Consider the following 56,381-nt stretch of genomic DNA (forward strand, 5'->3'; position numbering starts at 1 on the left):
TCAATCTTTGTTGTAAATGTAAGTTTAGTAAAACCTATAGAAAGATTTAAAACCTCTCTTTTAAATATAGGCGATAATAAAAACTTAACTATAAAAGTTGATGAAAATGCACCTTTGGAACTATCACAAATGGCACACAGTTTTAATGCACTTATTTCAACTCTAAAAGACCTCATAGAAACCTCAAAACAATCCTCAAGCGAAAACGCTTCTATCTCTCACGAGCTATCAACTACGGCTATGGGTGTTGGAGAGAGTGTTGAGAAATCTGTAACTATCATAGACGAGGCAACTAAAAAAGCTCAAAACATTAAAGATGAGATTTCACAAGCAATTAGTGATGCTATTGAGAGTAAAAAAGAGATATTAAAAGCAAATGAAAACCTTGACATGGCAAGAGATGAGATAGTCTCTCTTAGTCAAAAAGTTTCACAAAGCGCTCAGCTTGAAGTAGAACTCTCCGATAGAATGCAAACTCTCTCACATGAAGCAAATCAAGTTAAAAATGTTCTTGAAATCATCTCAGATATAGCAGACCAAACAAACCTTCTAGCTCTAAATGCTGCGATTGAAGCAGCTCGTGCTGGTGAGCATGGACGTGGTTTTGCTGTTGTTGCTGATGAAGTACGCAAACTTGCAGAGAGAACTCAAAGAAGCTTAACGGAGATAAATGCAACCATAAATGTAATCGTGCAATCTATCGTTGATGTAAGTGGACAGATGAGCTCAAACTCAGAGGAAGTTCAAGCCTTGGCACAGAGTGCTTCTGATGTCGAGGAGAAGATAAATAACAGCGTTGCCATAGTTGAGGATGCCGTAAGAGCAAGTGATAAAACTGTAAGTGATTTTGAAAAAACTGGTAAAAATGTAGAACATATCGTCTCTCAGGTTACTCAGATAAATGAGATATCTTCAAGAAATGCAAGAAACGTGGAAGAGATTGCAGCAGCAGCTGAACATCTAAACTCTATGACTGATGAACTGCATACTAAACTTGAGACTTTTAGGACGTAAAAGCGCAATCCCTAAATGAAGTAACAGCGGGATTGCACTTCATTTTATGCTCTACATCTACCGCACTAAAAAACTCCAGATCCCCCAGAGATGCAACTGTTGCATCTCTAAAGCCCTCTCCGCTGTTTAAAAAAACATTAAAACCACTCTCCCAAAGAGCCACTCTTATAGGCAGTGCTATTGAGTAAGTTGTAAGAACTCCATCATCTTTTATGATGTTTTTTATATCCATAAAATACTCTTTTGTCCATAACATTGGATTTGCTTTAGGAGAGAAGGCATCTTGAAAAACAACGTCAAATGTTTGCACACTAAACTTTTTTATATACTCTCTTGCATCGCCTAAAAAAAGCTCTATATAAAGATTTTCATCCTCATAAACTCCATTTTGTGACAACTCTTTTATTATCTCTTTGAGTGAATCAAACTCTTTTGGATAAGTAAAATTTACAAGAGATTTAACCAAAGCGCTATCAAGTTCAGGAGAGAATATACGCAGTTTTGAGGTTAGCTTATTTTGTCTATGGTACCAAATAGCGCTAAGCGTGTTAAACCCCAAACCAAAGCAGATATCTAAGATAGTTATCTCTAAAGAGTTCTCTTTTACTTTAAAAGCTGGAATAACATGCTTAAGAAGTGATTCAACAAGCGCACCATCCTTTGTAGAGTGATAATGTTCGCCATACTCTTTTGAGTACGCCGTATAGCTCCCATCTTCACTTAAAACTATTGAGTGGAGTTTATCGTTAAAATTTTTTATACACTTCATCTTGGTTTTTATTCAATTCTATCTTGTAAGTTTATGGGATTTCTACTTGTATGGAAGATAGCTAAAATCATAATAATATCTTCCTATTTTTCATATATCACGATATATGGAAATGTATCCATTAAAGCTTTTTGTGCTTTGGCATGTAGTTTAATTTGCATAAACTATCTTATTAAATCGCTCTTTACTTCTTCCCAAGAACGACCCATTGTTCTATTATTATGAAACGATGAAATTCTTAAATCTAATTCCATTTTTTGTTCCATTGAAAGTTCTAAATTTTTATTGTCTATTGAAAAATCTTTTATATTATTATCTACTATAAACTTTAACGCCTTCATAACCTCATCTTTTGAATGATGAAAAAACTGTTCTATCTTCGGCTCTTCAATTGCTAATTGCATCATAATGAACTCCTTTATTGGTACTATTATATCATTTTAGCAGTGGCTCAACTTGTGTGAAAAACATTTTGTTCTGGTATGAGCTTACTTTAACGGGTATTTTTACATTTAGCCCCTCTTTTAAGAGTGTCACATCTTGAGAGTCCGTGATTTTTACTTGCTGTATCTCTACACCGCCATCGTCTTTTTTATTTTTTTTAAAATGGTAGAATATCGGAGCTTTATATAATATGTATAACATTATGTAAGTGAAGAAAGAGTGGGGATTAGAATAAAATTCAATAACCCTTGGCTACACCTCAAGGATGTAGGCTTACAAGGGAATTACCCCAAAATTATAGGGAAATGGGAATGAAAGATAGCTTAATAAATCAATTTATATCAAAGGAGAGGTTTGGAAGCTACAAGAGTGTAGATGAGTATATGGAGAATTTAACCTTCTCTAAAAACTCTTATATTCCTTTGTCTGTGCTTGAGATTACTCTTCGCAATGCTATAAATAACTTTTTGAGTGTTAAAGTTGGAACTTACTGGTATGAAGATGCAAACTTCCTTACAAAAGACAGTATCAGAAAGATAGAAGAAGCCAAAAATGTACTTCAAAACAGAAGAGAGAGTGTCTCAAAAAACAAAATTATTGCAGAGCTCTCCCTCGGCTTCTGGGTAAACCTCTTCAAAAAGCCTTATGATAAAAAATTGCGTATCAATGAACTAAAGAGAATTTTCCCAAATCTGCCGAGCGCCAAAGAAAAACTTATCAACAGAGAAGTGCTCTATAGAGAACTTAACCATATACGCAATTTTCGTAACAGAGTGTTTCACTATGAAAAAGTTATAAATAAAAATAATTACAACAGTGTTCATGATGAGATATTTGAGATACTTTCTTATTTTGATAGTGAATTAAAAAGGTTTGCAGATGCTACAAATCGCATATAGTTTAAGCCATAGATTATGCTAGTACATAAAAACACTACAACCCATTACCCCACATATGCATCTTTTTAGCGATTAGCAAATCGTATCCTTCGACTGCTTCTATCGTGTTTGGGGCTCTAAATTCAAAATCTTCGAGTTGCTTTACTACCTTATCTATATCTAAGATGCCTTTTTTTTCCATAATGATTATGTTTGCGGTGTTTGCAAGGGTAAGATAAGATAGCTTTAGGAGCATCTCTTGGTTTTGATGAAGATGAAATATATCTTTAAGAAGTACTGCATCATGGTCTCTTGGGAGTGCTCTAAAAGGTGTTTTAAAATCATTTATATATTGAACTCTAGCGCTTATCTCATCAAGACTTTGTTCATTTGTGCCATAGAGAGCTAGGTTAAACTCTCCGCCAACACCTTGCATCATATCGCTAAAGAGTTTGCTTATCTCATCCGTTGTTGTCGTAACCTCAAGGTAGTGATTCCCAGGGAGAGGCTTGAAAATAGCTCTGAAATGCTCTAAAGACATATTTAGTACGCTAACTCATTTAGCTCTTTAAAGAGATACGCTTCTACTATATCTTCTACGCTTCGTTGTGTATGCGCTACTAAAACCATCATATTTTGCTCCATAAATGGCCAAACATACTCATTGTCATTTTTTACTACCGCAACTTGACTTAGATTTTCAAAAGCATCTTTATCGCTGTTGTGAGAGACCTCTTTCATTCTGCCCTCCTCTACAAAGAGCTGAGTCCACACAACAACATCATTTATAGCAACGATTTTTGCCTCTTCTATATCATCGCTATCCATTGGAATTAAAATGTACATCGCTTATCCTATCTTTGATTCATCAAGAGTAAGGGCATCATTATCCATAACACCGATGCCTCGCTCTATCACTTTAGAAGCTATATCTTTTGCATCGCTAAGTGAGTGCATCTTATAAGTTCCGCACTGATAGATATTTAACTCTGGAATATCTTTTTGCTCTTTAACGCCCAAAATATCCTGCATTGAAGCGCTCCACGCATCTGCTACCCTCTTCTCATCTGGAGTACCGATAAGGCTCATATAAAAACCTGTACGACAACCCATTGGAGAGATGTCGATTATCTCAACATCATTAGAGTTCAAGTGGTCTCTCATAAAACCTGCAAAAAGGTGCTCCAGTGTGTGAATTCCCTCTTGAGATAGAACTTCTTTATTTGGTTGAACAAATCTCAAATCAAATACTGTAATATCATCACCCTTTGGTGTCTTCATCCCTTTAGCACGGCGAACGGCTGGGGCTGGCATAATCGTATGATCAACTTTAAAACTATCTAATAGTGGCATATAAATTCCTTGTATTTTTGGCTTATTGTAGCGTTTTTATAAAAATAACATCTCAAAGAAGTGTTAAATTACTACACTACATATGATAAAATAGCCCAAATAAAGATTTATAAAATATTGCTCTTAGGAATTTATGTGCCACAGAACTCACAACTTGATAGAGTTATTTTGATAGGAGCTTCCACTGGCGGACCTAGCCAGATAGAGGGCATCATAAAAGCTCTGCCTAAACTCCGACATACAGCCATCATAATCGCACAACACATGGCACTTGATTTTATTCCAAGTTTTGTAAAAAGACTCTCTCAAAATAGCCAAAACAAGATACAAATCACAACAAACTCTCTTAGATTAGAAGCTGGAAATATCTACATTTGTCAAGGTTTATCTTCTATACACAGCGGTAACTTTGGCTTAGAGTTTCACTTAACCTCCTCCAAAGAGTACAAATACAATCCAGATATTAACAGCATCTTTAGCTCTTTTGCTTCTTTTGTAAAAAGTTATAGAACGCTTGGGATTATACTAACGGGAATTGGCGATGATGGTGTTAGCGGATGCAAAGAGTTATCTTTAATGGGTGCTAGAACAATTACCCAAAGCCATGAGAGCGCCATTGTAGATGGGATGCCTCTTAGAGCAAGAGAGTCCATAGAAGCCATTGAGGTTTATGACATAAACGGTATAAAAAATAAAATTATGGAGTTTTGCAACTAATGTTTTTTAATTTTTTTAAAAAGAGTGCCCCTGTTGAAGTGGAGCAGAGAGCTAAATCTATCCAAAATTATGATGATGTTTCACAAATTGCAGAGTACTTCAAAAACGAGACTGGCGTTACTTTTGATAAACAGACATCCATCTTAAAAAATAAAGTAATGACTTTTTGCAAACATAGGGAGATAGACTCATTTCGTGAACTACTAAACTCTTTAAATTATGACAATGCCCTAAAACAAGCCCTAATCGACACTTTAACAACAAATGAGACCTTTTTTTACAGAGAGTTTAAGCAGATTGAGGAGCTTGTTGCTCTTGTTAAAAAAAACAACCAAAAAGTAGAAATCTTATGCGCACCCTCTGCAACTGGGGAAGAGCCTTACAGCATAGCAATAGCCCTTTTAGAATCAGGAGTAAGTGCTGAGAATTTTAAGATAATTGGTGTCGACATCAACCAAGAGGCGATAAATAGGGCAAAAGATGCTCTTTACAAAGAGAGAAACATACGAAATCTAAACGCAGAGCAACTTCGCAAATACTTTAAAGAGGATAATGGTTTATACCGCCTAAATGATAGCGTTAAATCAAGAGTCACATTTAGAGTGGCAAATATTTTTGACTCCTCTTTTAGCGGTATGGGAAAATTTGATTATATTTTTTGCAGAAACATGCTGATTTACTTCGATAAAGAGACAAAACTAAGAGCAAAAAAAATTCTTCAAGAGCTCAGAAAAAATCAAAATCAAGAGATATTTTTTGGTCACGCAGATTTGTTTTAAGTCGCTATAATACAACTTCAAACGGCTTGACTTAGGTTAAAGTTTAGCAAAACATGAAAGAACAAAAGAGAAGAAATGAAGTTAAAACTAAAGTCTAAATTACTTTTTTTATCAATGCTTCCTATTCTATTTATAGCAATTCTCTCATTTATGCTTTTATCAGATATCGTTAAAAGCAGACAAAATTTAGAACTTACAAAACAGTTTATCCTAGAAGCAGAAGTTATTTCAAAAGTCATTCACCACATGCAGATAGAGCGCGGTGCTACGACTGGAATGATTGCTAACAATAATAGAGATGATAAAGATATACAAAATATAAAAACACTCTGCGACAAAGCTGTTTTAGATGCACAAAACACTCTTTATGTTTATGATTCTTGTCACAACTCTCAAATGATAAACACTCTAGAAGATATTAAAAACAGGAACAATCTTGAATTGCTTAGCTTCTCAATCAATGACGCAAAAGCTTACTATTCAGAAAAAATAAGCTATCTTCTTCTGTTTATAAAAAGAATTCCATCTATGATGAATGATAAAGAGAACAGAAACATTATTCAAGCTCACAGCTATCTCTCCTCTGCAAAAGAGGCTCTTGGGCAGATAAGAGCTATTTTGATGGAGGTCTATTCAAGCAAAAAGCTCTCAGAGAGCTCTTTGTTGTCACTTATAAAATTTTTAGAGATTTATAACCTTGATTGTGCAAATTTTAAAATTGTTGCGACTGATGATTTGCATACGATATATGAAAATCATTTCAAAGGAGAGGCAGTTGAGAATACTCTTGCGATGATAGCGTCTATTGTTGAGAATAGAGATGATTTAAACTTTTCTCAAATAGCACCTTCATACTGGTTTGAGCAGTCAACTATCTCAATAAATGCGCTAAGAGATGTAGAGCATGAACTTTTTGACACTGTAATTAGTCTAATAAACGAAAAATTGGAGCTTATTTTTTATAAAATCTTTTTTATAGCATCATCTCTGTTTGCTACACTTATAGCTTTTGCATTCATACTAGTGTTGATAGTTAGAAGAATTTTATCTAGCACCAACTCCCTAGCCAAAGAGCATGACTCCTCTCTCTCGCTTTTAGAGCAGTACAAAGCAACTGTTGATAGAAGCTTTATAGTTTCAAAAACAGACCCTCATGGAATCATTACCTATGTAAATGATGAGTTTTGCAATATCAGCGGTTTTTCAAAAGAGGAACTAATAGGACAATCTCATAACGTTGTAAGACATCCAGCTATGAGACAAGAGACTTTTACAGAGATGTGGCATACGATAAAAGAGTTAAAAAAACCATGGCAGGGGGAAGTAATAAACCTCAAAAAAGATGGTTCGTACTACTGGGTAAATGCTATTATAAACCCCATACTTGATAAAAATGGAAACATTCTTGAGTATATCGCTATCCGTAGCGATATAACAGAGATAAAAGATGCTCTTACAACAGACATGTTGACTGGTTACGACAACAGAGTAAAACTCTCAAGTGATATAAAAGAGTTAAAAAATCTCTCTTTGGCGATACTAAACCTTGATGACTTTAGGCAACTCAATGATTTCTACGGACATCAATTTGGAAACCTAGTTATCATCTCTATCGCAAATAAAATCTACAACTTCATCTCAAAAGATAAAAAGCTAAAATTTTACAGACTGCAAGGGGATGAGTTTGTAGTTGTAGGTAGAGAGTACGATAGAGAGAAATTTATCAAAATAACAAAAGAGATAATCATGCTCATAAAAGAGAGATTTAGCATGAAAAATAAAGAGATTCTTCTCTCATGCAGTTGTGGTATCTCTTTTGAAGGGAACGAGCATATCCTCTCTGGCGCAAATATGGCTCTAAAAACTGCCAAAAAGAGCGGTATCGACCTTTTGATTTATGATGACTCTCTATCGCTAAATGAGCAGTATGAAAACAATATGATAGTTACAAAAAAAATATCTGACGCCCTAAAAAATGGCGATATCATTACATACTATCAACCAATCATAAACAACAAAAATTTATCAACTCAAAAATATGAGTGCTTAGTGAGAATGAGAGATGGAGATAAAATCTTATCTCCTTTTTATTTTCTAAACATAGCAAAGCAGTCAAAACAGTACTTCGATATAACAAAAGCAGTTATTTTAGAAGCATTTGAGATGTTTAAAGACAAAGAAGCAGAGTTCTCAATAAACCTATCCATAAACGATATACTTGATGAAGATGTATCAAAATATATTTTTATGATGCTTGATAAATATGAAATTGGCAACAGAGTTATTTTTGAGATAGTTGAGTCCGAATATATAGAGAATTTTGATGGTGTCTTAAGGTTTATAAAAAATGTCAAAAAATATAAGTGTAAAATCGCCATTGATGATTTTGGAACAGGTTATAGCAACTTTGGATATCTTATAAAACTAAAGCCTGACTTTTTAAAGATTGACGGCTCGCTCATCAAAAATATAGCTAAAGATAAAAACTCTCTGCTTGTTGTCTCAACTATTGTAGATTTTTCACATAAACTTGGGATGCAGATTGTTGCCGAATTTGTTGAAAATGAAGAGATTTTCAAGATAGTAAAAGAGCTAGGCATAGACTACTCGCAAGGGTATTACTTCTGCGAACCAAAAGAGAGTTTGTAGAAGTTTTAAACTCTCTGGAGTAGTTTTTTAAGAATATAGAGCTTATCTTTTATGTTCTCTCTCTCCTCTGGCGTGGAGGCATTTTTTAACTCTTTTTTTGTTTTTGTTATCTTTTTTTGAAGATTCTCTTTTAACTTCTCCTGCTTTTTTTCGCCATTTACACTAAAGAAAAGTTTTTCTATTCCTTTAAAGATTTTATCTATTTTCATGCCAAACCTCCTAATGTTCTTAAATCTCTATCCTTAATCCACAATATTGTAGCCGCTTGTAGAAGCTTTTGCGCCACTTCATAAGCAAAAGAGCTGTCATTTATAAGTGATGTAGCCATTTTAGAGTCTATCTTATTTTCTCTAATTAACGTATCTATACGGCTGTTTTTTATGTTATCGAGAGCTTTTATGTTCTCTCTTAAGAGCTCTATCGAGGAGAGGACATCTATCTCATCTTCATGCTCCCTTAGCATATTTATCGTGTCTATCGTCTTTGCAATATATGTTCTTATGTTGTTGTACTCATCTTTTACATAACTGTTTTTTGATTTTGAGTAGTAGTATATATTTTTTTGTAAATCACGTACATTTTTTATAGCTTCTATTATCTCGCGTGAAGCAAGTTTCAAATCATATACATGATTTTGGCTCTCTTGATTCATATTTTCTTGAGATAGAGTTGCATAGTAGATTATATCGCTGTAGAGAGATTTTATTTTTTTAGCATAGAACTCATCCACATCCGTGTTTATATTTATCTGTGAATTTTTTACAACACTTTGTATATCTGGGCTTTTTATAAACTCATGTCTATGCAGTGAAATGGAGTGAGATATAGCTTCAATCGCACTGTCATATAGGCGGATTGTCTCTTTTTTTATAGCCTCTATCGCGGCATCTGGCACATTTATGACGACTTTATCCAAGTATAGAGGTTTTAGCGCATATATATTTGCCTCTATGAAAAGTGTCTCTAGATATTTGACAAGATTTTTTGTAAATGGAGCGACAAGCAAAACGCCAAGAATATTAAATATAGTATGAAAAAGTGCAAGTTTCATAGCGTAATTACTATCGCCAATACCTATTTTTGAAGCCAAAACTTCCGTAAAATCCTTTAGTTGATAAAGAAATATAATAGCCACAAAAGCAGTTGTAAGATTAAAGATAAGATGCGCTGCTGCTACTCTTTTACCATTTGAGTTAGAGGAGAGCGCTCCTAAAATCGCTGTTATTGTAGTTCCTATATTTGCACCGATTGCAAGTTCAAGAGCATTTATATATATAATCTGGTTTGTCGCAAGAGCAGTGATAATAATAGCCATTGTTGCTGCGCTTGACTGCATGATTACAGTTGCGACAACTCCTAGCAAGATATAAATCAAAGCCCCTAAATACCCATCTAGTGCATATTTTGAGAGGTCAAGCTTACTCTGCAAAACCTCAAAACCATCTTTCATATAATCAATACCTAAAAATATAAATCCCAACCCTAAAAGTATATTTGCCACTCCATGATAATTTTTACTCTGTGAAAATTTTAAAACAGTCCCAAAAATTATCATGGGCATTGCAAAAGAGGCTATATCTATCTTTAGACCAAAACTAGAGACTATCCAAGCAGTAGTAGTTGAGCCGATATTTGAGCCAAATATAACTCCGATTGCTCCACTTAGAGTTATAAGCTCTGCACTTAAAAATGAGATGATGATGATAGATACAAGAGATGAGCTTTGCATTATAGCAGTGGCTAGAAAGCCCGTTCCTATCGCCTTTGGAAGCGTTTCCGTGCTTACTTGCAAGACTCCCTCAAGCACTCCGCCACTAAAAAATTTAAAACCATCCTCCATAAAAGTCATACCAATCAAGAAGATAGCTACTCCAGCTATAATAATCTTGTAGTCATGTTTATAAAAAAGAACAAGCGCTAGTAAAAACAGGAAGATATAGTAGTAATATTTTTTGAACACGACAAACCTTTTATATATCATTATCGCTTATTATAACACCGCTTAAGAGTTATTTGGCATTACTTTATGAGTTTTGTTGCTGCTTCTCTTGCTCTATCCTTTTTACTTTTGCCTTTGCCTTTTATAGGCTCTTTGCCCTTTTCTCTTTTTGGCGCTTCTCCCATAAGTTCAAAGCCCTCTATCTGCTCTCTTTGAAGTCTGATATTTGAGCGTTTTTCTATCAGGCGAAAATGTGCCTCATCTTCATGGTCTATAAACGAGATAGCCACTCCAGCCTTACCTGCTCTTGCAGTTCGTCCTATGCGGTGTATGTAGTCGGCACTAGAGCGTGGAAGGTCAAAGTTGATTACGCATGAAACATCATCTATATCTAAACCTCTTGCAACCAAATCAGTGGCAAATAAAATCTTAATCTTTTTAGCTTTGAACTCTTCTAGCGTGTAGTTTCTATCCTCTTGATGCAAATCGCCATGAAACGAATCGGCACTAAATCCATGTTTTCTAAATTTTGCCGCTATATTATCAGCAGCTCTTTTACTTGCCATAAACACAAGCACAAGCTCATATTTTTCGCTCTTTAAGAGATGTCTAAGAAGTGGGGCACGATTTTCTTTGTTTACTAAAATAGCACGCTGAGTAATGTTTTGAACTGTCGGCTCTTCTTCGATACTAATCTCAAGAGGATTTTGCATAACCCTTGAAGCGATAGAGAGCATTTTTGGAGGATAGGTGGCAGAAAAAAGAAGATTTTGACGTTTTTTTCCAAGTGCTTCAAGGATAAGTTCAAGCTCTTGGGCAAATCCAAAATCAAGCATCTTATCCGCTTCATCAAGAACAAAAAAATCTACATGTGATAAATTCATCTGTTTTTTACTCAAAATATCAAGAAACCTGCCAGATGTAGCCACTAAGATATCACACCCTTTTTGAATGTTAAAGAGTTGCTCACCAATGCCCTCTCCGCCGATTACGCCAACAACTTTTACTCTCTTGCTCATAAACGCACCAAAGGTCTCAAAAGCTTCAACTATCTGTTGTGTCAGCTCTCTTGTAGGTGTTAGAACGAGCGCTTTTATTTTTGCTTTTCCCTCATAACTATCACGAGATAAAAGCTCTAAAATCGGCAAAATAAAACTAGCACTCTTCCCGCTTCCTGTTTGAGCTTTTGCCATAATATCGTGACGCTCTAGCACAAGAGGAATAACTCTCTCTTGAATAGGTGTTGGTTTCGTAAAACCACTTTTATTTAGCGCTTGTTGTATATTTTGTGAAAGTCCAAGTTTTGAAAACGGCATTTAGTATCCTTCTCTATATTTGAGCGCATTTTAGGTAATTTTGCCTTTAGGGGATATTTTAATATTTTGAATTGATTCACATGCTATTAGTATCTTTTTGCGCTCTATTCCCCATCTATAACCGCTCATCGCTCCGCTTTTTGCGATGACTCTATGGCATGGGATAAGATAACCGATATGATTTTTGCCTATGGCGGTCGCTACTGCTCTGGTGGCTTTTGGTTTGTCAATGTAGTTTGCTATATCTTCATAAGTGGCAACTACGCCATTTGGAAGGTTTAGAAGTGCCTTCCAAACATTTACTTGAAGGTTTGTCCCTTTTACAAAGAGGGAGTATTTTTTGTTTTTTATAAAGATGTTCTTTAGATACTCTCGTGCGGCTTCTTCATCAAAGCAGAGATTTGCATTTTCCCAAAGTTCGTTAAATCTTTTAAAAATCTCATCTCTGTTCTCATCTATAAAGCCCAGATAACAAACTCCCTTATCAGTAAAACCGATAAGAGCTTCCCCAAAAGGAGTCTGCCCATAACCGTAAGTTATAAGAACATCCTTTCCTTTTTCTCTCCACTCTTTAGGAGTCACACCGATAAGGTTTACGAAAAGCTCATGGAGACGGCTACTGCTCGATAACCCTATATCCAAACTGCTATCAAGGATAGATTTGGACTCTTTTATATGCTCTTTTGCATAGTTTAGAGTAACAGAGTGCAAAAACTGTTTTGGGGTAACACCTACATACTCTTTAAAGACTCTTATAAAATGAAATTTACTCATACCGATATTTTTAGCAACCTCGTCGATAGAGGGGTGTTCTTTAAAGTTTTCATCAATATACTTGATGGCTTTTTCTATCTGCTTATAGTTATCGTGCAGGAGTGAAATTTCATCCATTTTTTCTCTTTTAAAAAGTTGATTTATTGTAAATCACAAAACCCTTTGCTATCTCTTCTAACTCTTTGTTTATCTTATCATGTAAAACAGTGTCGTTTATGTTATCTAAAACATCGCAGATTTTGTTTGCGATAAGTTCAAACTCTGCTTCTTTCATACCTCTAGCCGTTAGTGCTGGGCTTCCGATGCGGATACCGCTTGTTATAAAAGGGCTTCTTGTATCATTTGGAACACCATTTTTATTTACGGTGATTCCCGCTCTCTCTAGCGCTGCATCTGCATCTTTACCTGAGAAATCTCTGTTTAAAAACGACACCAACACTAAGTGGTTGTCCGTTCCGCCTGATACCAAATCATAACCTCTTTTTGTTAAAACAACTTCAAGCACTTTTGCGTTTGCTTTTACCTGCTTTGCGTAATCCTTCCATGATGGGTCTAGTATCTCTTTAAAGGCAACCGCTTTTGCTGCTATTACATGTATAAGTGGACCACCCTGAATACCTGGGAAAATAGCAGAGTTTATCCTCTTTGCTATATCTTCGTCATCTGTCATAATCATACCGCCACGAGGACCTCTTAGAGTCTTATGGGTAGTTGTTGTTACAACATGAGCGTGAGGAAATGGACTCATATGCTCACCAGCTGCAACAAGTCCTGCAACATGGGCAATGTCTGCAAACATGATAGCACCAACAGCATCAGCAATCTCTCTAAACTTTTTAAAGTCTATCTCCCTTGCATAAGCACTAGCGCCACAAACGATAATCTTTGGTTGAACAGCTTTTGCAATTTCTAAGATTTTATCATAGTCCATTCTGCCATCAGCTTCAACACCATAAGTAAAGCTTGAGTAGTTTTGACCTGAAAAGCTTGGTTTACTACCATGCGTCAAGTGTCCGCCATGGCTTAAATCCATACCTAAGAGTTTATCACCAGCTTTTAGAAGTGCCGCATAAACAGCAGCGTTTGCCTGACTTCCTGAGTGTGGTTGAACATTTGCAAACTTACAGCCAAATATCTCACAAGCTCTATCAATCGCCAACTGCTCAACAGCATCGGCATATTCGCAACCACCGTAATATCTCTTGTATGGATAACCCTCAGCGTACTTATTTGTAAATACGCTTCCCATAGCTTCCATAACCGCTGGACTTGTAAAGTTCTCACTAGCAATCATCTCAAGATGGTTAGTCTGTCTCTTTAACTCGCCCTCTATGATAGAAAATACTTCCCTATCCGCATGTTCTAAACTTTTGCTTGATATAAAACTCATCTTAGTATCTCCGCTATTATTTTATTTTTAAAATAGTAGCTCAAGCTAAGATATTTAACAATCCAAAAATTGCTATCGTTTAGTAACAATATATTTATAAAACGAAAAATCAATCCAACCTTAAGAAAAAATGTAATAGTATCCCTTTAATAAAAAATAATATATAGGTTTTGCGATGATATCGTTCTTTGAAGATAATAGATTTCTAGAGCTCCTTACTGCTAATTTACCAGATATGCTCTGGGCAAAAGATTTATAAGGGAACTACCTTTTTGCAAATAAAATGATGCTTGAAAATCTTCTTATGGCGGAAGAAAACGAGGAGTATCTTGGAAAGAACGATATTTTTTTTGCTACACGAGAGAGAGCAAAACATCCAGAAAATCCACAGTGGCATACCTTTGGGGAACTTTGTCACAACTCAGATTTAGTTGTACTCCAAGAGATGAAACCAATGAAGTTTGAAGAGTATGGAAATATTCGTGGAGAGTTGGTTTATCTAGAAGTTCATAAAGCTCCTATTTATGATGAAGATAAAAATGTCATAGGCGTAATTGGAAGCGGACGAAATATCACTGAACATAAAAAAATTCAAAGAGAGCTAGAGATAAGCAATCGCCTAATCGAGAGTGGCCCCGTAGTGCTTTTTGAGTGGGGCGCAGATGATGGATGGCCTATTATATTTGTCTCTGCCAATGTTGAGAAAATTTTAGGGATAAACTATAAAAAGCTCCAAGAGAGTGAAATAAAATTTTCCGATTTTATCCATCCTGATGATTTGCCTATTGTGCTAAAAGAGTTTTATGAATATATTGCTTTACAAACTACCTCATTTGTTTAAGAGTATAGGTTAATCAAAGAGGATTCAAGCGTCATATGGATTAGAGATTTTACCGTTATAGATTATAACGAAAAGAAAACTCCTCGCACCATAAAAGGTTTTATCTTTGATAACATGAAAGAAAAAGCAGCAAAGGAGCGTATTTTTCATTTAAACTACTATGATCAGCTAACCACACTGCCAAACCGTCAAAAAATTATGCTTGATATTCAAAACAACCCTCCTTGCGCTTGTGCTATTTTCAATATAGAAAGATTTCGAGAGTTAAATGATTTTTTTGGGATAGCAACTGGGGATAGCAACTGGGGATAGCATTTTAGTTCAAATTGCTAAAAAATCACTAGAGATTGGGGTTGAGGCATACCGCATTGGCGGTGATGAGTTTGCTATTTTATTTTATGAAGATTTATCTCATGATGCTATACAAAAGTATGTATCTAACATACTTTTACAACTAAATGAGATAGATTTAAATATCGCTAATGAGAGTGTAAATATCAGAATGAGTGTAGGAGTTGCATTTAAGAGTGAGAGAATCTTAACCAATGCAGATATTGCGCTGCACATTGCAAAAGAGAAAAAGGTATCTTTTTGGATTTACGAAGAGGATGAAAAGATTGAAGAGAGTTATAGAAAAAATATTGCTATGACCGCTACAATTCATAAAGCACTCTTAGAAAACCGCATACTCTGCCATTACCAACCAATTGTAAATTTTTCTACACAAAAAATTGATAAATATGAGACGCTAGTAAGAATAGTAGATGAAGATGGAACTATTCTTATGCCAAATGATTTTTTACCTATTGCTAAAAAAACAAAGCTCTATCCTCGCATCACACAAGAGGTTGTAGCTCAGGCATGTCGCTGTTTTGCATCTCGCAAAGAGTTATTTTCTATAAATCTATCCATAGAAGATATAAGCAACCCTAAAATTGTGCAGGAGATTATCCAAACAATAGTTCACACCAACACAGCAAAGAGAGTCATTTTTGAGCTTTTGGAGAGTGAGGGCATTGAGGATTATGGTATCGCTTCTAAATTTATCGCGCAGGTAAAACCGCTAGGTGCTAGGATTGCCATTGATGATTTTGGAACTGGGTACTCCAACTTTGAACATATCCTTAAACTCAATGTTGATTGCATAAAAATAGATGGTTCTCTTATAAAAGGAATTGTTGCGAATGATAAACATAGAATTATCGTTGAGACAATAGTTGATTTTGCTAAAAAAATAGGTGCCTGTACTGTTGCTGAATATGTTTGCGATGAAGCGGTTTATGAGACTGTAAAAGAGAGTGGAGTTGATTTTTCTCAAGGTTACCACACTGGCAAACCCCAAGCGTTATAATCTCCCTCTTTTCATATTGAAAATTGCAACCGCAACAAATGCCAACAAAGCCCCAAAAAGCGTTGATAACATAATCTTCTCATCATATATAAACCAGCTTGAGGCAATAGCCCCGATAGGTACTATAAACATAAAAACTCCTGTTCTATGCGCTCCGATTTTACCAGCTGAGATAAAATAAAGAGTAGTGCTAAAAGTTCCAGGAACTATACCTATAAAGATGATAGTAGCCCAAAAAACAGCGTCATACGAGCCAAAATCAAACGGATGGTATGGAAGTGCAAATATCATATTTGTAAAACCAGCTACGCCAAAAACAACAAGCGTATAAAACATAGGATTTACCCTTGAGGCAGCTTTTTGAGAAAATATAGTAACCAACGCCCAAACAACAGCGCACTCTAAAAAATATAGACTATCCGCATTTAAGAACGAAAATCCTTCAAATGGAACACGAAGCAGAATCAACGCTCCAAAAATCCCGATAAACAGGGCACTAAGTTGAGTATTTGTTACCTTTGTACCTAAGATAGCAATCGACATCAGATATGTAAAAATAGGTGCCAAAGATGTAACCATAGTCCCGCCATATCCAGCCGCACCGTGAGAGAGCCCTGCAAAAAATAGGTAGTTAAAAAGTGAGGTCAAAAGCCCAGCAATAAGCATATAAAAGTAGCCAACTCTATCTGACTTTAGCGGAGTTTTAAGATACCAAATTACTGGCAAAAGAGTTACAAACGATATAGCATAACGCCAAAAAGCTGCAACTTCAGCATGAGAGTGAGCCGCAGCAACTTTCCCAGCACTCCAAGCAATACCCCAAAAAAGCATAGCGATTATCATAAGTATAAAATAGCGTGTCTGATTTTTAGTGCTGTTCATTTTCTGCTTCTATTTTTTATCGAATTATACAAACTTATTTCTTGATACTACCGCCCCATTTAAAACCGCTTCTAAATTGCCAATTTTTACTATAATACCCCTACTTATAAAAAGGAGTTTATATATGCTAGACGCAACTCAAAGAAAAAACATTAAAAGTGGGCAGAGTGTAGCTATCGTTTTAAAACAAGATCAGCGTAGCGGAGTTTTAACACAGGGCATAGTCAGGGATATTTTGACAAAGTCGCCAAACCACCATCACGGCATAAAAGTTCGTTTGATGAGCGGTGAAGTCGGACGAGTAAAAGAGATATACTAATCGGAACTATATTTGCTTTTTATTTTTACTTAAAAATATAGAGGAGTTATCATGGATATAGGAACTGCTTATCAGAGCTATACAAATATGACTCAGAGCTTTAAAACAAAAGAAAATGTCGACTTTAGTGTTGCTTCTGAGCAAAAAAATGAAATTCTATATACGCAAGAGGAAACAGAGAGTAAAAGTTCACAGACAGATGAGGCTCTTGCAGATTTTCTAAAAAAACTCCGTGAAAAAGGAGCTGCAAAATTTTTAGCAGATTTAAATAAAGAAAAAATAGAAGCACTTGTTGAAGAGTATAAACAAAAGCTCATAGACAATATGGGTGACTCTCCTGAAGCTCTACAAGATATAGCAAAACTAATAGAGGCTTTTAAGGCGAAACTCATAGAAGAAATGAAAGAGAAGATGGAAGATGAGATAAAAACTGCCAAATACAGACTTAAGGGAAATACTCTCTTAGAGACTCATCTAAATTCACAAAAGAGAGCTACGCCATTAGAAGAGCTGCTAAAGTTATAAAACTCTACTTACTTTTTTGTATCTCTTATCTTGCACAAGTTATAAACAAAGCGACTTGGTAGTATTTATGCCTAATAGATACTACTTTTACCTGCTCTTTATGTTTAACCATTAAAATAGCTGTTATAAAACTGTTTCGCCGTTCTGGCACTCTTACTAGCCCTGCTTTGGGCAAAGCGCAGAGCCTCTACATGCAGAAGTTCTCTGTCGCTTTTATACTCTTTAAAGTAGCTGTCCACAACTGCCAAGTAGTCGGCTTGAGAACCGTGATAAAAAGAGAGCCATAAACCGAATCTGTCACTGAGCGAAATCTTCTCTTCTACGCTGTCGCCATAGTGAATCTCGCCGTTATTGCCTATTTTAGTGCCTTCGTTGTCGCTATGATACTCTGTAATCAAGTGTCTTCTGTTTGACGTGGCATAGATTTTTACATTCTCTGGCGGAGATTCGATAGAGCCTTCTAGGATTCTTTTTAGACCTTTGTACCCCTTTTCTCCCTCTTCAAAAGACAAATCATCGCAAAAGATGATGAACTTATAAGGCAGATGACGAATCATGTCGGATATCTCTATGAGGTCGTCCAAGTCCTCTCTGTCTATCTCGATAAGGCGCAATCCTTTTGAAGCATAACTGTTTAAAAGCGCTTTGATAAGTGAGGACTTTCCAGTACCTCGTGCTCCCCATAAAAGCACATTATTTGAGGGTAAGTTCTCTAAGAAACGCTCCGTATTTTTAATAAGCTCCTCTTTTTGTCTCTCTATCCCGACCAAGTCGTCAAATGTGATGTTTTCTATATATTTTACGGGCTTTAAAAACTCTTTTTTAGCTCGCCAAATAGCTGCGTTATAATCTTTAAAATCAGTTCTATCATTCACTTTTTATATCCTCAAATTTAGCGTTTGTAAGTGTTTTTAAATACTCAAAAGCAATTTTCTTTGCTTCTGCTCCGTTTGCTCCCTCGCCTTTAATGTTAAAAGCAAAAACGGTAGTTTTGTCATGACTTTGCTCAAAACCCACAAACCAACCTACTCCGTTGCAGCTTCCTGTTTTTCCGCCAAGCTGATAAGTACCGTTTTTTTCTAAAGTGATAATATCTTTTGTCGTTTCCATTACATGTAGAGGAAATTCCAAATCATTACGCATAAGTCGTGAGAGAAAATCAACCTGTTCGTTTAGGGAGATTTTGAGACTTCCGCCTCCAAGCCAAAAGTCCGTAAGAGTATTGGAAGTATCCGCATTGCCATACTGAGCTCTGCTTACATACTCTTTCATTCTCTGCTCGCCTATACGACTAGCCAACTCTTGATAAAACCAAACCGTTGACACTGCTATAGCAGAACGCATCGAGTGGTCTTGATTCCATGCGGAGTATTCTCGCTTTACCCCGTCCCACTTTATAACCTCATTTTCATCTTTTACAACTTTGCTATCAAGAGCTATCATCGAGTTTAGTATCTTAAAGGTCGAACACGGACTAAGTCTCTCATCTGTACGCATTCCAAAAACTCTTTTTTGAGAACTGTTCAAATCCAATATAACCGCACTTCCACCGTACTTGCCGAAATTCGGCTCTAAAGCATAAAGCGGTAAAATTAGTATCAATAATATTAGTAGTTTAAACATTTTTTTATCTTGATGCTATTTTCATAGCAAGTTTACGGGCAAAAGGAAATACAAGAAGTATTGTCGGAAATGCGATAGCATACGCAACCAACCATGCATGTATCCAAATCTCAACGAAATTATCTACCAGTCCTAAGTTGATAAATGTTATCGCTCCCGACATGATAAAACTCATAAAACCAGAGAGTAAAAGTGCCTGAACCTGATGAAGGTATTTTACTGAAACCATTTTTTCCCTTTGTTATATTTTATGTTGCCCAGACTCTAAAGCTTGTGGCTCTTTTAGAATTCACTCTGTAACCAAGTGAGATAATCATATCTAGGTTATAAAAGTCAATCTAATGCTGATGCTGTTGTTCTCCCTTTAGTAGCTCTTGGGCTATCTCGTCTGAGAGTTGTTCTATCTCCAAAATCTTGCCACTTGCTACGATTGGTACTCCTGCTAGTTCGTGATTTGCATTGAGAGTTGCGTATTTTTCATCTTTGCTCTCAACTATATACACGATGCCTTCTTCTTCACCGTCAAGTTCCGTACCTACAAAAATACCTTCTGGCAAATCTTCGAGCAACTCTTTTATATGCAAAGCCTCATTGTACTCACCAAATGCCTCTGCTGGAGTTAGCGCAAGATGAAAAGTATAACCTGCTTCTTTCCCATCAAGTTCATCTTCTAGCTTTTGAAAAATTTGACCGTAACCGCCGTGAAGATACATAAGTTCTTCACTCTCATCAATGATATTGCCCTCTTGGTCTTCTAACTTTATAAGCATTGACACAAGTGTATTTTTTTTAATTTTATCCATAGAAAATCCTTTTTTTATCAAAATAACTATTTTAGTCGACTAATGTAATGTAGTTTTATCACTAAACTACCTCTTTCTATATCCACCGCTCTTTACACCACGCCCTGCATAGTTTTTCTTAAAACATGCCTGACAGATTCCGTAAGGGGAGTTTGGCGGGAGTGGAGCACTGCACATTCTGCATTTTGTTGCGAGTTGGCTCTGCTGAAGTGAATTTTCTATAAATTTGTTCAAAATCCCTCTTGAGGCTCTTGCTCTGTTGGCATCGATAAAAGAGTCACTAAATCTGTAACTAAGCCAGAGATAGAGCGAAATCTCTTTTACCATATCCTCAGCACGGAGTAGTTCATCTGTTGTTTGCGCATACGCACCGCTTAGCACTGGTGCGACATAAGCAACGGGCATATTTTTTTCTAAAGTGTTTAGATAACTCTCAAAAGCGCTAACTATATATGGCGATTTGAGCGTAAGAGGCGCACATGCAAGATGATATTTTGTAGTCAAATCCAAATCATAACTATCGATAAGAGTTGAAACTTCCATCATATCATCTAAGTTTGTTGCCAAAAATGGACCATCAAACTCCATATTTTTTACAAAAAACTTTAAAATCTCGTGCAATGATTTCTCTTCTAGGATAGTTCCAACAAGTTTTATATGGTCTAGATTTGCCATCACTTTAAAAGGTATGGTTATACTCTTTGCCTCTTTGTTAAAGTTTTTCTTTATAACATTTAAAACATCACCGCTCAAAGCCCCAACATAGCCTTTTTCATGGAGCCCATATCTTCCTGCACGACCAGAGATTTGATGGATTTCACTTGGGATAAGCGTTCTATCATTTACGCCATCAAACTTCTCTGCTTTTGAGAAAAGTATAGTTTTTATAGGCAGATTCATACCCATTGCAATAGCGTCCGTTGCGACAAGCACCTGTGTCTCGCCTGAGCGAAATCTTCTTGCTTCCTCGCGTCTAACCTCTGGAGAGAGGTTGCCATAAACAACGCTTACGCTAAAGTATTTTGAGAAGACCTGTTTGAGTTTTAAGACATCTTTTCTGCTAAAAGCGATTATTGCCGTATTTGCCTCGACATCTTTTTCATGTGTTGGAGAGTCTAATAGAATTAGAGGATTTTTTCTCTCAAACTCTATGATTTCAAGCTCTTCGCCTAGGTACTTAGCTAGTGCTATAACCGCATCTTTTGCGTTTATAGAGCCAGTCATGATAATCTCTTTTGCTGGTGCGCCAATGATAGCATTTGCCCATGCCCAGCCACGGTCTCTATCGTCTAGCATCTGCACCTCATCAATTACGCAGACATCGACATCCACATCAAAGTTTACCATCTCAATAGTCGAACTTATATGCGTTGCGTCCTCATCAACTATCTGCTCTTCGCCAGTTATCAAAGATGCGCTTATGCCATCATCTCTCAAATCCTCATAACCCTCTAGCGCTAAGAGTCTAAGCGGGGCAAGATAGTAACCCGTATCTGCGCTCTTTAGTTTCTGCATCGCCTGATATGTTTTTCCGCTGTTTGTAGGTCCTATATGAAGAGTTAGCTTTCTTCTCATATCTCTTGCGAGTGGAAAAAGGTTCTTAAAATCTCTAATAGTTCGTGCCAAGAGCTCATATCTCTGTTTTTTTGCTATCTCTTCTGAGATAGAGTGAATAAATCTTTTTACACTTTTTCTAGCTATCTTTGGAGATATATTTAGTGAAGCACTCAAAAACTCTAAGAGCACATCATAAACCTTGCCATAAAGCGCTTCATTGTTAAGATGTAAAAGCGTGGCATATCCCCTGCACTCATCAGCCAAAGAGGTTAAATCGTTTAAAAAATGCTCTTCATGCTCTTTTTTAAACTCCTCTATTACTGTGCTAAAATCTACATTTTCGCCCTTCCAGATATCTTCTAGCAGAGAATTTAACTCTATATGTACTTCAAGAGTGTATGGTTGTTCTGTCTTTGAGTATGGCAGTTTTACACTTTGTGGCAGCGCTATAAGCAACTCTTCATCGCTTATATCTATCTCCACCTCTCCAAGCGCTCCTTTAACGACACTATAAATAACATTCTCTTTTAGCATAGGATAAGAGAGTTTGCTCTTTGGCGGCACAACTCTTAGTGCATGTAAAATCTCTTTTTGACTTAGATGCGGATGCGGGTCTTTGAGGTTTTTTATGAAACTATCTATCTCTTGCTGTTTTTTAAGCGTTGAGAGCTCTTTTGCTTTTTCTATCTCGTTTGATAACTCATCTTCGTCGCCATCTCTTAGATGCTCATACTCAAATGTTTTTGTGTTGATAGTTAATATCTTATGGAAATTTTGTCCATAAAGTGCGTATTTTAAAGAGGCGTTAAACTCTATGGAGTCATCTATATCAAAAACGCCATCTACTCTCTTTTGGAGACGCTCTTTTTTAAAACTAAAGCGGATGTGAGAGAGCTTTGACTCCATCTTCTCGATAGTTATTTTTTTGCTTCTAACGTCACTAAAGGCGTCATGTAGGGCTTTTGCCTCTTGCTCAGTAACATTTAACTGAGATATAAGAGACTCTATCTTCTCATCTCTCTCCAAACTCGGCTCGACTTTGCTTGTCGCTTTATAAATTGTGCCATTGTGCGCAAAGAAGTTAAAAATATCTACTCTTGTATCACCATCTGCTTCACTCCAGAGCACTCTTGCCATCTTTAGAAGCATCTCTTGGCTTTTTTCTATATCATAAATTCCAAGGTAGTTAAAAAGCTCACTTAGCGTTTGCGTACTTACTCTGGCAACGCCTACATCAAAAGGGTCTTCATCAAAATATTTCTTGATTTTTTGGTTTACTTTAGAGTTTTTCTTATTTTTCTTAGCCATTAAAGCGGCTCCATTTCAGGATAATATCTCTACGAATCACTATTGAAAATATCTCTTGTATAAACTTTATCTTTTATATCCATAATGCTCTCACTCAAGCGGTTTGCAACAACAACATCACTTATCGCCTTAAACTCATCCAGATTTTTTATAACTCTTGAGTTAAAAAATTCACTCTCCTCAAGCACTGGTTCATATATAACAACCTCTATCCCTTTGGCTTTTATACGTTTCATAATCCCTTGAATAGCACTGCTTCTAAAGTTATCGCTTCCGCTCTTCATCACAAGTCTATACACACCCACTATCTTAGGTTTTTTCGCCAAAATGCTATCTGCTATAAAATCTTTTCTTGTGCTGTTTGATTTTACAATCGCCTCTATCATATTTGATGGGACATCTGCATAGTTTGCTAGGAGCTGTTTTGTATCTTTTGGAAGACAATACCCGCCATACCCAAAAGATGGATTGTTATAGTGAGTCCCAATTCTAGGGTCTAGCCCAATACCCTCTATAATCTGTCTAGTATCAAGCCCGTGTGATTGTGCATAAGAGTCAAGCTCATTAAAGTATGCAACTCTCATAGCAAGATAAGTATTTGCAAAGAGTTTTATCGCCTCTGCTTCTGTTGAGTCCGTAAAGAGGATAGGTATATCTTTTTTGATTGCACCTTGCGCTAAGAGTTCTGCAAAAATTTTAGCCCTCTCGCTCTGTTCGCCAACTATGATACGGCTAGGATAGAGATTGTCATGAAGGGCTAACCCTTCTCTTAAAAACTCAGGCGAGAAGATGATATTTTGGGTTTTAAACTTCTCCCTTAGGCTATTTACATATCCAACTGGAACGGTTGATTTTATGACCATAACAGCATCTGGATTTATACTCAAAACATCAGCAATTACATACTCGATACTCTTTGTGTTAAAGTAGTTTGTCTGCGTATCATAATCAGTAGGTGTTGCGATGATGATATAAGTAGCACCTTGGTAAGCATCCTCTTTATCTAGCGTTGCACGAAAATTTAAATCATCGCGTACTAGATACTCTTCTATCTCTTTATCTTCAATAGGAGAGATTTTTTTATTTAGCATTTCAACTTTTTGGGGGATAATATCAAGAGCCACTACTTCGTTATGTTGAGATAAAAGAATCCCATTACTAAGCCCTACATATCCTGTTCCCGCTATCGCTATCTTCATCTTTTTTACCTTTATTTATATCTTCTTATTCTATAAAACTTCTACTTTAAAGCGACTTACAAAGGCATATATTAGCCCCTTTCTGCTAGAATGACTTCTTTAAATTTTATTATAAAAGGTTTTAAAATGGTGGCTTATTTTAAAGATGTACAGAGCGATATTCTGGCATACAGAGAGAAACTTCAAAAACACAATATGGTCATAGACAAAACAAATCTTCTCTTTTTAAATCTTATTTTGGATATTTTGGAGTATCTAGGTACAGAAGATGGCGATAAGCTTGATGAGCTTTGTGAGTACAATGTTTTAACAATGAGAAGAGAGTTTGATGAAGTTATCAAAAGTGATGCGATAAATGAGAAAGCCCAAGCCGTTTTACTTACATTTTTTCTACGCATCGCCAAAGAGATGGAGATAAAATATAAAGTAATCGAAAACGAACATCTAAAAAAACTCTACTCTATGGTAACATCAAAAGATTTTAAATACCCAAGCTATATAAAAAGTCAAAAAAACTTTGCGCTTGAAAATATGCCTGATAATATCAAAAGAATGCTCTACATGAAGTGAGAAGGATTATATAATCCTATCACTTCCGCCATCTATTGCAACTTGTGCGCCTGTTGTTTTTGCAAATGCTCTTCCTGCCATTGCGCATACAAGTTCTGCTACATCGTTTGAGCAAATTTCAGTCTTTAGTACATTGTTTGTTTTATACTCCTCAACACTCATTCCATAAGCTTTTGCACGATTTGCTAGAACTTCATCACTCCAGATAGCTGTATCAAAAACTGCATGTGGATGAAGTGTATTTACTCTTACTCCAAACTCGCCAAGCTCTAAGGCTGCGATACGTGCGAGTTGAGTCTGTCCAGCTTTTGCAACTGAGTAAGCAGCCGCTCCCTTACCAGGGGCTGGAAAGTTTTTAGAAGCTACCATAACCACAGTTGCGTCAATACCAAGTTTTAAAAATGGTGCTGTATATTTTAATAGTTTCTGATGCGAAGTGAGATTTATATCCATGCTTCTTTGCCAATTTTCATCACTTAACTCATCAAGATTTTGGCTTGGTGTGAAGATTCCAGCATTGCTTACTACTATGTCTATTCCACCAAAACTTTTAACAGTTTTTGAGATTGCACTTTGGATCTCATCACTGCATGTAAGGTCACATCTTATGCCCATAGCATCGGCTTTGCTAAAGATTTTCTCAACATCTGGATTTATATCAAGAGCAACAACTGCTGCGCCCCTCGCATTTAACATCTTAGCGATTGAGAGACCTATTCCACTTGCCCCTCCCGTTACAAGAGCAATTTTCCCACCAAACTCAGACGCTTTTGCACCGCCTTTTAGCTTTGCTTGTTCAAGCGACCAATACTCTACTTCAAAAATATTTGCCGCACTCAGAGCCTTGTATCCGCCAAGTTTCTCAGCTTTTAAAATTGCTTCGTAAGTGTGCTCATTTATATCTTTGATAATATTTGCCTCTTTTGCATTTTCTCCAAAACTAAGTGCTCCTCTGCCTCTTAAGATGGCAAAATTTGGTGCTGGATTTAGCACTGTTTCATCTTTTTTGTTTGCCTCAAAATAGTCTCTATACGATTTTACATAGTTTGCCAAATCGCTCTTAAAATCATCTCCCAAGATAGATGGAACTCTCTTTGTTCGTATAACATGGTCTGGTGTTAGAGGGCCTTGAATGGCGATTTTATCGATATTTTGTTTTGAGAAATGGAGTGCCAAATCGCTATCGTTAAAGATTGAGATAGTTGCTTTTCCCTTTAAATTAGAGACTTCTTTACGAATTTTTGCAAGAGTAAGAGGCTCAATATTGGCACTGCTTTTTTCTACATGTAGCTGGGCGCCATTGGCTTTGAGGTACGTCTCTGCCCTATCCACAAGCTCTATGGTTTTCTCATAAGACTCTTTTGCATCATCGCTAAATGTAAATAGCCCATGATTTAAAAGAACCATCCCCTCTAACTTACTCCAATCAATCCCCTTCGTCATCTCATAAACCAGTTTTGCAAGAACAAATCCAGGCATAATGTATGGGATAACCAAAACGCTATCCCCATACAGCTCTTTTAGCCTCTTCTCACCATTGTCTGTATTTGTGATGGTTACAACCGCATCGGTATGAGTATGATCGACAAACTTAAAAGGGATAATCGCATGTAAAATCGCTTCAACTGAAGGGTTTGGTGCAGATGGATTTGTCATGGCAAGTCGTTGATACTTTACCATATCAATATCGCTTAACTCTTGAAGCTCTGCCATCTTAAGTAGCATCTCCATCTTAACAGGAGCAAAACCCTCTGCCTCAATGGTCGCCAAATCCCATCCACTTCCTTTTACATAAAGTATCTCTTCTCTATCACCAAAGAGGTTTGTTGCAGATGATTTTACAGAGGTATTTCCACCGCCATGCAGAACCAAAGAGCTATCTCGCCCAAGCAGTCTTGAGGTATAAACCCTCAAATCCAAATCTGTTTTATAATTTTGCGCTTCTTTGTTATCCCATAAACTTTTCAATATCTTATCCTCTAAACTTTTCTTTTATCTCATCAAAATCTGCTCTGCAAACACCTCTGTTTGTTATAAGAGCGGTTATTAGCCTTGCTGGAGTTACATCAAAACCATAGTTTTTAGTAGGTGACTCCTCTGGTGTGATTCGCACTCTGCGCAAAACTCCATCTTCATCCACTCCTCTTATAAACTTAACCTCATCGCCACTTCTCTCTTCAATTGGTATCTCTTTTACACCATCGTTTATCTCAAAATCAAAAGTAGAAGCGGGGATTGCCACATAAAAAGGAACTCCGTTATCATGAGCTGCGAGTGCTTTTAGATAAGTTCCTATCTTGTTTGCCACATCTCCATTTGCACTTACTCTATCAGCCCCAACGATTACCATATCCACCTCGCCTCTTTGCATCAAAAGTCCGCCCATATTATCGGCTATGATGGTATGCTCTATACCCTCTTTGGATAGCTCCCATGCAGTAAGTGAAGCGCCTTGATTTCTAGGGCGTGTCTCATCAACCCAAACATGAAGATCTATTCCTCTTCTTTTTGCTTCATAGATGGGGGCAAGTGCTGTTCCCTCATCAATTACTGCCAACCAACCTGCATTACAGTGGGTTAAGATGTTTATGCGGGTTTTATTTTTTTGCTTTAGTATCTCTTCTATGATGTCACAGCCAAACTCAGCGATTTTTTGGCTCTCAAGCGCTTCCGCATCATTTAGTTCTATCGCTGCGTCTCTTGCATCTTCTATTAAATTGTCCGAATCTTTTAAAAGCTCCATCATCTTATCCACAGCCCACATAAGGTTGATGGCAGTTGGGCGTGATTCTCTTATTAGAGCCGCCTTCTCTTTGAGAGCATCATAATCTCCCTCAACTTCCATAGCAGCTATATATATCCCAAAAGCTGCGACACTTCCTATAACTCCAGCCCCGCGAACTGTCATATTTTTTATAGCAGTTACAACTTCCTCAGTTGTAGTTAGATGCCTTGTATCCTCGATAAAAGGGAGTAGTCTTTGGTCAATTACCTCTAAACACTCATCAAAGAGATCATCATTTAGCCATAGCGCTTTATAGTTACCTTGCATCTCTTAGTATCTCCAGTATCTCATCACAATTTTGTATAGTTTTATAACGCATCAAAAACTCCCTTGCTATTTTTAACACCATCTCCTCAGCCTTTTCTCTTAGTAGATTATCTTTTATCCCTCTTATCTCTTCTACTCCAGCAACACCGTAAACCCTGCGCGCCGCTTCACATCCAGCAAAACCAACACTATCACGCAGTATATCTTTTACAAATTTTCTCTTATATGCTTCAAGTGTTATGCTATCAAGGTATCCCTCTATTAAAAGTGCGGAGTTTTTAGACTCACTCCAAAAATCTAAAAATTTAGTTTGAAACTTTGCCAAAAACTCTTTTATGCCCAAAAGAAGCCACTCTTTATACTCATCATCTCTACTAACTACGCTATGATAAACATAACTGCTAACAAAGTTTGCCAACAACACACCTATATCAAACCCAAAAGGTCCAACAAAAGCAAACTCTGGGTCAATTATACACGCCCTTGTCTCATTAATCATAATTGAACCAGTATGCAAATCTCCATGCAAAAGTGCATCACTTTGCGTCATAAATTTGTACTTTAGCTCTAAAATCTTCTCTTTGAGCTCCATGTCTAAAAAAAGCTTTTTTGCCTCTTTGCTATCCTCCACTCTCTCTTTGTTGTTTGTCTCATGCTCCATAAAAGCAAAACTAAACACAAAATCCTCACTAAGTTTACATAACTCAACATTTGAGTTAAACCTATCCACAAGAGCTCTCTTCTCAGAACTGCTTAAGTGCAAAGATGAAGTATAAAAAAGCGTTGCAGCCATAAAAGTAGAGATTTGCTCACTAAATTTTTTATACTCTGTTCTCTCAATAAGACCTTTTCTCATAATTGTGTAAGAGTCTAAATACTCCATCACAACCAAGCTCATAGCCTCATTTGCATGATGTACCTTTGGAACAAAACTAGGAAATATAGAGTAAAATTTTTGTAAAGCGCGTATCTCATAGCTCATCCTCTCTCTGCTAAGAGCAAACTCTTCGCCAACACAGCGCAGATACGGAACAGCCTGTTTTAAAATAAGAGCTTTTTGTGAATCCTGAATTGAACTAATTTTATAGACATAGTTTAAGTTCCCATCCCCTATCTCATCGGCTTGTAGCTCATCTTCGCCAAAGTAACTCATAACACTATTTACATCTAAGATATAATCCAAAACGGTTAACTTATCTAATTTTTTATAGTTCATAATCCCTCTTGTAATCAAAAAATTTCATATAAAATATTTTACATTTTAAAAAAATTGTAGCATAATTAGAGACTACATTTATCAGTTAAGAGGCTATTTATGGGATGGACATGTCAACATGACTACAATGGTTACTGCAAACTTATCAAAAAACCATGTGTTCCTGGTATGAAGGGTTGCATACTAAAGAGTAGCGAATATATCTTCAGCACAGGCTCTTATGAAGAGGATAAAAGAGTACAAGAGGCAAAAGAGCCAAAAGAGGAGATAGACTTCTGTGCATTAGCAAGAAGTAACTAATCCCAAAACTCAAGTGGATTGGGATATAAAAAATCGTATCCCAACTCATCTATAATTTTCTTGGATGAAACCCTGCGTCTTGAAAACCCATCAAAAGTCCCCATCTCTCTCTCATGTTTTTTACTATTTTTTTGATGAATCTCTGCACGTGTTGGATGTTTTGGTGCAACAAGATTGTAAATCCCGCTATTTACTCCAGCATGTAACATTTTATTTACGATTGCTATTACATCATCTCTGTGGATATAGTTTACAAACCCATCACTAAAAGCAGTAGCGCTCTTCCATACTCCAGCAACTCTATCGCTTCCCATCAAACCGCCGAGCCTAAGGATCAAAACTCTCTCTCTTTGCGCCAAGAGTAAATCCTCTGCCTCTTTAATCAATGAGCCTTTTGTGATAATAGCGCTCTCATCAATATCTTCATCAAACTCTTTATAAACGGAGGTTGAACTCATTAAGATAATATCAGAAGTTGAATTTGTTAATGTTGCTATTTTTTGAAGTGTACTTAAGTAGTTCTCTTTTGTGTGAATAGCGATAATTATAATATCGCTTTGCCAAAAAGATGACTCATCAAGAGTGTTTTCTCGTGAGAAACACTCCACGCAAAAGCTCTTTTGCAACTCTACAAAGAGAGGTTTTCCAAGCCATCCACAGCCAATAATGGCTACGCTTTTACTTCTGCTCATTTTTAGATTTATTTATGTTAAAACTCTTTTTAATAGTAACCATCTCATAGATAGAGACTTCAGGCATAGCTTCTTCGATTAGCTTATCAGTATCAGCATAAGCACCCTTCATCTTCTCTATATCTTTATAGCCAGTAGGTTTTACTTCGCTTGTTGCTAAACTAATACTTCCTGCCCAAAAAATTACGAGCATAAGCCAAACTGTTTTTTTGGCACCAGCATAAACACCGACAAAATGAAATGCCGCACTTAAAAGCACAGCGATTATTAAAATAATAGTTAAACTCATTTTACTAAATTTTCCCCTCTTGGTTTCATATCAATCCCCGTTCCTTCAAACATCTTACTACCTAGTTTTTCTACGCCGAGTGTCGCAAGAAGCATCAATAAAGATATAGCTAGAAGAAAAACTATTGCTAATCCATATCTTTTAAGGGTTGCTTTCATTTACTTTTGTTCTCATCTGTATAAACATTTTCACTGCCTATCCAATCAACACATCTTGAACTATGAAAATCTCTCTCGTACTCATCATGCTTAAAGAGGTGATCTTCAAGCTTCCAGCCTAGACTTTTAGACAAAAGCACGGATTTTGAGATTGTTCTGTGCATTTTATTCTCACAGATAACCGTCTCATTGTTGTTAAAAATTTCTTCAACACCATTCATTCTCTTTGTTGTAATTGTATAGTGAAAACCAACCATTATGATTATCATACCTGTAACGCCTATTATCCCTTTTTTAAGAGCACCTTTTGGCATAAAATCTCTAGTTGTTACAAAGAGTGTGATAACTAGGAAAAAAACTCCTATTACTAAATAAACCGCTTCTAACTCGAAAAAAAGTTCCATAACTATCCTTTAATTGTATAAATTACTATACTTGTCTTCCCAAGTATTAAACTCTGGAGCAAAATACTCTATTCTTACTTTTTTAAACTCTCTTGAACTGTAAAGCGGCATATGGCTCTTTGAGTCGATTTCAGATGCCATATCTTCTATAATTGAATTCGTCTCTTCCACACTTTTTCCATGAACCATAGTAAAAAGATTGTATTGCCAATTTGGATATTTTGGACGAAGATAGCAGTGTGAAACTGCACTAAATGCAGCAGCCCTCTCTCCTACAGCTTCGCCCTTTTCTTCATCTACATCCCAAACTACCATAGCGTTTGCACTAAATCCTGCTTTTCTATGGTTAAGAATTGAAGCAAATCTTCTCATAACTCCAGCTTCTTGAAGTTCATCTAAAATCTTAAAAAATTTATCATAATCAATATTTAAATCATCTATTATCGCTTTAAATGGCTCTTTGCTCATCTCTATATCATATTGAGCCGCTCTGATAATTGCATGATGAAGAGGCGTAAGCTCTATCTCTGTATGCTTTACTTTTTTTACTTCCTCTTTTTTTTCATCTTTACCGGTAGTATTTAGTTTAACATTTATCTTAAAGAGTTTAAGTGTTGGAAGCATAATAAAATCATCAGCCTCTGTTGCTTTTGCCAATATTTCAACTGTTTTTTCAAGTCCAAACTTAGAATTTGGAGCAACTGCAAGTGTAAACCAGATATTAAAATCATGATTTCTCTCATAGTTATGTGAAATTCCAGGGTGAGAGTTGATGATTTTTACTGCATCACTTATTTTATCTGCTGGTATTTTAAACGCAACCAGAGAAGATACATAGCCTAATCTTTTAGTATCAAAGATTGCTGATGTTTGACGTATAATATTTGCCTTTTTTTGCTCTTGTAAAATCTCAAGAACCTCATCTTCGCTCATACTGAGTTCATCTGCAATTATCTTAAATGGTCTTGCAACCAAAGGAAATTTCTTTTGGATACGCGATAGTATTTCGTCTTTCATATATAGTAATGTTCCATTTCTCTAATTAATTTGTTTGGATTGTAATCTAATTTCAATTAATCCTAGTTGATTTTTATCAACAAGAGATTTTAAAAAAGTATGATATTATGTCGCTCAACTTAAGAGAAAAAAAAGAGAAGTTTTGAGCTATTTTCCTGCCTTTTTAAACCTTGAAAACAGAAGAGTTTTACTTGTCGGTGGCGGAGAAATTGCCTATTCAAAACTTATTCACCTTTTAGAGTTTACCTCTGAAATCTCTATAATTGCACAAGACTTATCTGATGAGATAATTGTATTGGCAAAAGAGAAAAACCTCAGTGTAGTACAAAAAGCGTACAGCAAGGGAGATATAACTAATTTTGATATTGTAGTTGTAGCAGTTGATAGCATCTCTCTTCAAGCAGAGATTTTTGAAGAGTCAAAACGCTACAATTGTCTTTGCAGTTGTGTTGACTCTAAAGAGCATACTGATTTTATCTTTGGTTCTTATATAAAAAAAGATGATTTAATAATTGCAATATCAACATCTGGCACCTCTCCCGCTCTTGCAAAGCAGTTAAAAAAATATCTTTTGGATCTAATTCCTTCTGATATAGGAACTTTTTTACAAGAGATGAAAATGTTTAGAGAAACTTTACCAAAAGGTAAAGAGAGAATGCAAATGCTTCAAAAAAAAGCAGAAGATTATATAAATAAATGGAGTAACTAAATGAATGTAAAAAAAGTTTTAATTTTTGGATTTTTCACAGCCTTTTTAATATTGGGAATTGTTTCAATGCAGCGTGCCCTTCCAGATTCTAAAGAGGATCGTATATACTTGGCTATAAAAGAGTATAGTCCTTATGTTGTTGAAAAAAGAATCGGTGGATTGACGATTTTAGACAAAAGAGACAGTAAAATAAAAGAGAAACCAGATTCAAGCGACTTCTATCATAGATTAGATGAACTTGAAAAAAAATGGGGTAAAGAGCACTTGGTAGTCGAGAATAACGAGCTTATAATAAATGGCGAAAATAATCAGAGCATTGCTAGAATTATGATAGAAAATGAAAAAGAGAGAGCTTTTCTTAAAAGCTTTTTTGGAATTTAAACCTCCAAAGCGCTCTCTTGAAGCTTAAGTGACAGAAGCAGAGCCAAAAACAAAACTGCTATTGACAATGAGTAAAGTACTGTGTAACTAAAAAAGTGTAAAACAACCCCGCCTAAAATTGAGAAAAACATTCCCAAAGATACAATATTCATCTGAATAGCTATATATACTGGCCTTTTATCTGCAGGAGCTAGCTTAAGTATCAGATTGCTTGAAGCTATACGATTTCCATCCATAGAAGCTCCAACTAAAAAGAAAATGAGCATATACTCATAAAGTGAGGATGCACTAAACGCTAAAATTATTGCAATGATTTGAGATAAGATTGCTACTTTTGCGGTAAGTATATTTTTTCCACGTCCACTAAGAGCTCCCCATAAAAAATTACTAAGCATCGCACCAACCATCTGTGTTGTTATAAGCCAACCAATTGCTACACCATCTAAATCTATTTTTTGCTGTGCGTCAAGAATTATAAAAGGGAGTGCAATAAGGTATCCATATGCCAAGAGAAATGTGCTTACTTGAATTTGAAAATTTTTATCTGCCCTTAAAATAGCATATGAATTTTTCAAGAATTTACCAAAACTGCTCTCTCTTTTTGAAACCTCCTCTTTTATAGGTTCATCAACCAAAGCAAAAGATATATACCCAAGAGCCATAATAAAAGAGCTAATTATAAAAAGATACCCGTAACTCTGCGGGGCTTCAAAAGATTCTAATATCCAAGCAGCCAAAGCACCGCTAAGAAGACCACCTACTGCGCTAAAAAACTGTCGATATGCCATAGTCTTGCCACGAAATTTATGAGTAAATATTTTTGCCATTATCTCTCTAAAATATATCGCTGCAAAACCTGCACTAAAAGAGAATATAAAAAGCCCCAAACCTATTGAAAACAGGGTTATATTTGGATAGTTTTCACCAAAAATTATAATTGCTATACCTATTAAAAACCATGATAAAAATCTTACAAAAAAGATTCTGCGAAGGTATGGCATCATAAGCTTGTAACTCTGAGCATGAAACGCAGCAAAAAGCTGAACAACCACAGCTCCGCCCCTAAGAAGAGAGGCAAAAAGACCTACAAGCATAGAGCTTCCGCCAAAATAATTTACAATAAGAGGTAAAATTGTGGATGGCTCGGCTATTGTTGTTCCAATAGCCAAAAAGAAGCCATGTAAGATATTTTTTACATGGCTTGAGAATTTATCCATTTAGTTTTTCGTAAGCTTCTTCAATACTCGCTGCTTTTTGTGCAACAAATAGATAGACAGCCGCATTTAAACGTGCTAGTTTTAAAAATTCTTCAGATGGATTGTTTATTTGTTCAATTGATTCTTCAAGAGTTATCTTCTCCCAAGATTTCGTATAATTTATACCAAAATACTCAGGATCAATTATCATCTCCTCAACATCTTCTCCATTAACAAGCCACAATCTCCCTTTGCTAAATAGTTCTGGAGTTCCTTCATTACCTTGAATAAGTGCAAATCTTTTATATTTATCTGAAAAAACTTCTACATATTTTTTTACATAAGGCTTATGAAAAACTCCAGTAATTGCAAATTCGCTTGAAGCAACTCTTGTTAGTTTTTCAATAGTGTTAATGCCTGTACGAAGACCTAAACGCATACGCATCTGAGTTAAATCATGCATCTCTTTAAAAAAATCTGCTCTATCAAAATAGTGGATATTTTTATTTAACTCAATATTTGTAGCCACATCTTTTAAGGTAATTCCAGCTTTTGCAGGTGCTAAATCATCGCCAACAACAACAAGTTCTAGCTCGGACTCTTTAAGCACTTTTGCTACAAGAGGGAAGATAAAAGGGTTATTTGCTTTTCCATCAAATGGATATCCAAGCTCTATAGAATTTGCTATGGGAGTTCTTTTTATAAAGCCATCACATGCATCTACAACTCCTCTAAATTCTTCTCTTGTCTCAGGCTTCAGTCTCCATCCAAGTAAAAAAGCTGCTGCTTGTTCTGGATGAACATCTTGTTTTAAAATTTGTTCCATCATATCTTTTGCCTCTTCCTGAGTCAAATCTCTATTGCCTTTTTCACCCGTTCCCACTGCATGTATATACTTGAAAAAATCCATTTTTATTCTCTACTTTATATAATTTTTTTTGCTCGTATAATATAATTATTTTATTAATATGAGCTAATAAAAGCCCTTTATATTTGAAAAGAAGTTTTAAGCACAGTTATTTATAATTTTTGAAGAAGGTTCTTTCGCCTAGAATTTGTAGACGAAAGAATAAAACGAAGAATGGAATTAATGCCCTTTAGATTCACTTTGTAGTTCGTCTACGATAGCAGATCTTAGTGAATTGAGCTCACTTTGAGGTAACTTGTTTTTATTGCACATAATATGCTCTTTTGCTACAGTAATAGTAGTAGAATGGGTTTCAGAACCAATCATCTTTTCAGCAATTATAGCATTTGCCTTAAACTGAGTCATTCTCCAACCATCTTTTATTCCAGCTTTCTCGATAGACTCTAAAACACTCTTTGTATTACGATTTCCGATAAATATCGCTGTCTTACAAATTGTTGCATCTGCACTCTCCATATTTGCTTCCATCTCTAAATGATTTGAAGCTCCTGCAGTTGCACTACAACCACTCATTAATGTTAACGCTGTAATAGACACAACAGCTATTGATACGATTTTTTTCATCTTCTCTTCCCTTTTTGCTTTCAAATGAATTTTTATAAAATTAATTCTATTTAAAAAAAATTAATTAATCAATGATATAATAATAGAGATAAAATAAAATTTAAATTTAAGATAAGAGTTTATTAAATGACAGTTCAAGATATTATTATAATCTGCGTAATGAGTGTTCCAATGTTAATGTTTTCAGTTTTTCCAGGCATTTGGTTAGGTGACTATTTTGAGCAGAAATATAGCCTTGAAGAGAAACAAAAACGTATTGTAATAATAGTCACTACTATATCATTTGCCCTCATCCTTTCTTCACTTCTCCATTTCCTCTAGATATATAAAAAAAAATTATCGCATAAATAATTTAAAATTATACTATTGTTTCCTATTGTTACATAAATAATAAAACAAACCTTAATTTTTAAATTAGATAAAAAAATTGATGTATATCAACTGCTTTTAAAGTAATTCAGATTAAACTTCTCTTGATTCTGAAAAATTTTACAAACATAGGAGAAATAAAATGGTTGATGAAGCTTTAATGTCACGAGATATTCTTGTTGATGATTTTTTAACAATCTTTATATCTTCTACTCTTGTATTGATATTTGGAGGATTCTATGTTGGTATATATACGGCTATAAAAGTTAAACTTCTAAAAAATTGGATGATGTATATTGGCTACTTTTTTTGGATTTTAACTGCTTATTGTTTGTATTTGATGGGAAGTTTGATGCATGTAAATGACTTTACAGCTAAAGCTTTAGTTGTTGCTGCAATTGGATTGTTACTGCTTCCACATGCAGTCTATTACATGCAAGATCATGTTCATCAAGAAAATGAACATTAATTTTTATATATATTGACCCATAATTTATAGGAGGTTATAGTGGCTACAAAATCCGTATGGAGTGATAATCGCTTCTGGCAACGCACAGCAGCGTGGGTTACAGGTTTTGCTTCAGTTTTACTTATTTGGTTGACGTTTGATACAAGCGCACAAATATCAATGGGAACTGATGCAGACTTACAAAATGGTGTAACTAAAAGGGTTCCGGGACCTACAGTTATCAATTATAAAGTTACTTATGAGATGAATAAGAAACGTCAACATGAAATTCCAGTAATTGGTGGAATGAATGCAGAAGGAACTTCAGCTTTCCAAGAAAAAGAGAATTTTTTTGGTAGAGATAATTGGTCTGAAGAAGAAGCTGGTGCTTTACTTCACCTTGGTAAGTTAGCTTCTCAAACTAAGAACTGTATGAACTGTCATACTTTACTTGGAAATGGTGCATATTACGCTCCAGACTTAACAAAAGCTTGGTTAGATCCAGCATGGGGACCAGAAGGTTCAATGCAAGCAATGACAGGTAAAGAGACTAAAGAAGAAGCGATGGCTGAGTTTTTACAAAACCCATCTCAATATCCAACTCACGCTCGTATGATGCCAAATCTTGGTATTACTGCTGAAGAGGCTAAGGGCTTAGTTGCTTTCTTAAAGCACTTATCATCTATAGATACGAATGGTTTCCCAAGAAACTTTGGAAAAATTCAAGGAGCAGTAAATGGCAAGTAGTTATTCAAAATCTGAGTCTAAAAAGTTAGCAACTTGGTATTTTACTGTTGCAGCAACTCTTTTTGGAGCACAGTTACTCTTTGGTCTTGTAGCAGCTATTCAGTATGTTATGCCGGGCTTCTTATTTGAAATCCTAGATTTCTCTGTAGCTAGAATGGTACACATCAATGCACTTGTTGTATGGATGGTTTTTGCTATGTTTGGTTCTGTTTATTGGTTATTACCTGATGAAACAGGAATTGAAACTGTTGGTATTGGTCTTGGAAAATTACTTTTCTGGGTATTTACTGCAGCTGTAACTGTTGTTGTTCTTGTATACTTATTCATTCAAGTTGGACCTGCTGATGAAACATCAATATGGTTTATTCATGAAGGTAGAGAGTATATCGAAGCACCGCGTTGGGCTGACTTAGGTATTACTGTTGTAGCACTTGGTTTCGTTGCAAACCTTTTCATGACAGGTATTAAAGGTAACCGTTCTGGTATCGTTACTGTTCTTATGGCAGATATGATTGCTTTTGCTGGTCTTTACTTAACTGGTATGTTCTACACTGATAATATCTCTATTGATCAATTCTGGTGGTGGTGGGTTATTCACCTTTGGGTTGAAGCTACATGGGAAGTTTTTGTTGGTGCACTAGCTGCTTATGGTCTAATCACTATGATTGGTGCACACCGTAAAGTTGTTGAAATGTGGTTATGGATCGAAGTAGCAATGCTATTTGGTTCAGGTATCCTTGGTATGGGTCACCACTACTTCTGGATCGGTACACCTGAGTACTGGTGGGAAATTGGGGCACTATTCTCTGCACTAGAGCCATTACCACTTGTTGCGATGTTTATCCACGTTCTTTATGACTGGGGTAAAATGCAAGGGGAAGAAGCTGCAAAAGGTCAAGATTTATCGGTTATTACAAATAAACCTGCGTTTACATGGTTTATCATGAATGCACTTGGTAACTTCTTAGGCGCTGGTGTTTGGGGATTCTTCCACACAATGCCACAGGTTAACCTTTATACACACGGAACACAGTTTACATCTGCTCACGGACACTTAGCGTTCTTTGGAGCTTATGCAACTATTCTTATTGGTATGATGTATTTAGCAGTTCAAGGAAAAAACAACATTAAAATACTTAATAACACTAAGTCGTCTATTTGGGCGGTAAGTATGATTGTTGGTGGTGTTGTTGGTATGACTGTAGCACTTACACTAGCTGGTTATTCAGACGTTATTATATCTCGTGCACAAATGGGTGCTACATGGGCTGGTTATTTTGATGCTCAAGCTACAACTTGGTTAGTACAAGGTTTAGTATGGAGACTATTAATGGGTGTTGTTACATTTGTAGGATTCCTATTCTTAGTTAAAGATTTATTGAGTATCGGTAAAGCTACTCACCACGTAAGATAAGGAGAGATACAATGATGAACGCAATGTTTGAGCCGTTTGTAGATGTAGTACCAAGTTTTTTTGCTACTTTGTCTCAAGGGCCAATGACTCTAACTATTTTCTTGCACACTGTAATTATACTTCCAATGTTTTGGATTTATAAGCAAGAAAAAGCTCGTTTAGAGAAAGAGGGTAACTAATTATTGAAACACTTTCAGGGCCCAATAGGGCCTTGAGTTTCAATTATGTTTCAGGCCTGAGAGGGCTTGTAAATTTGTCTATTTTAGAAGGAGAAATAAAATGAGATTAAATAAATTAGTATTATCAGTAGCTGCAATGGCAGTTGTTGGTTCAGGTATGCTTGCGCAAGCAGCTGATTTTGATCCTGAGAAAGTTTTTGAAAAAGAGTGTCAAGGGTGTCATGGTCCTAACCTAGAGGGTGGTGTTGGTTCAGATTTACGTCCTGCTGTAACAGCTAAGAAAAACTCTTATGAGCTTGCTGAAACTATCTTAAACGGCCGTGCAGGTACTGCAATGCCATCATTTAAAGATAAAATGACTAAAGATGACTCTGATAAAATGGTTGATTATATCCAACACTTTAAAGGTAGAGTAATCAAGCAACTAACTCTTGATACAGTTAAATCTGCATGGAAGCCTCTTAATGACAGAATGGCATTCTTTACAAAATATCCACAAGCTGCGGATGTTAAAAAAGTTACAGACATCTGTTTCGTAACTGAGCGTGATGCTGAGCGTGTTGCATTCGTTGATGGAACAAGTGGCAAAGTATTGTCTAAGCACCCTGCTGGTTTTGCGGTTCACGTAACTGTTACAAATAAGCGTCAACCTCGTTATGCTTACTCAATCTCTCGTTCAGGTTTAGTAACAATGTTCGACTTAAATACTCCAGGTCAACAAAAAATTGCTGAAGTTCAAGTTGGATCAGACTCTCGTGGTCTTGCAGTTTCACCAGATGGTAAATACCTAATGGCTGGAAACTATGTTCCAGGCGGTGCTATCCTTCTTGATGCTATGACTCTTGAGCCGTTAAAAGTTTACCCAACTTCAAGCGTTATCAAGCCAAATGGTGATATCGATTCTTCTCGTGTAGCTGGTATCTTTGATACTCCATACGGTCCTTATATCGCATTTGCACTTAAAGATGGTGGACATGTTTACATCGTAGATTACTCTAAACCAAACTTCCCAATTGTTGGTGATATTCCAAACATTGGTAATATTCTTCATGATGGTTTCTTAAATGAAGGTAAAGAGATTGGTCGTTACCTATTTATCGCTTCTCAAGGAAGTGACGTTGTTGGTGTTGTAGACTTTAAAACTAAATCTTTAGTTACAAAAATCTATACAGGTCCTGCATCTAAGCCACACCCAGGTCAAGGTTCTTCTTGGTATAACGAAACTCTTGGTCAACAACTTGGAGCAACAGTTAACATGAACTTAGGTCAAGTAACTATCTGGGATGATCATTTCGATGTTATCCGTCAAATACCAACTGGTGGTGGTGGATTGTTCGTTGGAACATCTGAGCACACTCCATTTGTTTGGGCAGATAACGTTCTTGGTGGTCCAGATGTTTGGAATCAAGTTCACTTGATTAACAAGCAAACTCTTGAGTTAGATAGAATCATTACTGTTGGTACAACTGAAGGTACTGTTACAGATCCTGTAACTCATAAAGTATTCTACAAATGGGAAGTTCCAACTGTAAAAGATGCTAAAGGTGAGGTTGTAGTTCCTCGTATACTTCACGCTGAGCCAGCAAATCACGGTCACTGGACTATGATTTCTGAGTGGAATGCTGGACGTATCGGTATCTATGAAGCTAAAACAGGTAAATTTGTTAAATACATCACTGGTTTAACAACTCCTACGTTTACTTACTCTATCGAGCACAGACAAACTATTCCAGGTGCATAACTAGCACTTTTTCTCTCCTTTTTTGGAGAGAAAAATCTCTTCTAAAATTTTCAATACTTTTATATATTCATTATTTTCACACACTACTCATTACTTCTCATATAATATAAAATAATCTTTTTTTGACATTTATAAGCCATAATTCAAGCTTAGTTAGGTTAGAATAAAAAATAAAATTAAAGAGAAAACATGAATTTAAAACTATTAATAGTGCTGTTAATTGCTTCTTTTTTATCTGCACAAGACTCAGAAGGCAAAAAGGTTTTTGAAACTTATTGTTGGGGTTGTCATCATCAAATTTCAGAAGCATTTGGTCCTCCATTTATTGAAATTGCACAAAAGAGAACCCTAGAAGAGATTCAAGCCTATATTATTGATCCAGAATCAATGTATCAAGCATTTGGATACAAACGAACTGTTATGACAAAATTAAAATTAACTGATAAAGAGAGAGAAGATATAGCAAATTATATTCTCTCATACAAAGGCAAATAGATGTTTAGACTATCAAATCTTATCCACTCTGTCATAGAAGACAAACCAGAAAGAGTACTTAATGGCTCAATTGCTATATGGAATTTTACAAATCGCTGTAACTTGTCTTGTCTGCACTGTTACTCAAAATCAACACTTGATGAAGTAGATACATTAACTACACAGCAGATAAAAAAAACAATTTTAGAGATGAAAGAAAATGGTGTAAAATTTATAATATTTTCTGGCGGAGAACCTCTTACTAGAAAAGATCTCTTTGAAATAGCAGATTTTTGTAAAGATAACGGAATCATCACTTATCTCTCAAGCAATGGCTTATACTTCACCAAAGGAAATGTCAAGCGCATAGTTGATACGTTTAACTACGTTGGCATAAGCATAGATGGTGATGAGCCTACTCATGATCATTTCCGTGGATTAAAAGGCGCATTTAAAGAGACTCTTAAAGCTGTTCGCATTGCAAATGAGCATGGTGGTAAAGTTGGTATCCGCTTTACTATAACAAAAGAGACTGTTAATTCTTTAGAGTATATTTTTGATTTAGCCGAAAAAGAAGAAATATCAAAAATCTATATTTCACACCTTGTTTACTCTGGCCGTGGACTTGATAACTTGAAGATGGATTTATCAAAAGAGCAGAGAAGAAAGAGTGTAGAGTTTATTTTAGACAAAGCTTTTGAGTATTATGAAACAGGCAGAGATATAGAGATTGTAACTGGCAATATGGAACAAGATGCGATACTTTTTTTAAATAGATTTGCTCTTAAATATCCAGACTTGAAGAATAAGATGAGAGAGCGCCTTGTTTCATGGGGTGGCAATAGCGCTGGGCGAAAGCTTTTAAACATAAACAGTGAAGGAGATGTTCGCCCTGATCCATTTTTTCCACTTACTGTTGGGAATATTATAGAGAAAAATTTTGGTGATATTTGGCAAAGTGGCGAGCTGCTTGACCAGCTCCGTATCCATCCAAGAAAACAGATTAGTGGAATATGTGCCTCATGTGAGCAGATTGATATTTGTAACGGTGGCTCAAGATCAAGAGCTTATGCTATAACTGGCGACTTATGGAGCGAAGATCCATCATGTTATTTAACTGAACAAGAGAGAAGGAGAGATTAATGTATATAAGTAAGTTTTTAGTAGCTGTTTCTTTAGTAGCATCTATCGTTGGAATCGCTGAAGCACAGGGTGTAAACCCTATACTTGCATCAATTAAAGGCGAAGAGAAAGTTTTTGTTGTTGAGAGAGAGAGTAATTCTCTAGCTGTAATTGAACAAGGGATGACAAAAGGCCATATTGATGGCATGCACGATATGAATCACGGTGTTGTAAAGTTTTATGACAACGATGGATATGTAATTTCTCGTGATGGATATATCATAAAATTTGACCCACAAAATGAGAAAATTTTAAAAGAGTACAAAACAAGTGATAGTGCTATTGGTTTTACTGTTGAGAAAAATTATATTGCAGTAGCAAACTACGCTAAAAAAAGTGTTGATATTCTTGATAGAGATTTAAATCCTATAAAATCTTTTGAAACAAACTCTAAAAACGTCGGTATCAAAAAATATAAAGATTTTCTTGTTTTCTCGCAAATGGATAATGACAAAATTACGGTTCTAAAAGATAAAAATGGCGGTAAAGGCGTTCCAAATTTTGAGATATTTAAAGAGTTTGAAAACGTCGGTGTAATGCCATTTGATGCTATGATAAAGAACAATAACTTCATAACTGGGTTCTTTAAAAGTAACTTCTTTGGTGTCGTAAATCTTGACACGATGGAGTACTCTAAAATAGATATTTTACTTGAAGATAGAAAGCCTGTACTAAAAGTTCCTCACTTTGGTTTTTGGAGTATAAGCGAAGGAAATGTCTTCATTCCTGCTGTTGGAAACAATAAAGTTTTAGTATATACATCTGACTTTAAATTTGTTAAAAATATTGAGGTTGAAGGATTGCCAGTTTTTACAACGCTAAGTCCTGATCAAAAATATATGGCAGTTACTTTTAGCGGAGATAAATTTCCTGTTATTCAGATAATAGATACAAAAACTCTTGAGGTTGTTAAAAGATTTGAATTTGATGGAAAAGTTCTTCATGTTAGATGGTCTGATGTGCGCCCTAATCTATATGTATCTGTAAATGACACAAACAAAGTAGCAGTTATAAACACTAAAGAGTGGTATTTAGCTCGTGAAATGTTCGGTATCAACAAGCCATCAGGCATATTTTTATACAAAGAGGCTAAGTAATGAGTAAAGTTTATCTAACTGGGGCTGGTCCTGGAGATATAGAGCTTCTAACAATTAAAGCGCTTAGAGTGATTAAAGAAGCAGATGTAATTATTTATGATCGTCTTGCAAATCCAGACATTTTACACGAAGCAAAAAGCGGATGTGAATTTGTTTACGTTGGTAAAGAAGATGGCAGACACATAGTTCCTCAAGATGATATAAATGAGGTCATCTATCAAAACGCACTAAAACATGAAAATGTTGTACGTTTAAAAGGTGGTGACCCTTTTGTGTTTGGACGTGGAGGAGAAGAAGCGCTCTATCTTAGAGAAAGAGGCATTGCTTTTGATGTAATTCCTGGCATTACATCTGCGATAAGCGCACCTGCTTATGCTGGTATTCCCGTAACTCATCGTGGTGTTTCTGTAAGCTTTAGAGTTGTAACTGGACATGAGTCTCCAAATAAAAAAGAGTCTCAAATCCCATGGGAAACATTTAAAACAGATGATACGATAGTATTTTTAATGGGTCTTCATAATCTTCCAAAAATTAGTAAAAAACTTATGGAGATTGGCAAACCAAAAGATTATCCATGTGCTGTTATTTCAAAAGGGACTACAAAAGAACAAAGTGTTGTTGTAGGTACTTTAGAAAACATTGTTGCAAAAACGAAAGATGTTCCAACTCCTGCGCTTATTGTTGTTGGAAGAGTTGTTGAACTTAGAGAACAGCTACAGTGGTTTGAGGGAAATGAGTAATCTTCTAGGCGTATCCGAAGCTATACTAATTGCACCAAATATCTATTGGGTTGGTATGCATTTAAAAAATGACCCCTTTCAATGTCACCCTTATCTAATCAAAAATGGAAATGAGTCTATCTTGATAGACCCAGGCTCCATGCTTGAGTTTGATGAAACTGTTAGAAAAATAAAAACTCTCATAAATATGCAAGATATAAAATATATTATTCTTCATCATCAAGACCCAGATTTAGCAGCGGCAGTTCCTGAAATAGAAAAACTTATAAACAGAGATGATTTACTAATTGTGACGCACTCAAGAATGTCTCTTTTAGTAAAACATTACCTTATAAAATCAAACTATTATGAGATAGATAAAAACAACAACAAGCTATTAACTTCAAGTGGGCTGGAGTTAGATTTTCTCACTACCCCTTACTGCCACTCACCTGGGGCGTTTGTTAGCTATGAGCCAATTTCTAAAGTTCTTTTTTCTGGAGATATTTTTGGAGGCATAGAGGAGTCTTGGGATTTTTACGCAGATGAGACATACTTTTTAAAAGCTAAACTTTTTCATCAAGAGTATATGCCTAGCAAAGATATTTTCAACTACGCACTTGCAAAGATAGAAAAACTAGATATCAATCTAATTGCTCCTCAACATGGCTCCGTAATAGAGAAAAAATATATCCACCAACTAATTCAAGATATGAAAAACCTTGATTGTGGACTTTACATAGAAGAGAAATACAATCGTGAGCTAATTGACACAATTGAAGAGCTTCAGCAAAAAGAGATAGCGCTTAAAGAGCGTGATTTGTTAATTTTTGAGCAATCAAAAAGAGCAGAAATTGGTGAGATGATTGGAAATATAGCCCATCAATGGCGCCAACCATTAGCAATAATAAACACTTCACTTGCAATACTGCAAGAGAAAAACAGAGCATCATCTCTTAGCAAAGAAGAGCTAGGCGAAAAACTACAAAAGATGGAAAAACGTGTTATATATCTCTCAGAAACTATTGAAGATTTTATGAGCTATTACACTCCAGATAAAGAAAAATCTTGGTTTAAAATATGCGATGCGGTGCAAAGAAGCCTTGATATAGCGCATGTTCCACAAACCAATAGCAGTGTTAAAGTAAATCTTGTGATCAATAATGAATATCAAATTTTTGGACTTATCAATGAATTTATACAAGTACTAGTTTCAATAATATCTAATATCAATGACATAATTACAATAAAAAATTTAAGAACCGTAGAAATTACAATTGAAACAGATAAAGAAAATGATTATATAATTTTATCCATTTCCGATAATTGCGGTGGGATAGAAGATTTTAATCTTAGCAAGATATTTGATCCATATTTTACTACGAAACATAAGTCTATGGGAACTGGACTTGGACTGCATATTGCAAAAATGATTATTGAAGAGAATATGAACGGCTCTTTGAGTGCAAAAAATATTTATGATATAGAAAATGAAAAAATTGGTGCAAAATTTACTATAAAGGTAAAAAATGAAAATTGAAAAAATTAGAGATATATCTATTTTACTTGCTGAAGATGAAGCTGATCTTCGTGAACTATTGCAAGAGTACTTACAGCTATTTTTTAGCAGGGTTTATACTGCTGCTTCTGGCGATGAAGCTTATGATATTTACAAGCAAAAAAAGCCAGATATTATACTAACAGATATTAGTATGCCAAACCTTGATGGTCTTGAGATGATAAGCAAGATTAGAGAAGACGATAAAGAGACAAAAATTATCGTTATGAGCGCTCACTCTGAACAAGAAAAACTTCTTCTTGCTATAAAGCTTCATCTTGAGTCATACCTTATAAAGCCGATTAAAACAGAAAAACTAAAAACTATTTTACTAGATATTGTAAAGCAACTTAGAGAAAGAACACACCGTACATTCGTAACAGATAGTATTTTTTGGGATCATGGTACAAACACGCTGTGGGGAGATTCAAAAGAGATAAAACTTAGAAGAATGGAGAGTCTGCTCTTAAGTCTTCTTTTTTCAAAACCAAATGAAATATTTTCAGCAAAGGATATTTTTGATTATCTGCATGTAGCAAAAGATGATAAAGAGTTTTCAGTTCACGCAGTAACTTCTCTTATGAAAAGGTTACGCGCAAAACTTCCTAATGAGGTTATCCACAATATTTATGGTTCAGGATATAAAGTAATTCCTATTTAGTACTTTTCTAGCTCATATTTTTTATAAAGAATTTCTGCTTCTTTATTTCCGCCATCTATTGCTCTACTTGCCCAATTTTTTGCCTTTTTAAACTCTTTTAATTCGCAATATATCTGAGCAAGAGTCAAGAATGAGCTCTCATCTCCAGCTGCAGCACTTTTTTCAAACCACTTTGCTGCTTCATCAAATTTTAGAAGTTCTATATAGATATTTCCTAAATTTTGTTTTGAACTCATATGCCCTGCATTAGCGGCACTGCTTAGTAGCTCGATGGTTTTTGAAACATTTAAATCTACACCATCGCCCTTATAATACATAAGTGCTAAATTGTATTGTGCATTTGTATTTTTTTGCGCTGCAGACTTACTAAGAAACTCAGAAGCCTTTTTGCTGTTTTGCTCTACATTGTTTCCATTTAGATAAAACATTCCCAAATCGTACTGAGCATTTGCGTCTCCGCTTTGAGCTGATTTTTCAAGCCACCCAAGAGATTTCTTTAAATCTTTATCTACTCCTAAACCCATTGCATAAAGATAGCTCAAAGCACTTTGAGCTTTAGCGTCACCCTCTTTTGCACTTTTTTCATAAAGTTTAAATGCCTCCGCGTAATCATGCTTCTTAAATGCGCTTAACGCTTCATCTGTACTTGCTTGCAATGTGAGTAGTGAAAAAATCCCTGCTACTATAAACTTAAACATTTTTATCCTTATAAAATTAATATTGCCATTATACATAAAGAGGCAAAAAAGAGCTAAGAATTTAGCCCTTCTTGGACATTTTTTTGCTTTAGACGCTCATCTACAATCTTTAAAACAACCAAATCAGAAGTTACATTTAGAGACGTTCTTGCCATATCTAAAATTCTATCTACCGCGACTATCAAGGCTATGTACTCAAGCGCCAAACCAAACTGATTTAAAATTACAATTAACATAACCAAAGAAGCGCTAGGAAGCGCTGCAACTCCTACACTCAGAGCAACAACCGTTGCTCCTAAAACAAACTGATCAAAGAGCGTTAAATCAACTCCAGCTAAGTTAGCGATATACAAAGTTGCTACTGTTAAATACGCTGCTGTACCATCCATAGAGATTGTCGCACCAAGCGGAAGAACAAAAGAGGCATTTTTTTTGTCAACTCCTCCAACCTCTTGTGCAACTCTCATAGAAACAGGAAGAGTAGCCATGCTAGAAGCAGTAGAAAAGGCCATAATTGGGGCTTCGCGTATTGAACTTAGATATTTAAAGGGATTTATACGAGCAAAGAAGAGCAGAAGTGAAGGCAGTGTTATAACTGCGTGAAAAAGCAAAACTGCTATAACCATTAAAAGATATTTCCAAAGACCAACTATTACCTCAACTCCTTGATCAGCAACAACATATGAGATAAGACTAAATACTCCAAGCGGGGTCATTTTGATAACCCACTCTGCCATTATTAGCATCGCATCCATTACCGCTGTGAAAAAGTCATAGATAACGCTTTGTCGCTGTTTTGTTAAATGCAAAGAAGCTATACCAAAAAGGAGTGCAAAAATGATAACAGGCATCATAGAGCCCTCTGAGAGGGAGTGAAATATATTTGTTGGGATAAAGCTTAAAATCATACTCTTAAATGAAAAAGGTGCTATTTGTGTAGCTTTTACATACTCCAAACCCTCAGCCGTTACAGCTTCTCCTATTGGAACCAAATTCATTGATACAACTGCGATAACTACAGCAAGAGCGGTTGTTAAAATATAAAGAGAGACAACCATTGCGCCAATATCTCTAAGACTTTTTAAATCTCCTAGCCCTACTATTGATACGTATACACTTGAAAAAACAAGAGGAACTACAAGCATCTTTAAAAAATTTATAAAAATCTCACCGATAACTTGCTGTGAAAGTGCAAGTTCTGGGGCAAAGATACCAAAAAGTACGCCTAAAATCACTCCTAAGAGAACTAAAGTATTTGTCGTTGCATACTTTTTTGCTTTATTTATCATTCTTTTACTTTAACTACAACAATATATATGTTGCAAGTCCTAAAAAACTAAAAAATCCAACAACGTCAGTTACTGTTGTAAGTATGACAGCACTACCTATCGCTGGGTCTATATCCATTTTTTTCAAAAAGAGCGGTATCGCAGCACCAAAGAAACCTGCCATAAAAAGATTTATAATCATACTCAGCGCTATTACTACGCCTAACATCTTCATTCCAAACCATACAGAAGCTATAACGCCCATAAGTACGGCAAACAAAAGTCCATTCATAAGTGCTATGAAAACCTCTTTTTTGATAATTCTCATCGCATCACCCTGAGATATATCGCCAAGTGCGAGCTGTCTTACGACAACTGTTAGCGTTTGCGTACCAGCATTTCCACCCATAGAAGCAACGATAGGCATCAATACAGCAAGTGCAACCATGCTTTGCAATGTATCTGCAAAGAGTCCAATAACTACTGAAGCAAAAATAGCAGTAAGAAGATTTACTCCAAGCCATGAAGCTCTTTTTTTACCAGCAGTATAAACCTCATCGTACTCTTCTGCATCATCATCAACCCCAGCAAGGTTATACATCTGCTCTGTTGCATGTTCATTTATAATGTCATAAATATCATCTGAGGTAATACGCCCCAAGAGGATTCCATAGGCATTTACGATAGGCATTACAGAGAGGTCATACTCTTCAAAGTAGTGAACAACGTCACGTATATTTTCTCTATCTTGAGCCTTTTTTGGTTCAAAACTCTCTTCACTCTCATCGATATTTTCAATCAATGTTTTTTTAAAATCAAAAATTAGCAAATCATCTAAACCAACGGTATAAAGAAGCTTTTTATCGCTGCTTGTAATAAAGAGATTTTGAATGTTTTCTACAAGTTTTGCACGTCTTAAATCTGCAAATCGCTTTATTACATCATGAACTATCTCATTTTTATCAGCGGTAAAAATTTCAAGCTGCATATACGCACCAGCTTCATTATCGCTGTATGTTTGGAGCTTTATAATCTCTTTTTTATCATCTTCATGCAGAGTATCAAAAACTTGTGAAGCTATCTTTTCATCAATATCTTCAAGCCCTTGTAAAAAGTCTACCTGATCGTCTGATTCAAGCTCTCCAACTGCGTGGCCAAGCTCATCAATACTTAAGTGCTCAACAACATCATCAAAATATCTATCAGGAAGAGCAAGAGTAACATCCCCTATTAAATCTTTTGGGATAAGTTTTAATGCAACAGCAAAATCACTATCATCGAGCTGTTTTAGTATTTTTGCTATATCTGATGGGTGCATCTCACTTAGTTCGTGAGCGTTTAGATACTCTTCTAGTTTATTCATAATTACTTATTTAAAAATGTAGCTTTTATCAAAAGATCAACCTGATCTCTTACACACATAAAAACCATACATGGCGCTTTTATACCAAAATCACTCATCAAAATCATAGAATTAGCCTCTAAAACAAGCTCACTGTTTTGTATTTTTATCTTAGCTTTCGTGCTTATATTTTTAGAGATACCGTGAAAGTTCAATGCTCCATTTATCGTATAATTATCTTTGTCATCAATTTTTTCAATACTAGAGATAACATATGTTGCCATCTTAAACTTATCTATCTCTATCTCTTTATACATATTTTTATCTCTATCTATGTTATCACTGCTAAATAGAGACATCTCAACCCAAAATTTTCCTTTTATCGTTGTTATATCACCATTTTGAATAGTTAGCGAAGCTTGAAGCGAGTTATTTGTTGGATCTATCGTACTATCCATTACCATTTGTGTATGTGCTGCAACATAACCACTCTTTAGCTCCAATTCAGAGGCAAAAAGCGTAAAAGCAAACATTGCTAAAATAGCTATTTTTTTCATTTTAAATCCTTTTTTTTTAATTTATATAACGTATTGTAACATCAATGTAACAGTTTTGAAAGAGCCAGAGCCAAGCCAAAACCAGAAGCCAGCCAACCCACAAAAATCATTATAAACGATAACTTTGCAAGGCTCATCTCTTTACTCAATATACTAAATATCACTACATTGTAGTATGAGATAACAAAAGGATAAACAATAGCCAGTACAATTGGCAGTTCAAGATAAGATAAAAGATAACTTCCAATAAATAATATATTTATCAAAAGGTATTTTTTAAACTTTGAAATATTGACAAAACAAGCAGCCATCAAGCCTAAGAGGTGAGATGCAATAATCGTAAAAGTAAAATTTGTCCAAATATTTATATTTTCATGACGTGAGAGTGTTTCAAAGAGGTTTGAATCTAAAAATATCCAAAACATCAAAGGGAGATAATTACTAAACGAAAGAGAAAGTTCTTTAGTATCTATCTCAACTTTATAGTTTCTAAGAATAAAAGCACTTATTAGAGCAATAGCAGTAAAAAACAGAGCCATTTCTACTCTATTGTCTGCGTTATAATAAAAGAAATATGTACCTAGAGTATAAGCTATTCCAAGTGCGAGCATAAGCTCTTTTTTCTGTTTTGACTTAAAGAGATAAATACCAAGTGGCGCCATAATACCAACAGATAAACCAAGCAGTGCTAAAGTAAAAAAATTATAATTTGGGTATAAAAAAGAGAGAATCAATTGCAAAAAGAGTGCGAGTATTATTTTGTGAATTGGATTTTTTATTTTCCACCACACTCTACCAGCTACAAATGTTCCTAAAACACCGCCTATAAACATCGGAAAAAGAGTGATTAAATCGGAGTTATAGTGAGAAACTATGCCTGTTTGAACTATCAGAAGATAGTAACATAACTCAAAACCAAGAAGAAGAACAAGAGCAAAAGAGGCAATCATAAGCGATTTCTAAAAATCAGATAAGTTAAAGCATAAGATATATCATAGATACCAACAAGTAGCCCAAGTGCGTCAATATTTCCTAGATAAAACAGAGATAAAAAAACAGTGCCCGTAATGATACGCGCAAGTGATGTTAAATATGCCAAAAGATGCGACTCTTTTGTGATTCCAACAAAATGTAAAATACCAACAAAGCCCATAAAACCAAATACCAAGTAGTAATATGAAGTAAAATAAAATCCTAAAATCCCAAATAGCAGCGGAGCGCTTAAAAAAAGAATCAGCGCCCCAACTCCATCAGATAAAAAGCCATTTAGATGATAAAGTTGCAGATAAGATAGTTTTGGAAATTTCATCTTCTTGCCAATAAAATATAGCAACCCAATAACCCCAATAACCCCACCAAAAAGACGAATTTCCCACATAGATATAACATCAATAGCGAACACCTTAGCCTCATCAAACCCAGCAAGAGAGAGCGATATAAAAATAACAGCCATAACAAAAAGCCAAAAAGTTAAAAACTTATCTGGAATTTTATAAAAATATTTCAAAACACTAAGTGCCATAAAAAATATACCAAGACCAATCGCCACATGGGCATGTGCGATAATCAAATCATTTCTATGAAAAGGCCAACGTATCTCTGGAATAAAGAGTATATTTCCCTGAATCATTACAAACAAAAACGCCCAGATAGATACAACCAAATAGGGTGTAGATTTGATAGTTATCTTTGCATCAATGCACCACTTAATCAACAGTGGGGCATAAGCAAAAGTTAGCCATTGATATACCCACTCTTCAGAGTACGACAACTCTCCTCTAAATATACGAGTTGCAACAGAGAGGGCATATCCCACCAATGGGACAATCCAAAACAAATTCCATTTTGGAGTAAAGTTCTCTTTTGTATGCAGCTTTATCATAAGGTAAAAAAGAGGAATGATTGTAAAACTCATCCCTAAAGTATTGTCACCATGCGGACCTATTAATGTTTTTTCAACTTGCCCATAAGTAGGGTTCATCAACACTAAAAGTGAAATAGGTGCTATAAAAAGCAATATTTTAGATACTTTTACCCAAAGTGGTACAACTTTATACTGCTTGATAGTTCTAAAAATAGCAACTATATAAAAAATACCAGAAGATGCCAATATAAAATTTAACTCATAAGCAAAGTCATAAAATGGAAGAGCTCTTTGAGCACCCAAAGAGATAGATACAACAGCCATAAATAAAAATAGATGCCATAGCAAAAAGAAGTTTCTAAGAGGTTCATATGCTACATCAAGATCTAACTTATCTTTTGCAAAAAGAGCAAAGGGAAGAAGAGAAAGAGCAAGCATAATCGGACCATATAGCATTAGTGTAATATGTAAAGAGCGCGTAGTTTGTGCATTTAGAAGCGTCTCATCAAAAAAAGAGAACCCAAGCATTTGCGCAGCGTATACTACTCCGACAAAAATAGAACCTAAAAATATAAAAGCCCAAACAGGGACAACGCTATTTATTAATTTATAAAATTTTTCCATCTCTTAACCTTAGTACCTCTGTCGCATAATTTTCTATATTCATATCATGCGATGCAACAACAACTGTCGTACCGCCTTTTTGTGCATTTTTTAGTAACTCATAGACTATCAAACTATTGTTTGAATCCAAACTCCCAGTAGGCTCATCAGCAAATATGATTTTTGGCTCATTTACAAGAGCACGAGCAACGGCTACACGCTGTCTTTGTCCACCAGAAATCTCATTTGGATAACGTGAAGATAGTTCTGCTATTTTAAGCTCTGTGAGTATTTTGTTTATATTTTGTTTTTTATCTTCAGTCGCAGCTAATGCAATATTTTCATAAACAGTTAGATAATTTATAAGATAATGAAATTGAAAAATAAAACCAACTCTATTTTGACGAAAAATATCGATATTTTTTATCTCACTAATTATCTCGCCATCTATAAAAAGCTCTCCTTTTGATGGTTGTAAAAGAGTAGAAAGAATAGAGAGCAGTGTTGATTTTCCGCTTCCGCTCTCTCCGCTTAAAAAGACAAACTGACCACTGCTAATCTCAAAAGAGAGATCATAAAGAACCTGCTCTTTGGCATAAAAATGTGAAATATTTGATGCTTTTATCATGCACATCCTTGGTTTATAAGCAAAATAGGGTCGGTCTTAGAAGCTATCCATGCAGGGATTAGAGCGCCTAAAAATGCCATTATAAGAGTTGATGCCAAAACATAGAGTGCGCTTGAAATTGAGAGAGTACCATTTACGTACCCCTGAAGCATCTCTATATGAGGAAGAAGTGCCAAAATTCCAAGACTTAAAATCAGTGCAAAAAGATACGCGGAGACACTCATCAGAGCTGTTTCAAAAAATAGATTTTTTATTATAAAAAATCGACTTTTACCAAGGGCACGCATGATACCAAACTCCTCTTTTCTTGAATTTACAATCATGCTCATAACAGACGCTATGCCCATCAAGCCCATTGCAAAAGCCAAAAAAGAGATTACAAAAGATGAGTTCTCGATAATTTTAAACTGGTTGTACTCTTTTACAAAATTTTGTGTTGTTTTTACCTCTATATCGCTATTGAATTTAGAAATTTTCTCTACAATTTCATCTATCTTATCTACCGAGAGTGATGAAACCAAAATAAAAGAAGCTGAACGGTTAAAGAGAGCTCCAGCGTCAGCTATATTCATAACTACTCCACCCTCTTCAAAGCCTATTTCACTCTTATATGTGCCAGAAATTTTAAACTTTCTATTTGCTATATTTATCTCTTTTGTACTAAATTGTTTAGCTAAATTTTCGCCCAAAATCACCTCTGACTCTATTGGATACTCTCCGCTTGAAAGTTTGTAATGAGAAAAATGATTGGGCGTTGTTCCATAAATTCCAGCTATTGGTATATGCCCTATCGGAGAGGCACCAACTATCATTGCGTAGCTTGAATTTACATGTTCTATATTTTGTATCTTCTGTATTAGTGAAATATCTACATTTGAAAAAAATGTATCTGAAATCCCTTTTTGTGTGATAATAATATCGCCATCTGTTTTTATCATCTTAGAGTACATGCCAATAACGCCTTGCGAAACTGAACTAATAAGAAAAATAGCCATTACGGCTATCGTAATTGATAAAAATATCAGAAGACTTTTAAAGAGGTTTTTACGAAGAGCTTTTAATGCTATCACTTCTCAATCGCTTTTTTCAACTCTTCTTTTGTAGATATATAACTTATCTCTTTTATTTTTTCATCTTCTATATAGAGAAGTGTTACCTTTGCTTCTTTATTTGGCACTGTGCTCTCAAGTAATTCGCCATAATGAAGATATATAAGGTGCTTATATTTTTGAAGTTTTGGGAGAGCAAACATTGTTGTAATTATTGTTGGCATCTTATGAATATCTGCTATAAAAATCGAGTTCTTCTTTAGAAGATAAAATGGACTTTGTGTATCCAAATACTCATTCACAAGAGCGCCTGTATCTTTTTCAAAAGCGACAATTACAAGTTTTGTCTTTTTTGGTATTTTCATCTGACGTCCCAGAGGTGTCTCATATGCAAAACTCTCCAATACGCTAAATGGTGAGTTGACTTTAAGAGAAGCTGCACTAAGAAGTACAGCACTAAAAACTAGTGTTATTAAGAGCTTGTTCATTTAATTCCTTTATTAATAAAAATTATAGTGCGATTACGTTAATTGATGGTAAAGAGAGGTATTTGAGATGAAGCTTTATATCTAATATTAAAACCCCAGTAGCCAACACCTCTACTTACATACAAAAGCGTGTTTTTAACTCTGTAAAGCCCCGAAAAATAAGGCTGAAAAAACTTTACTACAAGGCTAAATGGATAAATCTGTCCGCCATGAGTATGCCCACTTAGTTGTATATCTATACGAAAATCCTCAATATACTCTACATCTTTTGGCTGATGTGCCAATAAAATCGTTGAAATCGTTGGATTTAATTTGCAAAATAGCTCTTTAATCGGTCTTTTAACACCAAGAACAAAACTATATCTATCACTAAGCCCTACTAACTGTAACTCTCTACCTCTGAGCACAACTGTTTCTATCTTGTTATCCAAGCATATAACAGAGTTTTTACTCATTATTTTCTCTAGCGCATCTATGCCATAGACGATGTCATGGTTGCCACTAACATAATAAGATGGGATTTGCAACTCTTTAAAGCATCTCAAAAGTTCTTCTATATGATGCGCTGAAGTCTGCAAAATATCTCCAGTGATAAGAAGAATATCTGCCTTTGAATCATTTATCTGCTTTATAAGATTTTGCATATAAGAGAGGTTTACTTTTTTACTAAGATGCAAATCACTCAACTGTACGATGCGAATTCCATTAAGTAAAGGACAAAACGTATCACTCCTTAGAGCTATCTCTTCAAATCCAAAATCTCTCCATCCTCTTTGCAAAACGCTCTACCTCTGCTTAGTATGCAAAATAACTTTTTACATGCTCTATCCAGCCATCTAAGGCCTCTTTAACATCCTCAAACTCTAAAGTATCACCTTGTAAAGATATTTTTTCATCTTTCATGATATTTTTACTCTCAAAAAGAGGTGTAGAACTCTCCCCTGCACTTATACGTTTCTCACCTAAAATACGAACATTCCCATCTGCATAAGAGTTATAAGACGTAACTGTAATATCCATAGCAATTGGTGAGAATTGATTCCATTTTTTATCATCAAGATGAGTCTCAACAGCAGAAATTGCTGATTCTAAAACAAGAGTATCTGCATCTGCCGTTTCTACTATCTTATATTTTTTGCTTTTTTTAATCTCTCTTATATATCCAGCTTTTACATATTTGCTTATCTCATTGGATAGCTTTTTTTGCTCTGCGCTCTCTGTGTTTTCTAAAGTACCAAAAACGACTTTTATTGGCGCAATATATAGTTTGTTGTAGTTAGCTATATCAGCATTTTTTGCCATCTTAGATGCACTAAAGCTATCACTGCTCTCAAGCTCTTCATAACTATTTAAAAAACCTGTATTTTTTAGATGCGCATTTTTGTCTGC

66 protein-coding genes (2 of these 66 running past the window's edge) are annotated in these 56,381 nt (G+C 35.5%); 25 read left to right on the forward strand and 41 right to left on the reverse strand.

What is annotated here, in order from left to right:
* Window positions 1–1,014, forward strand: the final stretch of a protein-coding gene (locus AC6H33_RS10235; protein ID WP_497604789.1) for a methyl-accepting chemotaxis protein. Its footprint begins 1,035 nt before the window's first position; the window shows 1,014 of its 2,049 coding nt (coding positions 1,036–2,049); its start codon lies beyond the left edge, outside the window; the stop codon is at window positions 1,012–1,014.
* Here AC6H33_RS10235 and AC6H33_RS10240 read toward each other — a convergent pair.
* The 3 genes from AC6H33_RS10240 to AC6H33_RS10250 form a co-directional block, all read right to left on the reverse strand.
* Window positions 1,004–1,783, reverse strand: coding sequence for a tRNA (5-methylaminomethyl-2-thiouridine)(34)-methyltransferase MnmD (locus tag AC6H33_RS10240; RefSeq protein WP_497604790.1), 780 nt, complete (start codon window positions 1,781–1,783; stop codon window positions 1,004–1,006). The genes AC6H33_RS10235 and AC6H33_RS10240 overlap by 11 nt on opposite strands.
* A 164-nt stretch (window positions 1,784–1,947) precedes the next feature.
* Window positions 1,948–2,190, reverse strand: a complete 243-nt coding sequence (locus tag AC6H33_RS10245) for a hypothetical protein (protein WP_497604791.1) — start codon at window positions 2,188–2,190, stop codon at window positions 1,948–1,950.
* A 28-nt stretch (window positions 2,191–2,218) separates the two neighbouring features.
* On the reverse strand, window positions 2,219–2,428 hold the full coding sequence (locus AC6H33_RS10250) for a hypothetical protein (RefSeq protein ID WP_497604792.1): 210 nt from the start codon (window positions 2,426–2,428) through the stop codon (window positions 2,219–2,221).
* 110 nt (window positions 2,429–2,538) lie between these two features.
* Between AC6H33_RS10250 and AC6H33_RS10255 the strand changes: the two genes are divergently transcribed.
* Window positions 2,539–3,126, forward strand: coding sequence for an Abi family protein (locus AC6H33_RS10255; protein WP_497604793.1), 588 nt, complete (start codon window positions 2,539–2,541; stop codon window positions 3,124–3,126).
* 34 nt (window positions 3,127–3,160) lie between these two features.
* Here the strand turns inward: AC6H33_RS10255 and AC6H33_RS10260 are convergent, their stop codons facing one another.
* Genes AC6H33_RS10260 through luxS form a run of 3 tightly spaced genes read right to left on the reverse strand, consistent with a single transcriptional unit; the run spans window position 3,161 to window position 4,458 of the window.
* On the reverse strand, window positions 3,161–3,646 hold the full coding sequence (locus tag AC6H33_RS10260; RefSeq protein ID WP_497604794.1) for a hypothetical protein: 486 nt from the start codon (window positions 3,644–3,646) through the stop codon (window positions 3,161–3,163).
* Window positions 3,647–3,648: 2 nt separating this feature from the next.
* Window positions 3,649–3,951 (reverse strand): hypothetical protein, encoded by a 303-nt coding sequence (locus AC6H33_RS10265; RefSeq protein ID WP_497604795.1) that lies wholly within the window; start codon window positions 3,949–3,951, stop codon window positions 3,649–3,651.
* Window positions 3,952–3,954: 3 nt separating this feature from the next.
* On the reverse strand, window positions 3,955–4,458 hold the full coding sequence (gene luxS / locus AC6H33_RS10270) for an S-ribosylhomocysteine lyase (RefSeq protein ID WP_497604796.1): 504 nt from the start codon (window positions 4,456–4,458) through the stop codon (window positions 3,955–3,957).
* 135 nt (window positions 4,459–4,593) lie between these two features.
* Here luxS and AC6H33_RS10275 point away from each other — a divergent pair, with 135 nt between their 5' ends.
* The 3 genes from AC6H33_RS10275 to AC6H33_RS10285 all read left to right on the forward strand — a co-directional run bounded on the left by AC6H33_RS10275 (window position 4,594) and on the right by AC6H33_RS10285 (window position 8,603).
* Window positions 4,594–5,175, forward strand: a complete 582-nt coding sequence (locus AC6H33_RS10275) for a chemotaxis protein CheB (RefSeq protein WP_497604797.1) — start codon at window positions 4,594–4,596, stop codon at window positions 5,173–5,175.
* The gene (locus AC6H33_RS10280; RefSeq protein WP_497604798.1) at window positions 5,175–5,954 is read left to right on the forward strand and encodes a CheR family methyltransferase; all 780 of its coding nucleotides are present in this window, start codon (window positions 5,175–5,177) and stop codon (window positions 5,952–5,954) included. The genes AC6H33_RS10275 and AC6H33_RS10280 overlap by 1 nt, the downstream gene beginning before the upstream one ends.
* A gap of 75 nt (window positions 5,955–6,029) precedes the next feature.
* Window positions 6,030–8,603 (forward strand): EAL domain-containing protein, encoded by a 2,574-nt coding sequence (locus AC6H33_RS10285; RefSeq protein ID WP_497604799.1) that lies wholly within the window; start codon window positions 6,030–6,032, stop codon window positions 8,601–8,603.
* Between the two features lie 5 nt (window positions 8,604–8,608).
* Here AC6H33_RS10285 and AC6H33_RS10290 read toward each other — a convergent pair whose 3' ends face one another.
* From AC6H33_RS10290 to AC6H33_RS10310, 5 genes are read right to left on the reverse strand one after another with little or no spacing between them, the layout of a single operon-like run.
* Window positions 8,609–8,812 carry a hypothetical protein gene (locus tag AC6H33_RS10290; RefSeq protein WP_497604800.1) on the reverse strand — a complete coding sequence of 68 codons (204 nt, stop codon included), beginning with the start codon at window positions 8,810–8,812 and terminating at the stop codon, window positions 8,609–8,611.
* The gene (locus tag AC6H33_RS10295; RefSeq protein WP_497604801.1) at window positions 8,809–10,563 is read right to left on the reverse strand and encodes a Na/Pi cotransporter family protein; all 1,755 of its coding nucleotides are present in this window, start codon (window positions 10,561–10,563) and stop codon (window positions 8,809–8,811) included. Before AC6H33_RS10295 ends, AC6H33_RS10290 begins: the two co-directional genes overlap by 4 nt.
* A 59-nt stretch (window positions 10,564–10,622) precedes the next feature.
* Window positions 10,623–11,858 carry a DEAD/DEAH box helicase gene (locus AC6H33_RS10300; RefSeq protein ID WP_497604802.1) on the reverse strand — a complete coding sequence of 412 codons (1,236 nt, stop codon included), beginning with the start codon at window positions 11,856–11,858 and terminating at the stop codon, window positions 10,623–10,625.
* A 30-nt stretch (window positions 11,859–11,888) separates the two neighbouring features.
* Window positions 11,889–12,749, reverse strand: coding sequence for a bifunctional helix-turn-helix domain-containing protein/methylated-DNA--[protein]-cysteine S-methyltransferase (locus AC6H33_RS10305; RefSeq protein ID WP_497604803.1), 861 nt, complete (start codon window positions 12,747–12,749; stop codon window positions 11,889–11,891).
* Window positions 12,750–12,759: 10 nt separating this feature from the next.
* Window positions 12,760–14,022, reverse strand: a complete 1,263-nt coding sequence (locus AC6H33_RS10310; RefSeq protein WP_497604804.1) for a serine hydroxymethyltransferase — start codon at window positions 14,020–14,022, stop codon at window positions 12,760–12,762.
* Window positions 14,023–14,305: 283 nt separating this feature from the next.
* On the opposite strand from AC6H33_RS10310, the gene AC6H33_RS10315 reads away from it, so the two are divergent.
* From AC6H33_RS10315 to AC6H33_RS10325, 3 genes are all read left to right on the forward strand, one after another.
* The gene (locus AC6H33_RS10315; RefSeq protein WP_497604805.1) at window positions 14,306–14,863 is read left to right on the forward strand and encodes a PAS domain S-box protein; all 558 of its coding nucleotides are present in this window, start codon (window positions 14,306–14,308) and stop codon (window positions 14,861–14,863) included.
* Between the two features lie 114 nt (window positions 14,864–14,977).
* Window positions 14,978–15,175, forward strand: a complete 198-nt coding sequence (locus tag AC6H33_RS10320) for a hypothetical protein (RefSeq protein WP_497604806.1) — start codon at window positions 14,978–14,980, stop codon at window positions 15,173–15,175.
* Window positions 15,176–15,209: 34 nt separating this feature from the next.
* Window positions 15,210–16,214, forward strand: coding sequence for an EAL domain-containing protein (locus AC6H33_RS10325; protein ID WP_497605995.1), 1,005 nt, complete (start codon window positions 15,210–15,212; stop codon window positions 16,212–16,214).
* Here the strand turns inward: AC6H33_RS10325 and AC6H33_RS10330 are convergent.
* A complete protein-coding gene (locus AC6H33_RS10330) occupies window positions 16,209–17,096 on the reverse strand; it encodes a DMT family transporter (RefSeq protein ID WP_497604807.1) in 888 nt (295 codons plus the stop codon). The genes AC6H33_RS10325 and AC6H33_RS10330 overlap by 6 nt on opposite strands.
* A gap of 124 nt (window positions 17,097–17,220) precedes the next feature.
* Here AC6H33_RS10330 and AC6H33_RS10335 point away from each other — a divergent pair, with 124 nt between their 5' ends.
* Both AC6H33_RS10335 and AC6H33_RS10340 read left to right on the forward strand, forming a co-directional pair.
* Complete coding sequence (locus tag AC6H33_RS10335; protein WP_497604808.1) at window positions 17,221–17,415, forward strand: YwbE family protein; 195 nt, start codon at window positions 17,221–17,223, stop codon at window positions 17,413–17,415.
* A 51-nt stretch (window positions 17,416–17,466) separates the two neighbouring features.
* The gene (locus tag AC6H33_RS10340; RefSeq protein WP_497604809.1) at window positions 17,467–17,940 is read left to right on the forward strand and encodes a hypothetical protein; all 474 of its coding nucleotides are present in this window, start codon (window positions 17,467–17,469) and stop codon (window positions 17,938–17,940) included.
* Window positions 17,941–18,044: 104 nt separating this feature from the next.
* Here the strand turns inward: AC6H33_RS10340 and AC6H33_RS10345 are convergent, their stop codons facing one another.
* The 7 genes from AC6H33_RS10345 to AC6H33_RS10375 all read right to left on the reverse strand — a co-directional run bounded on the left by AC6H33_RS10345 (window position 18,045) and on the right by AC6H33_RS10375 (window position 24,430).
* Window positions 18,045–18,815 (reverse strand): ATP-binding protein, encoded by a 771-nt coding sequence (locus tag AC6H33_RS10345; RefSeq protein WP_497604810.1) that lies wholly within the window; start codon window positions 18,813–18,815, stop codon window positions 18,045–18,047.
* Window positions 18,808–19,563, reverse strand: a complete 756-nt coding sequence (locus tag AC6H33_RS10350; RefSeq protein WP_497604811.1) for a penicillin-binding transpeptidase domain-containing protein — start codon at window positions 19,561–19,563, stop codon at window positions 18,808–18,810. The genes AC6H33_RS10345 and AC6H33_RS10350 overlap by 8 nt, the downstream gene beginning before the upstream one ends.
* Window positions 19,564–19,567: 4 nt before the next feature.
* The gene (locus tag AC6H33_RS10355) at window positions 19,568–19,792 is read right to left on the reverse strand and encodes a DUF2798 domain-containing protein (protein ID WP_497604812.1); all 225 of its coding nucleotides are present in this window, start codon (window positions 19,790–19,792) and stop codon (window positions 19,568–19,570) included.
* Between the two features lie 19 nt (window positions 19,793–19,811).
* On the reverse strand, window positions 19,812–19,880 hold the full coding sequence (locus AC6H33_RS10360) for a hypothetical protein (RefSeq protein ID WP_497605996.1): 69 nt from the start codon (window positions 19,878–19,880) through the stop codon (window positions 19,812–19,814).
* 21 nt (window positions 19,881–19,901) lie between these two features.
* Complete coding sequence (locus tag AC6H33_RS10365; RefSeq protein ID WP_497604813.1) at window positions 19,902–20,366, reverse strand: FKBP-type peptidyl-prolyl cis-trans isomerase; 465 nt, start codon at window positions 20,364–20,366, stop codon at window positions 19,902–19,904.
* A 66-nt stretch (window positions 20,367–20,432) separates the two neighbouring features.
* Complete coding sequence (locus AC6H33_RS10370; RefSeq protein WP_497604814.1) at window positions 20,433–23,231, reverse strand: helicase-related protein; 2,799 nt, start codon at window positions 23,229–23,231, stop codon at window positions 20,433–20,435.
* Window positions 23,232–23,260: 29 nt separating this feature from the next.
* Window positions 23,261–24,430, reverse strand: a complete 1,170-nt coding sequence (locus AC6H33_RS10375) for a nucleotide sugar dehydrogenase (RefSeq protein ID WP_497604815.1) — start codon at window positions 24,428–24,430, stop codon at window positions 23,261–23,263.
* A 126-nt stretch (window positions 24,431–24,556) separates the two neighbouring features.
* On the opposite strand from AC6H33_RS10375, the gene AC6H33_RS10380 reads away from it, so the two are divergent.
* Window positions 24,557–25,000 (forward strand): hypothetical protein, encoded by a 444-nt coding sequence (locus AC6H33_RS10380; protein WP_497604816.1) that lies wholly within the window; start codon window positions 24,557–24,559, stop codon window positions 24,998–25,000.
* A gap of 6 nt (window positions 25,001–25,006) precedes the next feature.
* Here the strand turns inward: AC6H33_RS10380 and AC6H33_RS10385 are convergent, their stop codons facing one another.
* Genes AC6H33_RS10385 through mtnK form a run of 3 tightly spaced genes read right to left on the reverse strand, consistent with a single transcriptional unit; the run spans window position 25,007 to window position 29,268 of the window.
* Window positions 25,007–26,968 (reverse strand): bifunctional aldolase/short-chain dehydrogenase, encoded by a 1,962-nt coding sequence (locus AC6H33_RS10385; protein WP_497604817.1) that lies wholly within the window; start codon window positions 26,966–26,968, stop codon window positions 25,007–25,009.
* 4 nt (window positions 26,969–26,972) lie between these two features.
* The gene (gene mtnA / locus AC6H33_RS10390) at window positions 26,973–28,052 is read right to left on the reverse strand and encodes an S-methyl-5-thioribose-1-phosphate isomerase (protein ID WP_497604818.1); all 1,080 of its coding nucleotides are present in this window, start codon (window positions 28,050–28,052) and stop codon (window positions 26,973–26,975) included.
* Window positions 28,042–29,268, reverse strand: a complete 1,227-nt coding sequence (gene mtnK, locus AC6H33_RS10395; protein ID WP_497604819.1) for an S-methyl-5-thioribose kinase — start codon at window positions 29,266–29,268, stop codon at window positions 28,042–28,044. Before mtnK ends, mtnA begins: the two co-directional genes overlap by 11 nt.
* A gap of 99 nt (window positions 29,269–29,367) precedes the next feature.
* Here mtnK and AC6H33_RS10400 point away from each other — a divergent pair, with 99 nt between their 5' ends.
* Window positions 29,368–29,568, forward strand: a complete 201-nt coding sequence (locus AC6H33_RS10400) for a hypothetical protein (protein WP_497604820.1) — start codon at window positions 29,368–29,370, stop codon at window positions 29,566–29,568.
* Here AC6H33_RS10400 and AC6H33_RS10405 read toward each other — a convergent pair.
* From AC6H33_RS10405 to ahbA, 5 genes are read right to left on the reverse strand one after another with little or no spacing between them, the layout of a single operon-like run.
* Window positions 29,565–30,260 carry a Rossmann-fold NAD(P)-binding domain-containing protein gene (locus tag AC6H33_RS10405; protein WP_497604821.1) on the reverse strand — a complete coding sequence of 232 codons (696 nt, stop codon included), beginning with the start codon at window positions 30,258–30,260 and terminating at the stop codon, window positions 29,565–29,567. The two genes, AC6H33_RS10400 and AC6H33_RS10405, sit on opposite strands and share 4 nt — an antisense overlap.
* Window positions 30,247–30,549 carry a hypothetical protein gene (locus AC6H33_RS10410; protein ID WP_497604822.1) on the reverse strand — a complete coding sequence of 101 codons (303 nt, stop codon included), beginning with the start codon at window positions 30,547–30,549 and terminating at the stop codon, window positions 30,247–30,249. Before AC6H33_RS10410 ends, AC6H33_RS10405 begins: the two co-directional genes overlap by 14 nt.
* Window positions 30,546–30,707, reverse strand: coding sequence for a hypothetical protein (locus AC6H33_RS10415; RefSeq protein ID WP_497604823.1), 162 nt, complete (start codon window positions 30,705–30,707; stop codon window positions 30,546–30,548). Before AC6H33_RS10415 ends, AC6H33_RS10410 begins: the two co-directional genes overlap by 4 nt.
* Window positions 30,704–31,111, reverse strand: coding sequence for a hypothetical protein (locus AC6H33_RS10420; protein ID WP_497604824.1), 408 nt, complete (start codon window positions 31,109–31,111; stop codon window positions 30,704–30,706). Before AC6H33_RS10420 ends, AC6H33_RS10415 begins: the two co-directional genes overlap by 4 nt.
* A 9-nt stretch (window positions 31,112–31,120) precedes the next feature.
* Window positions 31,121–32,128, reverse strand: a complete 1,008-nt coding sequence (gene ahbA / locus AC6H33_RS10425; protein WP_497604825.1) for a siroheme decarboxylase subunit alpha — start codon at window positions 32,126–32,128, stop codon at window positions 31,121–31,123.
* A gap of 142 nt (window positions 32,129–32,270) precedes the next feature.
* On the opposite strand from ahbA, the gene AC6H33_RS10430 reads away from it, so the two are divergent.
* Complete coding sequence (locus tag AC6H33_RS10430; protein WP_497604826.1) at window positions 32,271–32,837, forward strand: precorrin-2 dehydrogenase/sirohydrochlorin ferrochelatase family protein; 567 nt, start codon at window positions 32,271–32,273, stop codon at window positions 32,835–32,837.
* Entirely contained in the window at window positions 32,838–33,218 is a 381-nt protein-coding gene (locus AC6H33_RS10435) for a hypothetical protein (protein WP_497604827.1), read from the forward strand.
* On the opposite strand, the gene AC6H33_RS10440 is transcribed toward AC6H33_RS10435, so the two are convergent.
* From AC6H33_RS10440 to AC6H33_RS10450, 3 genes are all read right to left on the reverse strand, one after another.
* Window positions 33,215–34,435 (reverse strand): MFS transporter, encoded by a 1,221-nt coding sequence (locus AC6H33_RS10440; protein WP_497604828.1) that lies wholly within the window; start codon window positions 34,433–34,435, stop codon window positions 33,215–33,217. The genes AC6H33_RS10435 and AC6H33_RS10440 overlap by 4 nt on opposite strands.
* Window positions 34,428–35,324 carry a glycosyl transferase gene (locus tag AC6H33_RS10445; protein WP_497604829.1) on the reverse strand — a complete coding sequence of 299 codons (897 nt, stop codon included), beginning with the start codon at window positions 35,322–35,324 and terminating at the stop codon, window positions 34,428–34,430. Before AC6H33_RS10445 ends, AC6H33_RS10440 begins: the two co-directional genes overlap by 8 nt.
* Window positions 35,325–35,501: 177 nt before the next feature.
* The gene (locus AC6H33_RS10450) at window positions 35,502–35,906 is read right to left on the reverse strand and encodes a hypothetical protein (protein WP_497604830.1); all 405 of its coding nucleotides are present in this window, start codon (window positions 35,904–35,906) and stop codon (window positions 35,502–35,504) included.
* 511 nt (window positions 35,907–36,417) lie between these two features.
* On the opposite strand from AC6H33_RS10450, the gene AC6H33_RS10455 reads away from it, so the two are divergent.
* The 11 genes from AC6H33_RS10455 to AC6H33_RS10505 all read left to right on the forward strand — a co-directional run bounded on the left by AC6H33_RS10455 (window position 36,418) and on the right by AC6H33_RS10505 (window position 46,495).
* Entirely contained in the window at window positions 36,418–36,744 is a 327-nt protein-coding gene (locus AC6H33_RS10455; protein ID WP_497604831.1) for a hypothetical protein, read from the forward strand.
* Window positions 36,745–36,783: 39 nt separating this feature from the next.
* Entirely contained in the window at window positions 36,784–37,470 is a 687-nt protein-coding gene (locus AC6H33_RS10460) for a c-type cytochrome (protein WP_497604832.1), read from the forward strand.
* On the forward strand, window positions 37,460–38,884 hold the full coding sequence (locus AC6H33_RS10465) for a cbb3-type cytochrome c oxidase subunit I (protein ID WP_497604833.1): 1,425 nt from the start codon (window positions 37,460–37,462) through the stop codon (window positions 38,882–38,884). Before AC6H33_RS10460 ends, AC6H33_RS10465 begins: the two co-directional genes overlap by 11 nt.
* Before the next feature lie 11 nt (window positions 38,885–38,895).
* Complete coding sequence (locus AC6H33_RS10470) at window positions 38,896–39,063, forward strand: hypothetical protein (protein ID WP_497604834.1); 168 nt, start codon at window positions 38,896–38,898, stop codon at window positions 39,061–39,063.
* A gap of 100 nt (window positions 39,064–39,163) precedes the next feature.
* Complete coding sequence (locus AC6H33_RS10475) at window positions 39,164–40,804, forward strand: cytochrome D1 domain-containing protein (RefSeq protein ID WP_497604835.1); 1,641 nt, start codon at window positions 39,164–39,166, stop codon at window positions 40,802–40,804.
* A gap of 189 nt (window positions 40,805–40,993) precedes the next feature.
* Window positions 40,994–41,299 (forward strand): c-type cytochrome, encoded by a 306-nt coding sequence (locus tag AC6H33_RS10480; protein ID WP_497604836.1) that lies wholly within the window; start codon window positions 40,994–40,996, stop codon window positions 41,297–41,299.
* A complete protein-coding gene (locus tag AC6H33_RS10485) occupies window positions 41,300–42,421 on the forward strand; it encodes a radical SAM protein (RefSeq protein ID WP_497604837.1) in 1,122 nt (373 codons plus the stop codon).
* Window positions 42,421–43,557 (forward strand): cytochrome D1 domain-containing protein, encoded by a 1,137-nt coding sequence (locus AC6H33_RS10490; protein ID WP_497604838.1) that lies wholly within the window; start codon window positions 42,421–42,423, stop codon window positions 43,555–43,557. The genes AC6H33_RS10485 and AC6H33_RS10490 overlap by 1 nt, the downstream gene beginning before the upstream one ends.
* Window positions 43,557–44,297, forward strand: a complete 741-nt coding sequence (gene cobA / locus AC6H33_RS10495) for a uroporphyrinogen-III C-methyltransferase (protein WP_497604839.1) — start codon at window positions 43,557–43,559, stop codon at window positions 44,295–44,297. Before AC6H33_RS10490 ends, cobA begins: the two co-directional genes overlap by 1 nt.
* Entirely contained in the window at window positions 44,290–45,816 is a 1,527-nt protein-coding gene (locus tag AC6H33_RS10500; protein WP_497604840.1) for an oxygen-binding di-iron domain-containing protein, read from the forward strand. Before cobA ends, AC6H33_RS10500 begins: the two co-directional genes overlap by 8 nt.
* A complete protein-coding gene (locus tag AC6H33_RS10505) occupies window positions 45,806–46,495 on the forward strand; it encodes a response regulator transcription factor (protein ID WP_497604841.1) in 690 nt (229 codons plus the stop codon). The genes AC6H33_RS10500 and AC6H33_RS10505 overlap by 11 nt, the downstream gene beginning before the upstream one ends.
* On the opposite strand, the gene AC6H33_RS10510 is transcribed toward AC6H33_RS10505, so the two are convergent.
* The 11 genes in view from AC6H33_RS10510 to AC6H33_RS10560 are tightly spaced (at most 53 nt apart) and all read right to left on the reverse strand, a layout consistent with a single transcriptional unit that may run on beyond the window.
* Window positions 46,492–47,193 (reverse strand): tetratricopeptide repeat protein, encoded by a 702-nt coding sequence (locus tag AC6H33_RS10510; RefSeq protein WP_497604842.1) that lies wholly within the window; start codon window positions 47,191–47,193, stop codon window positions 46,492–46,494. The genes AC6H33_RS10505 and AC6H33_RS10510 overlap by 4 nt on opposite strands.
* Window positions 47,194–47,246: 53 nt before the next feature.
* Window positions 47,247–48,482: a dicarboxylate/amino acid:cation symporter gene (locus tag AC6H33_RS10515; protein WP_497604843.1), complete on the reverse strand. Its 1,236-nt coding sequence runs from the start codon at window positions 48,480–48,482 to the stop codon at window positions 47,247–47,249.
* Window positions 48,483–48,495: 13 nt separating this feature from the next.
* Window positions 48,496–49,824, reverse strand: a complete 1,329-nt coding sequence (gene mgtE / locus AC6H33_RS10520; protein WP_497604844.1) for a magnesium transporter — start codon at window positions 49,822–49,824, stop codon at window positions 48,496–48,498.
* A 2-nt stretch (window positions 49,825–49,826) separates the two neighbouring features.
* A complete protein-coding gene (locus AC6H33_RS10525) occupies window positions 49,827–50,360 on the reverse strand; it encodes a YceI family protein (protein ID WP_497604845.1) in 534 nt (177 codons plus the stop codon).
* A gap of 41 nt (window positions 50,361–50,401) precedes the next feature.
* The gene (locus AC6H33_RS10530; RefSeq protein WP_497604846.1) at window positions 50,402–51,310 is read right to left on the reverse strand and encodes a hypothetical protein; all 909 of its coding nucleotides are present in this window, start codon (window positions 51,308–51,310) and stop codon (window positions 50,402–50,404) included.
* Entirely contained in the window at window positions 51,307–52,848 is a 1,542-nt protein-coding gene (locus tag AC6H33_RS10535) for a hypothetical protein (RefSeq protein WP_497604847.1), read from the reverse strand. Before AC6H33_RS10535 ends, AC6H33_RS10530 begins: the two co-directional genes overlap by 4 nt.
* The gene (locus tag AC6H33_RS10540) at window positions 52,832–53,455 is read right to left on the reverse strand and encodes an ABC transporter ATP-binding protein (RefSeq protein ID WP_497604848.1); all 624 of its coding nucleotides are present in this window, start codon (window positions 53,453–53,455) and stop codon (window positions 52,832–52,834) included. Before AC6H33_RS10540 ends, AC6H33_RS10535 begins: the two co-directional genes overlap by 17 nt.
* Window positions 53,452–54,525 carry an ABC transporter permease gene (locus AC6H33_RS10545; RefSeq protein WP_497604849.1) on the reverse strand — a complete coding sequence of 358 codons (1,074 nt, stop codon included), beginning with the start codon at window positions 54,523–54,525 and terminating at the stop codon, window positions 53,452–53,454. Before AC6H33_RS10545 ends, AC6H33_RS10540 begins: the two co-directional genes overlap by 4 nt.
* The gene (locus AC6H33_RS10550; RefSeq protein ID WP_497604850.1) at window positions 54,522–54,992 is read right to left on the reverse strand and encodes a hypothetical protein; all 471 of its coding nucleotides are present in this window, start codon (window positions 54,990–54,992) and stop codon (window positions 54,522–54,524) included. Before AC6H33_RS10550 ends, AC6H33_RS10545 begins: the two co-directional genes overlap by 4 nt.
* A gap of 38 nt (window positions 54,993–55,030) precedes the next feature.
* Window positions 55,031–55,771, reverse strand: a complete 741-nt coding sequence (locus AC6H33_RS10555; protein ID WP_497604851.1) for a metallophosphoesterase — start codon at window positions 55,769–55,771, stop codon at window positions 55,031–55,033.
* Between the two features lie 16 nt (window positions 55,772–55,787).
* Window positions 55,788–56,381, reverse strand: partial view of a DUF3313 family protein gene (locus tag AC6H33_RS10560; RefSeq protein WP_497604852.1) — the 3' portion only. Its footprint extends 63 nt past the window's final position; only the last 594 of its 657 coding nucleotides appear in the window; the start codon falls outside the window, past its right edge; it ends in the stop codon at window positions 55,788–55,790.

This window comes from Sulfurimonas limnophila, assembly GCF_059705345.1.

Coding starts and splice junctions, on each gene's coding strand:
- AC6H33_RS10445 (WP_497604829.1), bottom strand. CDS start 35,324: ATGGATTTTTTCAAGTATATACATGCAGTGGGAACGGGTGAAAAAGGC.
- AC6H33_RS10285 (WP_497604799.1), top strand. CDS start 6,030: ATGAAGTTAAAACTAAAGTCTAAATTACTTTTTTTATCAATGCTTCCT.
- AC6H33_RS10450 (WP_497604830.1), bottom strand. CDS start 35,906: ATGAAAAAAATCGTATCAATAGCTGTTGTGTCTATTACAGCGTTAACA.
- AC6H33_RS10330 (WP_497604807.1), bottom strand. CDS start 17,096: ATGAACAGCACTAAAAATCAGACACGCTATTTTATACTTATGATAATC.
- AC6H33_RS10410 (WP_497604822.1), bottom strand. CDS start 30,549: ATGAGTTTAACTATTATTTTAATAATCGCTGTGCTTTTAAGTGCGGCA.
- mgtE (WP_497604844.1), bottom strand. CDS start 49,824: ATGAATAAACTAGAAGAGTATCTAAACGCTCACGAACTAAGTGAGATG.
- AC6H33_RS10245 (WP_497604791.1), bottom strand. CDS start 2,190: ATGATGCAATTAGCAATTGAAGAGCCGAAGATAGAACAGTTTTTTCAT.
- AC6H33_RS10380 (WP_497604816.1), top strand. CDS start 24,557: ATGGTGGCTTATTTTAAAGATGTACAGAGCGATATTCTGGCATACAGA.
- AC6H33_RS10400 (WP_497604820.1), top strand. CDS start 29,368: ATGGGATGGACATGTCAACATGACTACAATGGTTACTGCAAACTTATC.
- AC6H33_RS10260 (WP_497604794.1), bottom strand. CDS start 3,646: ATGTCTTTAGAGCATTTCAGAGCTATTTTCAAGCCTCTCCCTGGGAAT.
- AC6H33_RS10320 (WP_497604806.1), top strand. CDS start 14,978: ATGAAAGAAAAAGCAGCAAAGGAGCGTATTTTTCATTTAAACTACTAT.
- AC6H33_RS10465 (WP_497604833.1), top strand. CDS start 37,460: ATGGCAAGTAGTTATTCAAAATCTGAGTCTAAAAAGTTAGCAACTTGG.
- AC6H33_RS10335 (WP_497604808.1), top strand. CDS start 17,221: ATGCTAGACGCAACTCAAAGAAAAAACATTAAAAGTGGGCAGAGTGTA.
- AC6H33_RS10530 (WP_497604846.1), bottom strand. CDS start 51,310: ATGATTGCCTCTTTTGCTCTTGTTCTTCTTCTTGGTTTTGAGTTATGT.
- AC6H33_RS10415 (WP_497604823.1), bottom strand. CDS start 30,707: ATGAAAGCAACCCTTAAAAGATATGGATTAGCAATAGTTTTTCTTCTA.
- AC6H33_RS10365 (WP_497604813.1), bottom strand. CDS start 20,366: ATGGATAAAATTAAAAAAAATACACTTGTGTCAATGCTTATAAAGTTA.
- AC6H33_RS10500 (WP_497604840.1), top strand. CDS start 44,290: ATGAGTAATCTTCTAGGCGTATCCGAAGCTATACTAATTGCACCAAAT.
- AC6H33_RS10485 (WP_497604837.1), top strand. CDS start 41,300: ATGTTTAGACTATCAAATCTTATCCACTCTGTCATAGAAGACAAACCA.
- luxS (WP_497604796.1), bottom strand. CDS start 4,458: ATGCCACTATTAGATAGTTTTAAAGTTGATCATACGATTATGCCAGCC.
- AC6H33_RS10300 (WP_497604802.1), bottom strand. CDS start 11,858: ATGCCGTTTTCAAAACTTGGACTTTCACAAAATATACAACAAGCGCTA.
- AC6H33_RS10435 (WP_497604827.1), top strand. CDS start 32,838: ATGAATGTAAAAAAAGTTTTAATTTTTGGATTTTTCACAGCCTTTTTA.
- AC6H33_RS10470 (WP_497604834.1), top strand. CDS start 38,896: ATGATGAACGCAATGTTTGAGCCGTTTGTAGATGTAGTACCAAGTTTT.
- AC6H33_RS10505 (WP_497604841.1), top strand. CDS start 45,806: ATGAAAATTGAAAAAATTAGAGATATATCTATTTTACTTGCTGAAGAT.
- AC6H33_RS10370 (WP_497604814.1), bottom strand. CDS start 23,231: ATGGCTAAGAAAAATAAGAAAAACTCTAAAGTAAACCAAAAAATCAAG.
- AC6H33_RS10255 (WP_497604793.1), top strand. CDS start 2,539: ATGAAAGATAGCTTAATAAATCAATTTATATCAAAGGAGAGGTTTGGA.
- ahbA (WP_497604825.1), bottom strand. CDS start 32,128: ATGAAAGACGAAATACTATCGCGTATCCAAAAGAAATTTCCTTTGGTT.
- AC6H33_RS10480 (WP_497604836.1), top strand. CDS start 40,994: ATGAATTTAAAACTATTAATAGTGCTGTTAATTGCTTCTTTTTTATCT.
- AC6H33_RS10340 (WP_497604809.1), top strand. CDS start 17,467: ATGGATATAGGAACTGCTTATCAGAGCTATACAAATATGACTCAGAGC.
- AC6H33_RS10240 (WP_497604790.1), bottom strand. CDS start 1,783: ATGAAGTGTATAAAAAATTTTAACGATAAACTCCACTCAATAGTTTTA.
- AC6H33_RS10490 (WP_497604838.1), top strand. CDS start 42,421: ATGTATATAAGTAAGTTTTTAGTAGCTGTTTCTTTAGTAGCATCTATC.
- AC6H33_RS10350 (WP_497604811.1), bottom strand. CDS start 19,563: ATGTTTAAACTACTAATATTATTGATACTAATTTTACCGCTTTATGCT.
- AC6H33_RS10375 (WP_497604815.1), bottom strand. CDS start 24,430: ATGAAGATAGCGATAGCGGGAACAGGATATGTAGGGCTTAGTAATGGG.
- cobA (WP_497604839.1), top strand. CDS start 43,557: ATGAGTAAAGTTTATCTAACTGGGGCTGGTCCTGGAGATATAGAGCTT.
- AC6H33_RS10550 (WP_497604850.1), bottom strand. CDS start 54,992: ATGAACAAGCTCTTAATAACACTAGTTTTTAGTGCTGTACTTCTTAGT.
- AC6H33_RS10280 (WP_497604798.1), top strand. CDS start 5,175: ATGTTTTTTAATTTTTTTAAAAAGAGTGCCCCTGTTGAAGTGGAGCAG.
- AC6H33_RS10525 (WP_497604845.1), bottom strand. CDS start 50,360: ATGAAAAAAATAGCTATTTTAGCAATGTTTGCTTTTACGCTTTTTGCC.
- AC6H33_RS10290 (WP_497604800.1), bottom strand. CDS start 8,812: ATGAAAATAGATAAAATCTTTAAAGGAATAGAAAAACTTTTCTTTAGT.
- AC6H33_RS10455 (WP_497604831.1), top strand. CDS start 36,418: ATGGTTGATGAAGCTTTAATGTCACGAGATATTCTTGTTGATGATTTT.
- mtnA (WP_497604818.1), bottom strand. CDS start 28,052: ATGCAAGGTAACTATAAAGCGCTATGGCTAAATGATGATCTCTTTGAT.
- AC6H33_RS10250 (WP_497604792.1), bottom strand. CDS start 2,428: ATGTTATACATATTATATAAAGCTCCGATATTCTACCATTTTAAAAAA.
- AC6H33_RS10510 (WP_497604842.1), bottom strand. CDS start 47,193: ATGTTTAAGTTTATAGTAGCAGGGATTTTTTCACTACTCACATTGCAA.
- AC6H33_RS10535 (WP_497604847.1), bottom strand. CDS start 52,848: ATGGAAAAATTTTATAAATTAATAAATAGCGTTGTCCCTGTTTGGGCT.
- AC6H33_RS10420 (WP_497604824.1), bottom strand. CDS start 31,111: ATGGAACTTTTTTTCGAGTTAGAAGCGGTTTATTTAGTAATAGGAGTT.
- AC6H33_RS10315 (WP_497604805.1), top strand. CDS start 14,306: ATGATGCTTGAAAATCTTCTTATGGCGGAAGAAAACGAGGAGTATCTT.
- mtnK (WP_497604819.1), bottom strand. CDS start 29,268: ATGAACTATAAAAAATTAGATAAGTTAACCGTTTTGGATTATATCTTA.
- AC6H33_RS10310 (WP_497604804.1), bottom strand. CDS start 14,022: ATGAGTTTTATATCAAGCAAAAGTTTAGAACATGCGGATAGGGAAGTA.
- AC6H33_RS10515 (WP_497604843.1), bottom strand. CDS start 48,482: ATGATAAATAAAGCAAAAAAGTATGCAACGACAAATACTTTAGTTCTC.
- AC6H33_RS10355 (WP_497604812.1), bottom strand. CDS start 19,792: ATGGTTTCAGTAAAATACCTTCATCAGGTTCAGGCACTTTTACTCTCT.
- AC6H33_RS10440 (WP_497604828.1), bottom strand. CDS start 34,435: ATGGATAAATTCTCAAGCCATGTAAAAAATATCTTACATGGCTTCTTT.
- AC6H33_RS10305 (WP_497604803.1), bottom strand. CDS start 12,749: ATGGATGAAATTTCACTCCTGCACGATAACTATAAGCAGATAGAAAAA.
- AC6H33_RS10405 (WP_497604821.1), bottom strand. CDS start 30,260: ATGAGCAGAAGTAAAAGCGTAGCCATTATTGGCTGTGGATGGCTTGGA.
- AC6H33_RS10475 (WP_497604835.1), top strand. CDS start 39,164: ATGAGATTAAATAAATTAGTATTATCAGTAGCTGCAATGGCAGTTGTT.
- AC6H33_RS10265 (WP_497604795.1), bottom strand. CDS start 3,951: ATGTACATTTTAATTCCAATGGATAGCGATGATATAGAAGAGGCAAAA.
- AC6H33_RS10540 (WP_497604848.1), bottom strand. CDS start 53,455: ATGATAAAAGCATCAAATATTTCACATTTTTATGCCAAAGAGCAGGTT.